Below are 56154 nucleotides of genomic sequence, written 5' to 3'. Positions count from 1 at the left end.
GCTCCAATCCAGTCAAAAGCAACGGCTATGGGCGTCAATGCTAGTAGTCAGTTTTTAGGCGCTTTTTTCGGTGGCACGCTAGGTGGTCAATTATTGATGTTACATAATACTGCGATTGGATGGAGTGTCTTAGCAGGGATTGCTATAATATGGTTGCTAATTAGTTTTGGTTTAGCTCAGCCGCGGTATTTGTCATCGATTGTGTTGCCATTGCCGCAAGTGCAACAGGTGAATGAGTGGACCACACAGCTATTGGCAATTCGTGGTATCGAAGAAGTTGTGGTGATGCCTGACCAGCAAGTTGCTTATATTAAAGTCGATAAACAGTCTCTAGATGATGCTGCGCGACGTGATTTAACGCAGTTGTTCGGTAAAGAGGTAGCCATTTAAGCATAACTCTTATAAAGTAAAACATAGAAATGTATAGGATGAAGACAGCTAATGCGTGGTGTAAATAAGGTTATTTTGGTTGGTACTTTGGGTCGTGATCCTGAAACAAAAACTTTTCCAAATGGGGGCTCGTTGACCCAATTTTCAATCGCGACAAGTGAAGCTTGGACTGATAAAAATACCGGTGAACGTAAAGAACAAACAGAATGGCACCGTATTGTTTTGCATAACCGTTTAGGGGAAATTGCTCAGCAGTTCTTGCGTAAAGGTTCTAAGGTTTATATTGAAGGTTCACTACGTACGCGTCAGTGGACAGACCAAAATGGCCAAGAGCGTTACACTACAGAAATCCGTGGCGACCAGATGCAAATGTTAGATGCTCGTCAACAAGGTGAACAAGGTTTCGCTGGTGGTAATGATTTTAATCAACCACGTTTTAACGCACCTCAACAAGGTGGTAATGGTTATCAAAATAATAACAACCAAGGTGGCGGCTATGGCCAAAACAGCGGTGGTTATGGTAGCCAAGGTGGTTTCGGTAATGGTGGAAGCAACCCTCAAGCGGGTGGTTTTGCGCCTAAAGCGCCACAACAACCAGCTTCTGCACCAGCTGATTTAGACGACGATTTACCGTTCTAATCAAAGTTTCAAAAAAGGCGAGTTTATCTCGCCTTTTTTATTATTCAATGCCAAGCAAACGTATCAGTGCCGTGCCAGCGGCTGCCAAGCAAATCACCAATAACAGCGGTACTTTTTTCCAAACCAAGAACAGTGCTAAGCCAACACCAAATATACGCGCGAACCCCGCAAAATGTTGACCTTCAAAAAATGTTGTCGTCACTGCAATCGCACAGAGCAAAACAGTCGCACCGTTTGAGAGTAAAACTTGGTATTTTTCAGAAAATGAGAACTTGGCACCCAAATGAAAACCAGCGAAACGAATCCCATAGGTTCCAAGTGCTAGTAAGCCGATACCTAAAATAATTAGTAATTGTTGACTCATTTCTTTCTACCAAATATTAAGCCAAAAAGTGAAATCAGAATTGGAAGTCCTGAGGCCAAAAAGGGCGTGGTGATCAGCGCTAAAGTTGATCCGGCAAATGCAGCTTTTCGAGTGGATTTATTCTTTAAAGCATTAAAAGTAAGAGCAATTAAAATCGCTGGGAAAATGGCATCTAAGCCAAATGTTTTAGGGTCTGGAATAGCACTTCCAATGAAATAACCCGCAGTGACACCCAGTGGCCAACTCAGCATAATGCAAATACCACATAACCAGTAAGCAGCCTTTTTTGTTTCGAAATCGGGCTGTGCCATGCCAAACAAAACGCTTTCATCGTTCATGATATGAGCCCCGAAATATCGAGAATATTTGCCACGGATTAGTTCATTGACTGCAATACCAAAAGGTAGATGTCTTAAATTGACTAGTAGTCCTGCAATCGCAGCTGCAATTGGGCTACCACCTACAGCCAAGAAACCAATAAAAATAAATTCAGCAGTTCCTGCGAGCACAAACACGGATAGACAAAGCGGGATCCAGAGCGCTAAGCCATAACTTGCAGCGAGTGAACCTAAAGACATACCAACGACACTCGTCGCTAGACATACAAAGAAAATCGAGCGGGTAGTGTCTTTACTAAGTTTTTTAATTAGAGAGTATGTGGACATAGCATGATATAACGAACGATTTTCCATTATAATGAATAAGTCTGATCGTTTTGTCAAAACGAACGATCGTTTTTTTTATAGAACGGATGTGGTGAATGTCTCAGCCAATCGAAATTATTGCCAAAGGTTTAACGCGTGAACGTCAAAGAGCAGGGCTTTCATTGGCAGAGGTTGCTCGTCGTGCAGGTGTTGCTAAATCTACACTGTCACAATTAGAGGCAGGGCAAGGTAATCCAAGTATTGAAACCTTATGGGCACTTTGTGTTGCACTCAATATTCCATTTGCACGGTTGATGGAAGAACCAAGCAATCAGGTACAAGTCATTCGCTGTGGTGATGGGCCAACAGTAAGTTCTGAGATTGCCAATTACAAAGCGATTTTGTTGGCGACTTGTCCGCCACATGCGCGCCGCGATGTTTATTTACTGATTGTTGAGCCAGGCGAAGACCGTCTTTCAGAGCCGCATCCAGTGGGTTCTGTGGAGCATATTATTGTGGTTGAAGGTAAAGCTTTAGTGGGCTTAATTGATGAAGCCGTTGAACTTGGAGTTGGGGACTATATTTGTTATCCAGCTGATCAAAAACATATATTTAGAGCATTAGAAACTGGTACAAAAGCATTATTAATTTCTGAACAAAATTAAAGAATTTGAAGCTGATTAAAATAAAAACTAAAAGCCATTTACCAGCATCCCCTACAAAAAGGGCCAATTTTGCGTATAAATTTTGCAATTGGCTCTCTCTTTTATTACAAAAATGGCTCTCGTTTCTTGAGTGCCGAAACGACAAATTAAAGCTATTGGAAGTATGCATACGGAAGCGCCGGATAAGCTCAGTGAATTTTCTGTTTTAGGAATTGGGCAGAACGGCTAAATTTTTAGGGGATATTTTTTGGCTTCGGAGGATTTCCGAGACTAGCCGATATCCTCCATATATTAAGGAAAATGATATGGCAGCTCATCAAAATGGTTCTGAAGCCAATCACTCCCAAAGTTTAAAACATGGACTCAAATCACGCCACCTGACCATGATCTCGATTGCAGGGGTTATTGGTGGTTCTCTATTCGTCGGCTCAGGCAGTATTATTTACAATACCGGACCTGTAGTTTTCTTAACTTACGCTTTAGGTGGTCTACTCGTTTGGTTCATCATGCGTATGTTAGGCGAGATGGCCGTTTTAAACCCTGATAGTGGTTCTTTTTCAACTTATGCTGACCGTGCGATTGGCCGTTGGGCAGGGTTTTCAATTGGTTGGTTGTACTGGTGTACTCTGGCCATGCTCATGGGGTGGGAAGCCTATGTGGCAGGAAAAATTCTAAATAATTGGTTCCCGTTTATACCGATCTGGGTCTATATGGTCGTGGTGATTGGTGCACTGGTTGTCGTTAATTTACAAAACGTGAAAAACTATGGTGAATTTGAGTTTTGGTTCGCCCTCATCAAAGTCATTGCGATTGTTATTTTCCTTGTGATTGGTAGTTTAGCCATCATGCACTTGTGGCCTTGGGGTAATCCGGCTGCTTCTGGTATGAGTCATTTAACCTCTCAAGGCTTTATGCCAAATGGAGGTTCATCTGTTATCACAGCTTTGCTTGGGGTGATGTTTGCCTACATTGGTGCTGAAATTGTTACGGTAGCGGCAGCAGAGTCGGCAAATCCATCGAAAGAAATTCGTAAAGCATCAAACTCGGTGGTTTGGCGAATTATTTTATTCTACGTAGGCTCTATGTTTGTTGCGGTATGTTTGATTCCTCACAACAATGAACTTTTGAAAGATTCAACTTGGGGAACCTATAGCGTAACGTTGTCTGCACTGGGCATTCCAGGGGCGCGCCATATCGTAAACTTTGTGGTTCTAACCTCAGTATGTAGTTGCTTTAACTCAGCTCTTTATACGTGTTCACGTATGTTGTTCTCTTTAGCTAAACGTGGTGATGCACCGAAAAGTTTTGGTTCTGTAAACAGTAAAAGCAGTCCTTGGGTAGGCGTGATTGTGTCATGCTTCTTCTCTGTAATTGCGGTAGTTTTAACTGCAACCGAGAGTATGAATGTTTATGACTTTTTCATGTTAACAACAGGCGCGGCAACACTGTATGTTTACCTGACTATTGCTTATTCTCAGCTTCGTATGCGTAAAAAGTTAGAAGCTGAAGGCGTGAAAATTGACTTTAAAATGTGGATGTTCCCTTATCTAACTTACGTGGTGATTTTTGCAATTATTGGTGCAATTCTTACCATGTTGATTGAAGGCACCTATTTTAAAGAAGTGATTTACACCACAGCTCTGTTCGGCATTATTGTGTTCTTCGGATTGTTGTCTGAAAAACTGGGTTGGGGTAAAGATCGTAGAGCGACCCATTTAACTCATAGTCATGAAGAAAAGTTAGTTTAAATTTTTAAATAGAAAAGAGCCTCACTGTGAGGCTCTTTTTGTTTGTTTTGATACGAGAGAATAGTTAATTTAGCGTAGGTACGCCTGCTTCACGTAAGCATTGAAGCAAGACGCCAAAAGCCATCACCATATCTTTTTCATTTACACAGGCAAAGCCCATGAGCAGTCCACGTTCGGCATGTGCATGCGACTGCATGTAATACTGCGAAAGAGGACGAACTTTGACACCACGTTCAAGTGCTGTGGCTGCAATGGCGACATCATCGCAAGAGTTTGGTAGTTTTAAAACTAGATGTAATCCTGCCGCTTCATCATATTCATGAATAAATTCGGGACCAAGATAACGTTGAATTAAGCTCACCAAGTAGTCGCGGCGCTTGCCATAAAGTAGACGCATACGGCGAATATGCGCTTCATAATGGCCTTCACGAATAAATTCAGCTAGGGCTTTTTGCTCAAGCAAGTGTCCACCACGATAAAGCTCGGCTGCCACAATGCGTAATGGTGAAAATAACGGCTTAGGCACCACTAGATAGCCAATTCTTAAGGATGGATAAATGGTTTTACTAAACGTGCCCATGTAGAGCACAGGTGCATCATTTTCTAAGCCTTGTAAAGACGGATAAGGCTGCCCCGAGAAACGGAACTCACTGTCATAATCATCTTCTACAATCCAGCTATTGTGCTGACGGGCAATCTCAATCAGTTTACGTCGGCGGTTTAGACTTAAATGAGAGCCAAGAGGATATTGGTGTGAAGGTGTAACAAAAATGAGTTTAGGCGGCTTGGCCGAATTTTCCTCAGGAATAATGCCTTCAGCATCGACAGGCATTGGTTGAATATCAAGGCCATTAATTCGTAACGTATTACGCATTCCCCAATAAGCAGGATCTTCAATCCAGATTTTGTCTCCCATATCACTGAGCGCACGTGAGACTAAATCAATCGCTTGGTGAATGCCTTCGGTAATAATAATTTGGTCAGCATCGCACTGGACTGAACGCGCAACACGTAAGTAATCTGCCAATGCACTTCGAAGCTCAATACAGCCACCAGCATTGCTATAAATCAGGCGATTAATGTCGGGTTCGCGGCTCAAGCGTGCTTGAATACGACTAAAAATATGATGCGGAAACTCAGTCACATCTGGTGCTCCCGGCACAAAAGCGCCCCATTGGTGTGGCGACGCTGCTGCATAGCCTAATAAGTTGGAACCACGCTGCGATAGTGCATAGGAGCTTTGAGCTTTCGGGCTAGAAACCACTTTTTTCTTGTTTTGTGTATTTAAAAAACTCTCTGGTAATTTTTCGGCAACCCATGTGCCATGTCCTGTCCTTGCTTCTAAGTAGCCTTCAGCTTGTAGCTGTTCATAGGCACTAAGCACCGTATTTCTTGAAACATGAATTTCACTGGCTAAGTCGCGTGACGCAGGTAGACGAGTCTTGGGCTGGATGACTCCATCAATAATCGCACCACGCAGGCAACGGAAAAGGCGTTGATGTAGTTTCCCTTCAGTGTCCTGTTGGAGTCGTTGCAGCAAATGATCTCCAAGTAAACTACGCAATTGGCTCTCTCCTACAGTTAAAAAGTGGCTCTCGTCAGTTGGCATCAGACGAGCGAAATTACATGCATAGGCAGTCGTTGTAAAGCACCCTGAAAATTAAGCACAGGATGCAAAAAACCAAAGCTGCAACTGATGATGAAAATATGAGGGAATCAAATGGATAATCAACATTCTGCACTTAACGCACGTAAACAGCAAGCAACTCCACGTGGTGTAGGCGTGATGTGTCAGTGGTATGCGGAAAAAGCTGAAAATGCTACGCTTTGGGACAAGGAAGGCAACCAATTTATCGACTTTGCTGGTGGTATCGCGGTTTTAAATACAGGCCATCGCCACCCTAAAGTGATTGCAGCAGTAACTGAGCAACTTACTAAATTTACTCACACTGCCTATCAAGTAACACCATATGAAAGCTATGTCGCTTTAGCTGAGCGTATTAATGAACGCGCGCCAATTGCGGGTCCTGCGAAGTCAGCTTTTTTCACAACTGGTGCAGAAGCAGTTGAAAATGCAGTGAAGATTGCTCGTTCTTATACAGGTCGTCACGGCATTATCACTTTTGGTAACGGTTTCCACGGTCGTTCATTTATGACGATGGCAATGACAGGTAAAACGGCTCCTTACAAACGTGATTTCGGCGTAATGCCAGCGGGTGTGTTCCACGCGCGTTACCCAGTGCCTGCTAAAGGTATTTCAGTAGACGCGGCAATTGAAAGCGTTGAAGATATTTTCAGTGAAGATATTGCACCACATGATGTTGCGGCAATCGTACTTGAGCCAGTACAAGGTGAAGGTGGTTTTAATGTTGTGCCAGCTGAGTTCTTAAAACGTTTACGTTCAATTTGCGACAAGCACGGTATTTTATTGGTTGCTGACGAAGTGCAATCAGGTTTTGCCCGTACTGGTAAATTGTTCGCAATGAACTATTACGAGACTAAAGCAGATCTCATCACGATGGCGAAAAGCTTGGGCGGTGGCTTCCCTATTTCAGGTGTTGTTGGCCGTGCAGAAGTAATGGATGCGCCTAACCCAGGTGGATTAGGTGGTACTTACGCAGGTAGCCCGATTGCAGTTGCTGCTGCGCACGCGGTTATTGATGCGATTGAAGAAGAAAACCTATGCGACCGTGCAAATGAATTAGGTGCAGAGTTAGTCGCTACCCTTAAAGATATTCAACAAGCAACAGGCGACGTCGTAACTGATATTCGTGCATTAGGTTCAATGGTTGCAGTAGAGCTTGAAACAGCTGAACAAGCAAAAGTTGTACAAAACTATGCAATGGAAAACGGGTTGTTACTTCTTACTTGTGGTAAATACGGTAATGTAATTCGTTTCTTATATCCATTAACCATTCCTGCTGAACAATTCCGTCAAGGCCTTGATATCTTGAAACAAGGTTTTGCAACTCTAAAAGCAGGTAGTGCAAAAGCAATGGAGCAATCTGCATGATTCAAAATAATTTGCAGTATTTATTAAAACATCCTGATATTTCATTAGAAGCACCTGCATCAAATGACTATATCGAAGTTAATGATGCTGCTACAGGTGAAACTTTGGCATGGGTAAAAACCTATGACCGTGCAGGAGTTGAAGCCGCAATTAACCGTTCAGCAAAAGCGCAGGCTGCTTGGAAAAAGCAAACTGCCTTGGCTCGTGCTGATGTGCTATTGGCATGGTACAACCTCATGCTTGAGCACAAAGAAAATCTGGCTCAAATCTTAACAGCTGAGCAAGGTAAGCCATTAGCAGAAGCACGTGGTGAAATTGGTTATGCAGCATCTTTTATACGATGGTTTGCCGAGCAAGCTCGCCGTATTGATGGTGAAGTGTTGACGCCAACCTTGCCAAACCAACGTCTGCTCGTGATTAAACAAGCGATTGGAGTTACTGCTGCCATTACGCCGTGGAACTTCCCTGCTGCCATGATTACGCGTAAAGCAGGTCCAGCCATTGCTGCGGGTTGTTCAATGTTGGTTAAACCAGCAGAACAAACGCCGTTAACCGCCTATGCACTTGAAGTATTGGCTTTACAGGCAGGTTTACCAGCTGATGTTTTAATTAACATTAGTGGTGATGCGGTTGAAGTGGGTAAAACACTATGTGAAAGCGATATTGTTCGTAAGTTAAGCTTCACAGGTTCAACTCAAGTTGGCCGTATCTTGATGCAACAATGTGCGCCAACCATTAAAAAGCTTTCGCTTGAACTCGGTGGTAATGCACCAGTTGTGGTATTTGACGATGCTAACCTTGAGCAAGCAGTTCAGGGCATTATGGCAAGTAAATATCGTAACAGCGGTCAAACTTGTGTATGTGCTAACCGTATTTATGTTCAAGACGGTATTTACGATGCATTGGCAGAGCGTTTGGTTGAAGCTGTGTCTAAGCTTAAAGTTGGCGATGGCCGTCAAGAAGGTTCAACTCAAGGGCCTTTAATTGATGAAGACGCGATTGCAAAAGTTCAGTCTCATATTGCAGATGCAACTGAGAAAGGGGCAACAGTTCGTATTGGTGGTCAGCGCTCGGCACTGGGCGGTACATTCTTTGAACCGACTGTGTTAACAGGCGTAACGCAAGACATGATAGTGTCTAAAGAAGAAACTTTTGGTCCGCTTGCCCCACTGTTCCGCTTTAAAACTGAAGATGAAGCAGTGGCAATGGCGAACGATACTGAGTTCGGTTTAGCTGCTTATTTATTTACTCAAAGCACAGCTCGTCAATGGCGAGTAGGTGAAGCACTCGAATACGGTATGGTTGGTATTAACACGGGCGCGATTTCAAACGAAGTTGCTCCGTTTGGTGGCGTAAAACAATCAGGTCTAGGCCGTGAAGGTTCAAAATTCGGCATCGAAGAATATGTCGAGATGAAATACCTTTGCGTAGACTTATCTGAGTAAGGAATAAAGCGAGTTCGTTTTGTTCTGAACGAAAACATACAGTTATGCTGTATGTGATGTTTCACAAAAAACCGGTCATGCCCATTCATGACCGGTTTTTTATTTTAAGTCGATAGATAGCCATCACGACTTTCAGGCAAACGCCTGAGTTCATCAATCAGCGTTTCAATGAGTTTTTCAACCACAAGACGTTGGCCTTTTCTTGATACATATACCAATTGCAGCGTACCAATATTCGACTTCCAGTCAGGAAGAATATGAATAAGCGTACCTTTACGAATTTCAGATTCGACAGTTAAAAAAGGAAGGTCGGCAATGCCTAAACCATCCATCACAGCATAGTAAACGCCTGCCAAATCATTACTTTTTATTCGTGGTTGGTAAGGTACATCAACCGATTCACCATTACGAATATTGCATAAATGCCAAATAGGATTTTGCTTTTGAGTACCTAAGCTAATACTCGGAAAGTCCTGTAATTCAGAATAATGCTCAATAGTGCGGCCTTGTAATAATTCAGGCGAAGCCACCAGACAATGATCGGTTTTAATCACATCACGAACAATTAAATTCGAATCTTCATTGGGTTCAAAATTGGTACGAATCGCGAGGTCGATGTCATCATGCAAGATATCTACTCGACGGCTGGTTAGCTCGAGTGCGATTTCAACTTTGGGGTAGGTTTTTAAAAACTGATTTAAAATTTTTCTAATTTGAAAATGCATCATCAGAGGTGGGCAACTTACTTTTACCAAACCTTGAGGCTCACTTTTTTGCTTTAATAACACGTTTTCTGCACATTCAACTTGAGTAATAACTTTGCAGCATTCCTCATAAAACTCTTGGCCTAAATCGGTCACTTTAAAATGGCGTGTTGTTCTTTGAATCAGGCTGACGTTAAATTTATTTTCAAGGTCAATAATGCGTCGGCTGAGCTTAGATTTACTAATATTTTCAGCATCACTGGCCGCACTAAAGCCGCCGTGTTTTACGACCAAATAGAAATAATAAAAATCATCAAAAGAGCTTATCAATGTCCGATCAATCCATTTAAATTTAAGATTAGAGCGCTTAAGCACTCTAATCTTGGCAATAGAACTTATTTTTGTGAGGTATTAAAGCTATAGCTTGTCATCAGGTTACGGTAATCAGGGATATGATTTGAGAACAACGCACCTAGACCTTCCACATCATTACGCCAGTCGCGGTGTAACTCACACGCCATACCAAACCAAGTCATAAGTTGAGCACCTGCTTTTGACATACGATCCCAAGCAGCATCACGTGTTAATTCATTGAAAGTACCAGAAGCATCGGTAATCACAAACACTTCAAAGCCTTCAGCGAGTGCAGATAAAGCTGGGAATGCCACACAAACCTCAGTCACTACCCCTGCAATAATCAGTTGTTTTTTACCTGTCGCTTTGACTGCTTTTACGAAGTCTTCATTGTCCCATGCATTGATTTGACCAGGACGTGGAATAAATGGTGCATCTGGGAAAAGTTCTTTTAATTCTGGAACTAAAGGACCATTTGGACCATTTTCAAAACTAGTGGTAAGAATAGTTGGTAAATTAAAATATTTAGCAGCATCTGCAAGTGCTAATACATTGTTTTTAAATTTATCTGGATCGATATCTCGAACTAAAGAAAGTAAACCTGCTTGATGGTCAACCAAAAGAACCGCAGCATTATCCTTGTCTAAACGCACGTAATCTTGAGCCATTTTTTATGTCCTCATGTTATCAAAATAAATAATCAAAAATTATTGAGTAGGTCGTTATTGCCTAAAATTATGCTAGTTGAGTTTTATGTCGTGATTAAGTCTAAAAAATAGGATTAAGAATTTTAAAAATAGGACGATCTTAAAAAGAGCACATTAAACTCTTAGATTGTCTCATAGATGAAATAATGTGTTGCTAATCCTGATCTATAAACTGCAATTATTGAGGCGTAAAATCAATACCAGTTCAAGAAAATCCTACATATATAGGAGAGATCAGATGAAGAAATTTCTTGGTGCATATCAAAATAACCACATGCATTGGGTGGGTGATGGTTTCCCTGTATATAACCTATTCTCTTATGACCGTTTAGGCCAAACCTTAAGCCCATTTTTGCTACTAGATTATGCAGCGCCTTATACATTCTCGCCAACGACTGAACAGCAAGGCGTAGGTTCGCATCCTCATCGTGGCTTTGAAACAGTGACCATCGCTTACCAAGGTGAGGTGACCCATAAAGACTCAAGTGGCGGCGGCGGAACCATTAAAACTGGTGATGTACAGTGGATGACTGCGGGTGCAGGCGTGTTGCATGAAGAGTTCCATTCTCCTGAATTTGCTGAACACGGTGGTCTTTTTGAAATGGTGCAATTGTGGGTAAATTTACCTGCTCATTCAAAAATGACGCCTGGAAAATACCAAGCGATTGAAGCTAAAGATATTCCAGACATTGCACTAGACGAAGAAGGTAGTCATTTGCGGGTTATTGCAGGTGAATATGCAGATGCAAAAGGTGCTGCAACTACATTTAGTCCATTAAATGTATGGGATGGTAAATTGGTTAAAGGCCAAAAACATACCCTCTATGTACCTGAAGGTCACACCACGCTTGTTGTGATATTAGATGGTGCGGTTGTGGTTAATGATGCAAATCGTCTTGAAGGTAAAACCGTTGCGATTTTGTCTCGTGAGGGCGTTGAGTTTAGTTTAAATGCAGAAGAAGACACTAAATTTTTAGTGTTGACTGGCCAACCACTCAATGAACCAATCGAAGGTTATGGACCATTCGTCATGAATACCAAAGCCGAGATTATGGAAGCGATTAATGATTTTAATCGTGGAAAATTCGGTTCACTCATGCAAGAAGGTTAAATTGTTTAATCGTGCTTAATTGGCTATTAAAGCAAAGTAATAAAAAGCCCGCTATCAAGTGTGAATAGCGGGCTTTTTCGCTGTAAAGATTCTATTTTTATGATGGTTTTCATTATTCTCTCGGCATTGTTTTGTGTGAATTGCTTCTCATTATTATGGGCTAATGATATCTTAAAAAAAGATAGTTGTAAAACAAATGATATAAATATAGTTAAATTATCTTATTTTATTTAAAAGATTTTTTTTAAATTTTTAAAAAATATAGATTTTTATACACTCATCCTCTTTTGTAAAATTTTATGAAAAACTTTTGGGCGGATCTGTTAAATTTTTTCTATATAAATTGATGCAAAAAATAAAAATCTGGTAGTTTTTAATACGGTGTTTTTTTAGGGTATGAGTGATAATCAAAAAAATTCTCGAAAAATGGGACATCATTTTGAATATCGCAATTATTGGCAGTGGAATGGCAGGGCTTGCGGCAGCAAGAATTCTGAAAGATGCAGGGCATACGATCACGATATTTGAAGCACTTCCTGGCCGGGGAATGGATAGCCATAGCATTGAGTTCGATGGTGGAATTATTGATGCACCGCTACGTGTGATGAATCCACATCTGTGGAAGAATACACTCAGCCTTGCTGCTCATTTAGGCATTAAAACCTTCCCAGTTCGTACTTATATGTCATGTAGCTGGTTATTCGAAGATCGTACGGAAACATGGTTAACGACATCTCGTAGCCGTATTGGTAATTTCCCGATTATTAATAACCGTAAAGGCATTCAGCAATATGGCTGGCGTCTTGTGAAAGGGATGTTGCAATTAAAAACTGCGATTCACCAGTTTTTTAAATCTAAAAATCAAGATATTACCCTCGCTGAATTTATTAATCAGAACGATATTGAAGAAGTATTCTGGCACGGTGTGGTCATGCCAGTGCTCTATACAATTTGTACGTGTAATCCAAAAACAATTGGCGATTGGCCTGCAAAAAACTTACTTGAGTTTTTACGTCACTTAACTGATGGCGACATGTTATTGCGCATGAAAGGTGGCACACCTGCATTTGTAGATAGCTTGATTAAAGGCATCGATATCCATAGCGGATCGGCAATTAAGAAAGTTGAATTACAAGGCGAAAAAGTACTGGTTGAAAACAGCCAAGGTGAACAGAACTTATTTGATCGAGTCATTGTTGCAACGCCAACATCTAAAATCGATGAGTTTTTAAATTCTGAACAGTTTGCAGAAGATATGAACCTGCTTAAGCAATTCCGCTTTGAGCAAGGTGATCTTGTTATTCATACCGATGCGACCGTTATGCCACCACGCCGTAAGGACTGGTCAGTGCTGAGCTATATGATGGACCGTAAGTTTACGCGTCAGCAATTTACAGTTTGGATGAATGCGGTTGAGCCAACACTCGTGGGTAAAAATCCTGTATTCCAAACTTGGCGTCCAGTGGTTGATATTGACCCTAAAAAAGTTATTTCAAAAGTGACTTTAACGCGTGCGGTTGTAGACTCACAAACGGTTGCTTTAAACAAAGAATTGCAACAACGCCATTTAGACCCAAGCCGTAAAGTATTCTACTGTGGTTCATGGTCGTGTGATGGCTTGCCAATTTTAGAGTCAGCAGTTACTTCTGCCATGCATATTGCTGAAATTTTAGGTGCACCTTTACCATTTGTAGGCTTAAAACCTAAGGTGGAAGTTGCCCCAGAACTCGGCTACTAAAATTGTGAAAACAAAAGTTCGAGCAGCTCTCTCTCGATTCATTCCTCATAAATATGCAATTGATGCATCAAGCTTAGGGGATGATGGGGAGATTGCTTGGACAAATTTGGGTTTTTGGAAAAACGCCCAAAACTACCGTGAAGCTTGTTGCCAATTGGCAGATCATTTGGCACAAGCTGTCAATTTAAATTCAAAAGATCATCTCTTAGATTTAGGCTGCGGACAGGGTGCAAGTTTGTTGCACTGGTTACAGCATTATCAGCCTAAAAGCCTCAGTGCAGTTGACTTGCAAGCCCAATGTGTTCATAAAATTCAAAAGCTTATTCCCGAAATAAGCCAGATTTTCTGTGGTTCATTTTTAAATTTGAAACAATTTGAATTTAAACAATACTTCGATGTGGTGATATGTATTGATGCCGCTTATCACAGCAATTTAAATTCATTTCTAGATTCCATCGCTCCAGTTTTAAATTCAAAAGGACGATTAGGTTTTCACTACCTAATGCGTGCCGATTCATGTCAAAACATGACCGCTCTACAAGAACAAAAGCATCGTTATTTACTCAAAGCAGCAAATGTCGCTTGGGATGCTGTGCCAAATGAAAAAATGCTGAGAACTACCTTGGAACAACAAGGTTTTGTCGATATTCAAATTGAAGATTTATCTGAGCAAGTGTTACTCGGTTTTTCGCAATATATTCAAAAACAACAAGGACAAAAGCAAAGCCGAGGATTGGCAAATTTTAAAATTCAAATGACTGCAAAGTTATGCCAACAACTCTACCAAAATGGATATGTACGTTATATTCAAATCACAGCAATAAAAAAATAGGATGAGCTATGTCAGCCAAATATCAAGGATCGTGTTTATGTGGAGCTGTGAGCTACCAAAGTGAAGCGGAGCCACGTTATAGCTTTAATTGCCATTGCCGTGATTGCCAAAAGGCAACAGGTTCAGCATATGCACCAATTGCTTTTTTTCACCAATCTGAATTGAAAGTAAGTGGTGAGCTGAAATATTTTGAGACTTTGGGATCTTCTGGCCGAGCTATTAAAAGAGCGTTTTGCCCGACGTGTGGTTCTCAGCTTTTTGGCTTACCTGAAATTGCGCCTGAAATGATTTCAATACGTGCAGGTACGCTTGATGACCCGAGTCTCTATCAGCCTAGAGCAGAGGTGTTTGTGAGCCAAGCCTATGCATGGGATACGTTGAACCCAAACCTTAAACACTTTGAAAAAATGATAGAGAAGAAGAAAGAAGGATAGAGGCATTCTGACAAGCTCGTACGCTTTTTCGTACATACATTCGGGAAATTGGCGTCTTTTTATGACGTGATAAATTGCCTATGATGAACTCATCAGGAACAGGAAGTTCCGAAACGTAAAACAACAATAATAAGTTTAAGCATCAGGACGTGAGGTATTACAGGAAGTGTACCTAGTAACGAAATACGAAAAAAGCCCAACAGGATGTTGGGCTTTTTTCATTTCTTATTAACGAATTTCTTTACCACCTAAGGCAGCACAGTTAAATGGTGTATTCCATTTCACAGCAGTACCTGTGAGTACTGGGCGAACAATACGCCAAGGCCAGAAGCCAAATCTTTGGCTTTGGTGATAATTAATTACCACATCTGCACCATATTTACGGGCAACGGTAGCTAATTTAGGTTTTACTTCTTCAAAACCACCATAGGTTCCTTTCGCGGCTTTAATACGTTTAATAGATTTATAGTGCTCTGCTGAAGGAGTCCCCTCAATTAAGCAAATGGGTGGGTTTGCAGTAGTTTGAATTTGAGGTTGAGATGCAGTTTCTTGAGCATATGTTGTTAAAGGGAATGCTAGAAATAAAGCAGATAAAATAAAGCGAAGTTTCATACTTTTCCGTATTGGTATCTTAATGAATTAAAGTTTATAAAATAGGTCTTATTTATATGACCTTATTTGGTAGCGCATTATAATCTTATCTTTTTCATATTTCTTATTTTAAAATTATATTTTTTTATAAATTAATAACGCATATTTTTCTGTTAAAAGAATAAATTGGTTTTAGAAAAAATATTTTGAAGCTCGAGTTTATAATGAATTTTTATCGAAATTTAAAAATATCTTTGTCTAGATGCTATTTGATAATTCTATGTATTCGGCACATGATTAAGAAGGGATTCGCTTCTTGATTGTAAAAAAATATCAAAACTTTGACTCATTAATGGATCAATTTGGCTTTGTATCTTAAAAATAGGTGAAAATTGTTTAATATAGTAATTCATCCAGTCAGCTTTATTTGAAAAAGCTGAATAGTCTTTAAGCCCTGTATATAATGATTGTAGATTACTTACGATCAGATCAATATTAGGATGGACAAGCCAAATCATAATTTCATTAGGTTCTAATGGAGTAGAAAAATAATCTTGTTGGGGCGAAAATTTTTCAATTTTATAGAGTTGTGCTCCCTTGTCATTAGAACTTGAACATAGCAGTTTACTATTCTCTACTTGATAGAGACCATTTCCAATTTCTGATTCTCTAATAATTCTAGAAATAAGTAAGCAATGGGGCAGATCTTCTATAGAGGGAGTGGGCAGAGTTTTAAAAAGTTTAACAGCCCGGCTTATAACTTGATATTCACCAGATCCAGTAATTATACCATTTTGCCATGAATGCATTTTCAAGATTTTTTCAGGTGAAAATTTAATTATCCCATCTTTTTGTTGGCTAACTTTTTTATTATCTGATGCAACAATAATACTATCGTTTAATTGAATAGCAACAATAAAGGTCATGTATAAATAAGTTAAACAGTTTAAAATATTAACTTAATTATAGATTAGTTTGCATAAAATAATAGGTAAATCATGGCTGGTGGTTCACAAATCATTATTAATAAGAGTGGTATTACGGTTATTACACCCGCTAAGTTCGAAGTAAAAGCGGGACAGCATATCTTTAAAGGTGGTGCAGAAATTGGAGTAAATCTGCAAGGTTTGCCTGCTTATGAAAAGTATGATGAAAAGTTTAATTTATTCCTCCCTTCTGGCAAACCTTTAACTAATGTGAGTTATAACATTCAATCTAATAATCAAAGTTTTATGGCAGAAACTGATGTGAAAGGGAAAACTAAAAGGATAAATACTAAAGAGGCTGAACAACTTGATGTTGATTTAAATTGGTTGAATTTTGAACCTGACGAAAATGACCCTGTGAAATAACTATTTCTTATTCATCATTTAAAAGGATAAATTTTAAAATGGCTGGTTCTCTTGATTGGTCTAGTACAACGAATAATATTGAAAATAGTTGTAAATCAGTAAATTGTGACTGTACTACGATATGGGAATATTACCAACAGATGGCAATGACCCTATTATCTAATAAAAAAGATAATCAAAATTACCGTATAGAACCTGGTTATGAAGCCCGTGCTAGACGAATTGCATCGATCTACGCTCGTATTTATTTAGAAATGTTTCCTTTTACACCGAATCAATCTGTTACTGCAGCGACCTATAGTGGGCGTTTCTATTGGATGGGCTTAGGAGCTTTTGCTTCAAAAACAGTTGCTGCTGTATTTGATCATATTGTTTCTAAGACTGGGTCAAATGCAGATGCTTTAATTAAATCGATCAGTTCTGATCATTTTAATCTAAATAGTTTTGGTGTTGCTGGTATTCATACTTTTGCAAAAGGCAATCTATGGCTCTATATGGATATTAGTGTCTGGCATTTTGTTTGGGCGAAATCATCTGCAGATTTCAAAATTTGCGTAAACAACAGAGATACAACAACTTATAAAAAAGTTAAAAGCTCTTTATATAATTTTCCATGGTCTAGTTGTTTAACAACAATTAATAATCTTAAAGCGACAACAGAAATTCATAATGCATTTGAAAATACTTTACCCACAATAGAAAAAATTTTTGCAGCAAATGCTTTAAGACAAGACAAGTTTAGCCTTGCTGCTAAAGACTTGTTATACCATTTATTACAAATCGCAAATCAAGAACAGATCAATATTTTACAAAAAATCGTATGGAATGATCCTATTGTACGAAACGGTGCAGATGTTCAACGTAAGGCTGGAATCCCAAAGGCTGAATTGATTCTCTCTAGCGAATATAATGGAACAATAAAAAAAATACATGCTGTTCGTGGCAATGTTTATTCGTATGAAACCGAATTTGGAAAAAAGATAAAATCTTTACCTGAATCTCCAATCAGTACTCCACCGAGTGGTACTAAAGTTGAGAATCAAGATAGCCGTATGCGCTGGATTAATTTAGCAGCTCAAAAGTATCATCGTTTGATGTTAAGTGATGTTGGACGGCCTTATTTAGAAAAAGAACTACGTACAATTGCTGGTTGGAAAGCCAGTAAATGGGATGACGGTCTAAGTCGATTCGATAAGTTATTTATTAAAATAGGAAAAGATTCAAATGATGGAAAAGGTGGTTAGTTATATATTTCTGATCTTTATTTTTTTAAATTTACAGGCGTGTCATGCTCAGCAAAAGGAACAAAAAATGTCTTCTCAACCTGAACTTTACTCATTGAATTTTGGGGTAGAGGGTGAAAAAAAGTTTAAATCTTATATGCAAACAGGTGTAGACCAGCAACCAGCGGGGATGTCTTTTTTTGACCTTACGTGGGAACCTCCACATTTAGCAAATATAAAAATAGATTTAGGTGAGAATAGTTTTGTTATTAAGAATGCATTCTCGGCAATGGGTACGCGGATTGACTATGCTCAGCAAAATGAAGGTATCCAGATTATTGATGTGACTGCAGGGTTAAATAAGGAAGAGTTTGTTAGTCAAGAACAGGCTTATATGGCTTATAAAGAGCTATTTGGTCAGCTACAAAAAGCAGGGTGGGAACAGTATTTTTATCCAAATACTGCTCGAATTGCAAAACAAGATAACATTAAGTCTATGATTGAATATGGCCTTATTATAGATCCTTATAATCATTTAACACTTACAGAGTGGAGTGATTTTTTTAATAAAAAACCAACAGTAGCAGTGCGCTTATATACTCATGGTATATCTTTAGAAATTAGTATAGATAAAACAAAATCAGAAAATAATAAAAAACAATATATGCTTAGATATTCTATTGAAACGATTCGTTATAGTACAAAAAATTCAATTAAAGATGGCTATAAACTATCAGGTCAGGAACTTAAAACTGCCTTTGATGAAAGAATAAAATACACTGAAAAGCAAAGAGCTAAAGTTGAAAACCAAGCTAAAAAAGAAGGTTTCCATATTGATGAGTCTTATCAGGACCCAGATGTTTGGCAGTATGTAAAATAATCAGATTGCTGAATTTAAAGCTATAAAACTAACCTCTGGATTTTCTAGTTGATGAAAAAAATAGTTAGTTATTTCTTTTTATTTTTTATTCTTTTAAATTTACAAGGATGTAATGCTGAGAGAAATAATAAAAAAGCATTTTCTCAACCTGAACTTTACACATTGAATTTTGGTATAGAAGGTGAAAAAAAGTTTAAATCTTATATGCAAACAGTTGTAGACCAGCAACCAGCGGGAATGTCTTTTTTCGACCTCACTTGGGAACCTCCGCATTTAGCAAATATAAAAATAGACTTAGGTGAACATAGTTTTGTTATTAAAAATGCATTTTCAGCAATGGGAACACGGATTGACTATGCACAGCAAAATGAAGGTACCCAAATTATTGATGTGACAGCAGGCTTGAATAAAGAAGAGTTTGTTAATGAAGAGCAGGCTTATAACGCTTACAAGGAATTATTTGAACAGTTACAAAAAGCAGGATGGAAACAATACTTCTATCCCTCAGATGCTCGTTTTGATAAAAAAGATAATTTAAAGAGAATTGGAAAAAATAATACTGTAATAGATCCCTATAATCTATTAACTCCAGCCGAATGGAGAGAGCATTTTAAATCTTCTACCTCACTATATTTCAATTTATATAAAAATGGTGTTTTAACTGAACTAAATTTAGAGAAAACTAGTAAAAAAAATTTAAATACTGAAAAGAATGAACAGTTTATGTTGAGATTTTCTATTCAGACAATTAGATACGTAACAAAAAATTTAATTGAAAATGGATATAAATTAACAGGAGCTGAGTTAAAAAGTGCTTACGATGAAATGGTATTAGTAGATCAAAAAGAAAGAAGCAAAGCTGAAATTAAAGCCAAAAAAGAAGGTTTCCATATTGAGGAGTCATATCAGGACCCTGATGTTTGGCAGTATGTAAAATAAAATAAAATAAGTTAAATTACATACTTAATCCTTTTAAACTTAAGTTACTATCTATTTTAGAACTGTTATAGAGATAATATTGCTATAGCAGTTTTTATTTTTAGATAAAATTTTGCCATTCAAAACTTACAGACAACAAAAAACCCCATAAATCAAATATTCATGAGGTTTTATGATGGTGCCGGCACACGGATTCGAACTGTGGACCTACTGATTACAAGTCAGTTGCTCTACCAACTGAGCTATGCCGGCAACGTGGAGTGAATTTTACAGTTTCTTAAAAAAATTACAAGCCAAAAAATGAGCATTTAAATTTTTTCATATCATTTTTAAATTCTCATTGGGTTTAGCCTGAAAAATTTAGGGTTTCAACACATTAATGCGCTTTCGCATGTTTTGTATAAATGACTAAAAATATCCCAAGTAATGACAGTACAACAGTTAAGCCTACAATCGCACTCCAGCCACCGTGTAACCAGAACCAACCACCCGCCGAGCCGACAATACTTGAACCCATATAGTAAAACAGTAAGTAGAGCGAACTAGCATGTGCTTTAGCTTGTTTGCTTTCAGCGCCCACAGAACTACTGGTAAGTGAGTGGGTAATAAAGAAACCTGTGGTAATAAATGCAATACCAATAATAATGCCGAAAAGCGAGCTGAGTAGGGTCATGAGGCTCCCTACAATCATTAAGGCAAAACCACTCATCATCATGGTTTTTTTGCTAAAGCGATCGGCTAGTGTTCCTGCCAACGATGAAGACACCATGCCAAAGCTATACGACAAGAAAATAAGGCTAATTTGTGTTTGGCTCAGTGAATAAGGCGCGCCACTTAAGCGGAAAGTCGCGTAATTAAACAGAGTCACAAACACACTGGTGAGTAAGAACCCAATAGCAAACAGGCGTAATAATTTAGTATTGCTTAAATGAGCACGCCACATTTGCATGTGAAAGCCTAAATTGAGCCCTTTTTTCTGGACGAAATTACGCGAAGCAGGCAGTAGTTTTAAAAAGGCAATTGAGCAAACAAAACAGATTGCCCCAAGTAAGCCTAGAGCTGTGCGCCACGAAAAATATTCAACCAAAATACCCATGCCGACACGGCCCATCATGCCACCAAAAGCCGTACCTGCAATATATAAACCCATAGTTTTACCTAGGTGCTCAGGTGCAATTTCTTCGGCAATCCAAGCCATTGTCACTGCGGGAACACCACCGAGCAGTAAACCTTCTAAAGCGCGTGCTATCAGCAAACTGTGCCAGTTAGGGGTAAACATTGAGACAATATTAAGAATTGCTGCACACAGCATTGATGTAAAAATTACACCACGACGGCCAAGGGCTTGTGAAAAAGCACTTGATAGCACAATTGAAATCGCTAAAAAGGCAGTCGTTAATGACAGTGCCAAAGAGCTACTCGCAGGGCTAATCCAGAAGCTTTGGCTAAATGCGGGCAGGAGTGGCTGTACACAATAAATCAGTGAGAAACTTGCAAAACCTACGAGGAATAAAGCGAAGCCAGCATGTTTATAGGCTTTAGTCCCTTTGTGAATCCACTCACGGGAAAGAACAGAAGTCGCCTTAGTGCTTAAGGTACTGGGTGTAGATGAAGAGTTCATATCATGACCATGACAGAAAAAAGAGCAGTGCCTAAAGGCATGCTGCATCGAGAAAATTCGATAAATTAAAATTAGCAATTTGAGAGGTATTTTTCTAATATATTTAACAATAGATCATGATATGTTTTATATATAGCAATGGAACTCAGGCATATACGCTACTTCTTAGCGGTAGCAGAAGAAAAAAACTTTACCAAAGCTGCGCAACGTTTAAACATGAGCCAGCCGCCTTTAAGCATGCAAATACGAGACTTAGAAGAAGAGCTAGGTGCAGATTTATTTATTCGTTCCCCGCATGGGGTGGAGCTGACCGAAGCGGGGCTTGCCTTTTTAAATGCGATACAGCCTGTACAGCAGCGTGTAGAAGATGCAGCCAACCTTGTTAAACAAGTGGCAAATGGCGAAGTGGGTCAACTACGATTAGGCTTTACTGGTACTTCAATGCTGAATCCTCTCATTCCTAAATGCATTCGTTATTTTCAGCAACAATATTCGAAAGTGAATTTAAAGCTTGAAGAAGCCAATACCTTACTTCTCATCGATTTATTGCTTGAAGACCGTTTAGATGTCGCGATTATTCGCTCACCACGTAACATTCCAGATAGTCTCATTCTTCAAGAATTATTAGCAGAACCACTCATTGCGGCTTTACCTTCAGAGTCTTTTCAACTCGACGATGCATCACCAGAAATTGATTTAACGGCACTCCGAGAGCTTGATTTTATTGTCTCGCCACCATCCATTAGTGCAGGGCTTTTTGATGCGATTAAACAAGCCTGTCATGAGCGTGGTTTTGAACCAAAAATTGGACAAAATGCTCCGCAAATTGTGTCAATTTTATCGTTGGTGTCTGCAAATTTAGGGGTGTCTTTGGTTCCTGAGTCGACCAAACAACTGCAAATACAAGGCGTTGCTTATCGCTCTTTGAAAGCCCCTGTCCCTACGGTGGGTTTAGGGCTTGCTTATAAGAAACATGCCCCTTCGCAAATGGCAATTAATTTTGCCAGTGTGGTGCAAGTGGCTTGTCACCACGCCAACGAAATAAATGAAATCAGCTAGTTTGATTTCGGCGCTCTGTTCATTAAAAAGATGCCTAAAATAATAAAAATCGCGCCATATAAAAACGATAAAGTCGGCTGTTCATGAATGAAAACCCAAGCCATAAGCGCTGCGAAAATAGGTTCAGAAAGCTCGGTCACCTGTACCTTGGCCGCACTCATATAAGACAACGCTTTAGTGGTACAGAAAAAGCCGAGGATGGTCGGCAGAACAGCTAAACCAATCAAACCTAAAACAATGTCACTATTAAAATTAATGCTGTGAAAATTAATTAAAAACGGAACCGCAAGATAAATGCTACCAAACAGCAGTAAGTATTTAGTCAGAAATAGTCCGCCGTTTAATTTGAACTTTTTCACTAAAACCGAAAATAGGCCATAACCTGTACCGGCAATAGAAGCGTTGATCAGCATTAAAAGGCTATTTTCACCTTTCCATGAAATGATACTAATTCCCGCGACAGCCAATAATGTTCCAATAAGCGAATGAATGTAGATGCTTTCTTTTAAAATAAACCGACCAAAAAATAGGGCAGAGATGGCAGCCGAAGCCATGAGTACCACTACCACATTGGCCGCAGCACCGTGGTTATAGGCAATGGTCTCGAAAAAGAATAAAGAGAAAATCCCTAAAAAAGCACATATGGCAATTTGAGTAAAAACGCTGAGTTTACTTGGCGTGCTGCTAATAAAAGCAATCTTTTGGCTAACAGGGACTTTAAATAAAAACACACTTAAAAAGAAAAAGGCGATAATGGTTTTTAAAAAGGCAATGTCTTGTGGGTTTAAACCACTGTGCATGAGTAATTTACTAATTACACCAATAGAGGCATTGAGTGCAGCTGCACAAAGCGCAAATAGGCTTCCAATAATTAGATTATTCACTCTTATAATTCTTCCTAAGTTTTACGCATGCAGTCTACAATATTTTTTGGATGAATATTCAACAAAAATAACCAATTAACGCTTAATATTTTCAATGATTTATTTTGAATTGATTTAATAAATTTTTATTTAAGACTAAAGGCATTCTATAGACTTTTGTTTCAGAGAATTGTGATTTAGAGCGCCAGCTCATATTATATAATTAGTTAATTATTAAAGAATTTTAAAAATGATTAAATCAATTATTACAGGCTGCGCGGTTCTTACACTTTCAGCTTTGGCGGTCACGCATGCAGAGTTTTCTTATGAACAAGAGCTACAACAAAGCTGTAATAAAGTGAAGCAATACGCGAGTTTAGGTAAGAAATTCTACGACCAAAAACAATATAAAAAAGCGCTCGAAAATTTCCAAAACCAAGCCTCTTGGACTGCTTTTTGTAAGGCCAATGAAGATGAAACTACCGTTAAATTTACTGACCGTGATATTGAAGTTGCCAACAATAATGTGGGCTTAGCCTATGCCAAATTGGGTCAGCCACTTTGGGCAAGAGCATGGTTTATGCTCGATGAAAAATCAAAGTCTAGTCAATTTAACCTTAAGCAGCTGCCTCAACCTAAAGCATCAAATGATTTGTCGGGTGAATACGTCCGTTACTCAGGTTTTGGTGAGTGGGATCACATCACGGTAAGCCGTAAGCAGGGCCAATATGCAATTAGCTATGCCGGTTTATATATGGGACTTAGAAGCTTGATCTATGGCCCAAACATGGGTGAGTTCGACACCAAAATACCGACTAATAAAAAGCAAACGGTTTATAAAAATGAAGACTGCCGCATTCAGCTCGATTTTAAATCTAACGCAAAATTAGGCAATTATATTCTGGTCAAACAAAATGAGGGTAACGCGGGTTGTGGCTTTGGGCATAACGTATATGCTGATGGAACTTTTTTAAAAGTTGAGTCTGGAAAATAAGAGAATAATGATTTTTATTGATTATTTTATTTAACTGTAAATAAACTAAGATATATACAATGGCATATGTCTCAGTCATTCGTAACTAATACTTGTTTTATAGATGATATTGTGCCTTTAAAGGATAAAAAGTAACATGGTTTGAAGTGTATTTAATAAAACTTTAAAATGAATAGGTATTAATTATGAAAACTGTAGAAAAAATTTTAATTGTTATTCTTGTTTTAATAATTCTGATTTTCTTCTTGCTGCAATGGTTTATGCATGGTTTTAACTTGTAATTGTTTATATGAAAATATAATATTAAAAAACTTTAAAATATTGAAAATATAATTATAGAAGTTTTAGGATTAAGTATGAAAAAATTATTTTTAGGTTTAACTTTAGCTATAACTACTCAAGTAATCCAAGCAGCACCGATGGGAAAACTTCCTATTATGGCAAGTAGAGGAAATTGCTTTGCAGTAACTCCTGTAGGTTTTGGCGAGCATAATGAATCTATAAGTTATTATGTAAATGATTCCCACGATTTATGGGTGAGATCATTTCAAAGGTCAAAAGGGGGAGCTGTAAGATCAATCGATTCTGCCTACGCTTATGAATGGACTTGGCGAGCATACGCTGGATATGTTGATTCAAAAATCTATACGTCATGGACTGTTAATGGACATCATGCCATAAGATTTTCTCTTATGGATATACGGACATCTACGACAAGTGCAACAACATGCAATTTAGGTCAAGGTTGGCCTTGGAGTTAAGATTTTGAAAAATATAATTATAATTTTTGGCCTAATTTTATTAGTTAGTTTGATTTTTTATTTTTATAGTAGTAATTCAAACATAGAAACTACCAAATCGGTACCTACAGAAAAAAACATAGTTTTTCATAGTAATAAACCGAATAATACTAAGGTTAATGACCTAACGCAGCAAAAAATGAACACTGCAAAAAATACAGCTTCTCAAGAAGAGTATTTTATGTCTGAAGTTAAATTTAACTCGATTATGGAAAAGGGTGCTAAAAATAATGGTGTTGTATACTTATCAATTTCTGAGCTTGATCCGGTAAGTAGAAGAGATGCTGAGAGGGCTTTGAGAAATTTAAATGAAAAAGGTAGTTTAACTGGGGGAATAAAACAGCAAGAGTTTGAAGAGCTAGATAAGGCTAGAGAAACGTTAAAAGAAGAAGGAATTAAAAATATAGAGTCTAAATTAGATGGTTTTAAAGGAGTTAACGATAGTATTTTAAATGCCTATAATTTGAAACTTACAGGAGCACAAGCATTTGGTCGTTATGATAGTGATAATGGTTGGAATAGTGTTTATAAACTATATGAAAATAATAATCAAAAAGTTGAAATTGAACAATCATTTCTAAAACCTAATGAATCAAGTCATCAATTTATTACTGAGTCGATGAATTTTGAGTTAAATAATAATACTCCTGCAAGATATGAAAGATTACCTTCTGACTTAATAGATAAAGTAACATTTGTATATAACAGTAATTATTATCAAATTAATGGACAAAACTTGCAGCCAGATCAATTGATTCATATTGCAAATAAAATTATTGATTCACAATAAGAATTATTAAGCACTTAAAATCTATTACTCAATTTAGATAAGATTGAGCAATGGTTTTTATTTTATATGGAAATATAAATTTTTCTTTGAATAACTTATTGTTTTCTACCAAAAGCTTGGAGCTTATTTCTCCAAGCTTTTCTTAAATATTGTTACCTAATTAATGATTCACCGCAGCAAGTTGCTGAGCGTTATAGCGTGCGCCCATGTTTGGATATCTCGCAATAATCGCGTCGATTTCTGCCAAATCTGCCGCTGTTAAATGAAGGTCTACAGCACCCGCATTTTCTACAAGGCGCTCGATTTTACGCGTACCCGGAATTGGAATAATGTCGTCACCTTGCGCCAAAATCCAAGCCAAAGCCAGTTGAGCCGCTGTCGCATTTTTGCTTTGGGCAAAGTCACTAAATGCTTGTGCCAAGCTTTGGTTATTTTTCCAGTTATCGCCCTGATAGCGTGGTAATTGGCGACGGAAATCACTTTCGTCTAGGCTACCCACATCAAGCGTATTGGTGATTAAACCACGTGACAGCGGTGAATACGGCACAAGGCTAATGCCTAACTCACGAATGGTTTGCAAATGGGTTTGCTCAAACTCACGGGTAAGTAGTGAATATTCATGCTGAACCGCTGCAATCGGGTGAATCGCATGTGCTTTACGAATGGTTTCAGCCGATGCTTCACTGAGTCCTAAATAACGAACTTTACCTTGTTGCACCAAGTCGGCCATTGCACCAATCGTGTCTTCAACTGGAACATTCGGGTCAATGCGGTGTGCATAATACAAATCAATCACGTCTGTATTTAAACGTCTTAAACTGTTTTCGACCGCAACTTTAATCCACTCAGGAGAACCGTCGATATAAGACTCTAAAGAGTTTTGTGGGTTAAGGTTGTCTTCTTTATAACGAAAGCCAAATTTGGTCGCTAAGAACACTTTGTCGCGATGTTTTTCTAAAACTTTTGAGAGTAAAACTTCGTTTGCGCCGTTGCCGTACATGTCGGCCGTGTCCCAAAAGTTAATGCCGAGGTCTAAGGCCTTTTCTAGAGTTGCAATGCTTTGTGTGTCGTCTGAGGCACCATAGGCAAAGCTCATTCCCATGCAACCTAAACCAAGTGCTGATACTTTTTCGCCTGTTTGTCCTAAAGTTCTATATTTCATTTTTCACACTCTTTTTGCAAAATCACTTGAGTAGAAAAACTATAAAATGCTTTGGCTCAAACTGACGTATAACATTCAAACCAATAATTATAAAATTCAAACAATCTTTTTTTAGGCCACACAGTCTTCGCGGAATTTTTTAGGCGAAAATCCCGTATTTTTCTTAAAGAAGTTGGTGAAATATGCTGAATATTCAAAGCCTAAGCTATAGGCAATTTCGGAAATATTCCAACTGGTGTGTTGTAGCAGTGCTTTCGCTTCTTGCGTAATGCGCGAGCTAATATGTTCAGAGGTGGTTTTGCCTGTGGCTTCTTTTACAGCTCGGTTTAAATGGTTCACATGCACCGACAAGCCATAGGCAAAATCATTTGCCGTTTTGAGTTTAAGCTGAAAATGGGGCGAATCGATGGGGAACTGGCGTTCTAATAATTCAAAGAATAAATGGCAAATCCGAACCGCAGCATTGCTATGTTTTTCAAACTGTTGGGTCGGTTGCATTTTCATGGCTTCGTGCACAAGTAGGTGCAAATAGTTTCTTAAAACGTTGTATTTATGAATATAGTCTGAATTTATGTCATTCATCATCTTTTTGAAAATAAATGAAATTTCTCCAACCTGTTGGTCGTTTAAAAAATACAATGGGTCGCCGTCGACCTTAAACAGTGGTGAGTCTTTTAAAAAGCTTTGTCGCGACTCTTGGTTTACAAACTCTTCGGTAAATAGGCAAAACCAGCCTGCCTGTTCGGGCGAATTAATTTCCCAAGCGTAGGGAACCATGGGGTTTGAGAACAGCAAAGCAGGGCGGTCAACTCGTATCCAGCGGTTAGCGTAGTGAAGTTCGCCTGTGCCTAAAACCAGTGAAATTTTATAATAATCGCGGCGGCTATAAGGTGTTAGGAACGAGCAAGCATCGCGTTGGAACACGTTAAAATGTCCAAACGAAGTCGATGGAACCGAGTAATCGCTATCTCTGGTTAAAGAAAAGCGGCGATAAAAATCATGTATGGTTTCCATGTCTTTGCCTGCATGCATTATCAATTTATTTAAAGTTATAAAATTCAAACTTTATTTACTGTAGCTCTTATTTATAGCGTGATCAATCGGGTTATTTCAGCAGTTTTGAAAATGAATGATAAATTAACAATGAAAAAATGAGCCAATAGAAATAAAAATATTTTATAAATTAATAATATATGAGTGTTGACACTTAAAAACTTGAGAATTATTCTTTGTCTGCAAACTACTCTAGGGTAGAACGATAAGGGGACATCTTCGAGTGTGCTGGTGCTGTACCCAGTCTGCTAACCCCTTTCGTTTTGTCACCATTCTATGGTAGAGCGATAAGGGGACACTTTCGAGTGTACTGGTTCTGTGTGTCCAGTCTGCTAACCTCTTTTCGTTCTGCCACCAATTTTACTATTATGATGATATCGTTAAATTTAAGTTAAAGGTCTTTTTAGCTTAAATATCTAATTGAATAAACAACAATAATTATTTAACCAATTTCTATTCAACCTTACATTGACACTCCAAAACACGCGGATTATCCTTTGCCTGCTGGCCACATTGCCAGTCGATTTTGACAGATCGATATAACACACAAGACATCAAAAAGTTCTCTTTTTGGTGGCGAACTCGTTCGTCCCCCTTCGTAGCGGTAGGGCGAGGGAGGGACGCCTTGTGCGTGCTGATTCTTGTGTGTCAGTCTGTCAACCTTCTCTCGTTCTACCACCATCATTTGACAGTGATCGGGTAGAACTCCTTTACACACAAGGAGTCCGCACATGCGCACTATTTCATCTCTCTCATTGGCTACCTTCGCCAAAATCTTTGACTCTATACCCAACTGGTCTTTAAAACGGTTTAACCGACTCTAGGTTTTAAGCCATAGGTCATTACGACTAAAAAATCATAGCAACAATAAAACCCGAGATAGGCGAGCACACATTTTTGTGCGGCTTTTGCATGCCTGTTTTTAGCACTCAATTTAAGAGTGACGGCATTTCTATCTCTTTTATTTACAACAAGAAATTATTTTAAGCGGTATACATGAAAAATTTAGAAGCTTCCTTTCGAGCGACGCGGGCGCTATACACAGCAGCAGAGTTATTTAAACAACATGGCTTTAACAAGGTCGGGGTGGGCCGAATTGTTAGTGAGGCCAAAATTACCAAAGCCACTTTTTACAACTACTTTCACTCCAAAGAAAGACTGATTGAAATGTGTTTATTGGTTCAAAAAGAGCAGTTAAAAGAAAAAGTGAGGGCGATAAGCGAAGCTCGCCAATATCCAGATTTGGTTCATCAGCTCAGGCAAATTTACCTTTTACATGCCGACTTAAAAGGTGCGTACTACCTTTTGTTTAAAGCGATTTTTGAAATTAAAAAGCTTTATCCAAATGCCTATCAAACTGCACTCAGATATAGGCGCTGGCTTAAAAATGAAATTTTTTGGGTACTGAGGGAATCTAAAAAAAGAGCAACATATGAAGAGTCTGATATTTTTGTATTTATGATTGATGGCGCGATTTTTGGACTTTTAGGTTCAGATCAGGCAAAGGACAGAGACGCATTACTTGAGTATTTTTTAAAGCGGGTTTGATGGGGAAGGCCCGACGGGAGTTGGGCTTTTATAATGATTTTAGGATTAAATTAAATAAAAATTAATTTAATATTAAAAATACTCTATATTAGGAATATTTAAAATTTAATTAGAAAAATATTATAATTTCTTGTGGCGACAGTTTATGTCGTACAGTTCCAATCTACTATAGTAATAATAAAATTAAAAATATAAAATATTTATAAAGACTTAAAGATAATTTAATGTATAAACTATCTTTAATTTTTTAGGATTATTTTTTTATGGTTCAAGCAATATGTGAAATTAATGAATACATTGTCCATAAGTTAGAAAAAGAAGTTAATACTACTGGCGAAACTACTTTAACTTTAAGAAGTAGTCCCTTGGCAGTAAATGATTCAGCTCAACGTTTAATCGATGCAATACATGAAAAATATTCAAAACTTACGGGGAAATCTTTTGGGACTTTTGAAGCTAATTTAGATAATTACCCAACTCAGAAATATCTTAAAGAGTATTTGGATGGGGAAAATTCTTTTCATGAGTTATCAGTTAAATTAATGGAGCGACTCGAGTTCTGTGCTAAAAATCAATCTTTAGCTAAGGGTGGGTATGTTTTAATATCAAAAATGTCTATTGGAGCAGAAGACTATTTTCTTGTAGCCGTTGTAACTGATGTGTTAGGTACTGCTATTACTGAAACATATGAAGTCGTTGATAGTATGCATATTGATTTGACCCAACTACGTGTGGTTGGACGAATTAATTTAACAGAATGGCTTAGCGGAAATGCAAAGTATATTAGTTTTCTAAAAGGTAATTCAGATGTATCTAAATACTTTAAAGAATTTATAGGTTGTAATGATGTTCATGCAGTATCTGCTGAATCAAAAAAAGTTGTTGAAGTACTTAAAAGATTTGCTAGCTCATTAGAAGGTAAAACCGATCAGGAAAGAGATAGAATTATTGATAATGCATTCAGCTACTTAAAAGAATTAAGTGTTTCTAAAAGAGCTTTGAGTTTAGATGCTTTAGCAAATCATGTATATCCTGATGATCCAGAAACACTCAAAGTATTGCTTGGTTCAGATGAGTATAAAATTATCGACGGTTTTATTCCTGATGGGCGTAGTATTAATGGGTTATTAAGATATGAGGGTAAATCGAAACACTGGACTCTTAAGTTTGATCGAGTAGCGGTTAGAAGTCAGCATTTAAGGTATGATCAAAAAAATCGGATTATTACTTTAAGTGAAGTTTCAGAAAGTTTACATAATGATTTAATTGAAGTAATTGGTGAAGAGGAAGATGATGAGTAATGACCCACGTTTTGAACTATTAAGTTCAATATATGACGAAATGGTATTTCAAGACCATTATCGTCATGGGGAGTTATTGATAAAAAATGAAACAATCTTAGAAAATTTAAAAACTTGTTTGACTGATGTACACACTTTTGGTTTATCAACTCTTACAGATATAGAAGAGTTGAAGGTTAATGATAAAATTTTACTAGACCGCGGTGAGCCATTACCGCGTATAGGTTATTTTAATATTAATTTTAAAGATTTTTTAACTAATATGAATTTAGTTAAATTTCCAAAAAAGAACTTTTATTTTTTAGAGGATAAATTATCCAGTCTTGATCCTGATATAGAACAGATAGAGTATTTTAAAAGATATAAGGCTATATTAGATTTTATAAATGAGGTTTTGATACCTAGTGCGATTTATTTTGATAAAGATTTTCAAACTTTAATTTATTTGGATAATAAAAAACTTGAAATACCAGTAAAATATGATTTTGATGATTTAATGTCTTTAGATATGGATCTACTTTTAAAGTTGAGAGAATATTTTTTCGAAGATACTCACAAAGAACAAAAATTATCTATTATTTCAGAGTCAGTTAAGAATATATGCTCAGCAGTAAGTAAAAATTTTAGATTTAAGCATATTTTAGAAAATCTTGGTGATTTAAAAAGAAGTTTTGATAATGGTTATAAATTATTTGTTGCAAGTTTTTCTTATGAAAAAATTAAAGATGAAACTGAGTCAGCAAAAATTGAAGAGATGACTAAAATACATAAAGTAATTTCAGATGTTCAGAATCATATACTTGGTATTCCTATTGCTACTGTAGTTGTAGGTACACAAATGAAAATAATTGCTCCTAACACAGGGCAGTTTATAATTAATACTTGTATATTATTGGGTGCTTTATTTTTTACATTGCTAGTTTCATTTGTCATGAATAATCAGAAAGATACTTTAAATATAATAAAGCTTGAAATTGATAGAAAGAAAGATTTGATCGAAAAGAAGTATGCTTCTGTTGAGGAAATAGTAAAACCAGACTTTGAAAATTTGTATAAAAGAATTAATTTTCAAAAAAATATTTTATCTGCAGTAATCTGGATAGTCTGGCTTGGTTTTATTGCTACTGTATTGGCTTATTTTATATTAAGTTTTAATTGATTGTTAATATTATTATAAACTTGGTTTAAATATAAGGATTTTTATGATGGTTTATATTCATAGCATTCTCATAATTTATTAATGCAAAGCGATAAAGGAAGAAACTTTTTAGAAAAAGAATTAGAAACTATTGCAGGATGGAGAAATAGCAAAGCAGAGTTTAAAGTAGGGAAAGATAGTAATGATGGCAAAGTTTAAACAATATTTCCTAATCTGTATTTTTGGATTATTACTTTCCGCTTGTCAGCCAACATCAGAACATAATGAGAATTTGACTATGAATCAGCAAGCCTACACTTTGCATATGGGTGAACAAGGTGTTCAAGATTTTTCAAAATATAGTGATGGAAATGTCGATAATCATCCAGCTGGTGTTAGCTTTAGAGAACTTCAATTTTCTCCTCCTAACTTAGGAAAAATAACTATAGAGAATGGTTCTAATACTTTATCGATTGAGCATGTTTTCTCTGTATTAGGAACTCAATATGATAAAAATGAAGGGATCCAAGTTTTAGATATTGATGCTGGCCTTACAAAAGAAGAATTTGCTACCTCAGAGCAGGTTTATCAAAGCTATGTAGCTTTAATGAAACGTATTAATCAGGCTGGTTGGAAAAACTATTTCTTTACAGATGCTCCGCGTATCGCTAAAGAAGATAATATTAAGCATCTATCGAAAAGTCGTGATGTCATTGACCCGAGTTATATTTTTAGCTTTGAAGAGTGGAAAAATATAATAAACAACAGCCCGACAAAATCATTGGGTTATAGGTTGTATGCTAATGGGGTTATTTTAGATATCAGTTTAAAAAGAACAGCTAAGAATGAGCGGAATGAAGAACAATATATGCTTAGATTTAGCTTTCAGAGTGTGCGATACAATGAAAGAGACTCAATTCCTGACTCTGATAAAATGACACCTAGTGAATTCGAGCAAGCGTTTAAAAAAAGATTAATTGAAAATAAAAAATATCGGGAAAAGGAAGAAAGAAAAGCTAAGGCTGAGGGTTATCATATCGATGAAGAATATATAGATCCTGATGTTTGGCCTTATGTTAAATAATTAATTTTTAAGTTTAAAATAATGAAAAGGCTTGAATTTAAGCCTTTTCGAATAACTCTAATTACCGCTCATTTAAAACCAACTGTTTAATCTTAACTGCCTTCTCGAAGTGATCTAGCTTGTGTACCATAATCCACCAATGCGCTGCTTCCATCAGTAACTCAGGGTTATCGTTCTTATTTTTAAAAAAAGCATAAAAAGATAGACCCACATTGTCTCCCTTCTTTTCAATTTTATCGTCACATCCCTTAATAAAAATTTCTCTTAATTCATTTCTCATATTTAGTATCACTTCAAGTCTATAAAACTAAGACGACTTATTACGTTCGCCCCAATCGCACATCATATCTAATAAAGGAATCAAAGACTGTCCTCTTTCTGAAAGGCGATATTCAACCTTTGGCGGAATTTGAGGATATTCCTTACGAATAATAAGCTCGTCTCTTTCTAACTCTTTAAGTGTATTGCTGAGTGTTCTAAATGAAATATTGCCAATGCAGCGTTGCATCTCATTAAAACGCATGACATTTTTTTCATACAGCCAATACATAATAATCATTTTATATTTGCCATTAATCAAAGAAAGGGTGTAGCCAAAACCTGTCTCTTCTAATGGCGTATGTGATGGAACGCATTCAGTCATTTTTAAAATCTACACTATCTTTTAGTATAGTATATAACACAAATTACCGTACTTATATTTAGGAAAGCACACTTCTATAATCGATTTATCAACTTTCCGATAAGAGTGTTTTCATAATGAAAAAGACATTAGTCATTGTTACTCACCCTCACATAGACCAGTCTGTTGTAAATAAAAGATGGGTAGAGGAACTAGAAAAACACCCAGACCAATTTACGGTTCATCAAATTTATCAAGCCTATCCAGATGGCGTAATTGATGTTGCCAAAGAGCAAGCATTGGTAGAAGAACACGAAAATTTAGTTTTTCAATTTCCAGTGTATTGGTTTAACTGTCCACCGCTTTTGAAACAATGGCTTGATGAGGTTTTGACGTATGGGTGGGCGTATGGTTCAACAGGTGACAAGCTTAAAAATAAGAAGTTTATGTTGGCTGTGTCTGCTGGTGTAAAAGAAAAGGTCTATTCAGAGTATGGTGAATATAAGCTTTCTTTAGAGCAGATTTTTACTCCCTTTAAGCTAACAGCTTTATATATTGGAGCGGACTATCAACCACTTCATGCATTTTATGGTTTAGATACCAATCCATCAGAAGATGATGATATTCCGACGCACCAAGATATAGAAAATAATGCGATTGAGTATGTTCAGAAGTTATTAGCGTTGTCTGAGTAATTTTTAAGAGGAGGAGACCTAAGCGTGAGGTTTGGGTCTTTTATATAGAAGATTTTTTAAAAACATGGATTAAGGTATTAAGTTAAATATACGATTTATTTATGATATAAATGTTCGTTAAATATAGATTAAATTTAAAAAATTATGACCGTTTTTCGCATTAAAGAAAAAGAAAATTCCCTTATAACTGAAGATGCTCATGAATTAATATGCTACGCAACAATCAGTGAAATAAACTCATGGAACGATGTTGTTAACTTATATTCAGAAATTAAGCAGAAACATTTCCCTAAAAAAGTATTATTACTTTTAGAAGATATAGGACAGTGCGAATACACGTCTATGCATGCTTCAATGGGAGAGGGGCTTTACTTCGATGCTTCAGAACTCATTGAAGATGACAGTGAAGCGAGTTGGGATAACACTCGACCTTTAGAACTTCAATACCACATTGAACAATTATTAAAGCGAGAAAATTATATAGACTTTAATAAGTTGCCAAAAAAACTTAATTATTGTGATGAAGACCAAGCGACTCTGCTACAGATTAATGCTGAACCTGAAAAAATTTTAGATGAAGTTATTCAAGTAAAGCTAGTAAACAGTGAAACTGAAACTCAAAAATTTGCAGCATGCCTCAATGGATACTTTACTTGTGATTTGAATCCGTTTGAATCTTTTAGCCTAATTCAGCATTTAGATCAGAACTATGACTTAGAGTATGTTGGCTTAGGTGCAAGCTTATTATATTTTATTAAAACACCAGAATTTGATGCAAATAAAACTCCTGAATTGCTTAATGAGTTGAGCAACTTTTATCAATTCAATCAAACTACACATAATCAACTAGAACAGCATTTATCTAATCATGAATATCTTATTTTGCCTTATGTAGAGTCATTAGAAGTGTTCGATTTGGATTAAAGCTAATTAGGGAAATCTAATGGACTTCTTTCTTGGTTAGCTATTGGGTTTAAGAGATAATATTTTTAAAGTGTTTGCAAAAACCAATTTTGTCTATAAGTTGAAAACACAATAATACATCTTTGGAAAAAATTATGAATATCGCGCCTTTTCCATTTCAAATTACAAACTGGGAAGAAATTGAAGTCACTGAATATAGTGGTGAAACTGGAAAAGCGTATTGGAAAACTCAATTTTTTGGTGAAGAAACAAATAAAATTAGAGTAAGGCTTGTCGAGTACTCAGCAAACTATTTAGCTGACCATTGGTGTGAAAAAGGGCACATATTATTTTGCCTAGAAGGCAAGTTAGAAAGTAGATTGAAAGACGGAAGAACATTTACTTTAACTTCAGGTATGAGTTATCAAGTCGGAGACAATTCAGAGCCACATCAGTCTTTTAGCCTGAATGGTGCGAAGTTACTTATAGTTGATTAGAGTGATTTTATAGGGATAGAAATCTCTATCCCTAACCAAACATCTTAATTTGCTAAAGTTGTCATCGCCTCAACCAAGCTTGTAATCCCTGTATAGATATCCTTTAAACCAGCTTGATCATCCATATAGGCAGGGGTAGTAACAAATAAGTTTTGTTGATCGACCACACAGTCTGAGGTTTGACAAACATGGTGAATTGAACCCGTTTTTTCAATTTCCTTAGCAATGTTAAGGTCAGACCCTAAGGTAATAGTTGGGTGTAACTCTCCAAACGTAAGCGCCAAGAGTGCAGGCGAAATACAGATTGCCCCAATCGGTTTCTTGCTCTGATGAAACACTTTTAAAATTGAAGCCACTGTACCATGTACTCGTGCCTCTGCGCCTTTAAAGGCAAACGTTGATAAATTTTTTGCGACGCCAAAACCACCTGGCAAAATAAGACCATCAAATTCATTTGCATCAAGTTTATGCAGTAGTGAAATTTCACCTCGGGCAATTCTTGCTGCTTCTTGTAAAACATTTCTCTGTTCAGTCATGTTTATTTCGCCGCTTACATGGTCAATGACATGAAACAAAGGCTCATCGGGTGCAAAAATCTGATATTCAATATTGGCTGTATCTAAAGCTAACAGGGTTAAAACTGATTCTCTAATTTCAGAACCATCTAAATAACCACAACCCGATAAAATCACTGCTAATTTTTTCATTTGCTTGCTTAAGCACCTTTTTTAAATGTGTAAAAGATATTAAGTTTGCTTCTAAAAATTTTTTATACGCAGATTTGCCAGAAATTCGCCCTAAGTGAGCATTTTGGTTTTACGTAGTTCACGTGGTGTAAGACCAAACAAATTTTTAAATTGTTCAGTAAATCGAGATTGAGATTGATAGCCACATTCAAAAGCAATATTTCCAATACTGGAGTTGGTGGTTTGAATAAGATGCAATCCATGGCCTAGTCTTACTCTATTACGAATGTCCTGAATGCTGTTTCCTTCACTTTTTAGTTTTCTTCTTAGAGTCGATGAACTCATAAAAAGTTGAGATGCGATAAATTCAGCTGTGAGTTCCGTAGATAAATGATCAGAAATTAATGCCTGAACTTTTTCACTCAAGCTTGTAGTCATATTTAGATTAGAGATATCGGTGTAACCAGAATAATAAATAAGGTCTAAAAGCTCCCTTTTTCTAAATTTAAACGCAGAAGGCGGGGCAATTAAAGAGAAGTCAATAAATTGATGCAGGGCACTTTCTAAAAGAGGATTAAGCTCGCCTTGAACATAGTTTTGAGGAGCGGTGATGATTTGAGGAAGAGCATTAAAATCTTCAAAATCAAACTCGATAAGAAGAGCGAAATATTCTTCTTGATCTGGAATATTACGCATATCAATGCTGGAGCTGTTGGCTAAAAAAATAAAAGAACCAGCTTCACAGTTAATATTTTCCGTTTTTCCAAGTTCTTTATATCCACTCAAAACAATAATCAGTAAGGGCTTAAAAATCGGAACGTTTGTGATTTTTTGCTCTTGGTAAGCTGAATAGACCGCAAAAGGCAGGTTTACGTTACTCTGCTCAAGCAGGCTTTTTTTAGCTAAAGAAATAAGATTCTTCATTGAATTTAAATGCTTAATAAAATTTAAGTTTTGTGATGGATATAAAAATTATCAATATTTTTTGGCTATTTTTAATGTTTGAGCCATTAAAAAAGCCTAAACCTTTTAAGTTTAAGCTTCTTTAAATTTTAATTCTGGCGGTGAGAGAGGGATTCGAACCCTCGATACGCGCAAACGTATACACACTTTCCAGGCGTGCTCCTTCAGCCACTCGGACACCTCACCAAGGCGTGCGATAGTAACTAAAAAAACGAGTCCTGCCAAGATTTAAGACGAGCATTACAGAAAAAAAATAATAGAGGTGATAAGATTGCGCTAAAAATCATATTGGTTTAATTACACAATGCAAAATACGGCCAAAAAAGCGACCTTGCCTGCCACGGCTTTGGCAGCTCTTGGAGTGGTCTTTGGAGACATCGGAACAAGTCCGCTCTATGCCTTGAAAGAGTCCTTCCATGCAGCGCATGGGTTGGGAATTCAGCCTGAAAACGTATTAGGAATTTTATCTATTATTTTTTGGTGCTTAATGCTGATCATCAGCATCAAGTATGTCGCTATTGTCATGCGTGCAGACAACAACGGCGAAGGCGGGATCATGGCCTTACTCGCATTGAACTTACGTAAAGCCAAAATTGCCGACAACAAAAAAATCTACATGATTGCCATTGGTTTTATCGGTGCATCGCTATTTTTTGGTGACGGTATTATTACCCCAGCCATTTCGGTATTGTCAGCCGTCGAAGGCTTGTCTATAGCCACCGATGTGTTTGACCCGTTCATCATGCCGATTGCGATTACCATTATCATCTCTTTGTTTTTGGTACAAAAACACGGTACGGCCTTTGTCGGTAAGTTTTTTGGCCCGATCACCATGGTGTGGTTTTTATCTTTAGGATTATTAGGCCTTCACAGTGTTATTCAGACCCCTGTGGTGTTGGGGATGTTCAGTCCACACTGGGCCATTCAGTTTATCTATCATCATCCAGTAATGACCTTTTTCATTATGGGCGCTGTGGTGTTAACGGTAACGGGTGGTGAAGCACTTTATGCCGATATGGGCCACTTCGGACCAGTACCAATCCGTATGGCATGGTTCTTTGTGGTGTTGCCATGCTTGGTTTTAAACTACGCAGGACAGGGCGCATTATTGCTCAGAGACCCAGCGGCAATTGAAAACCCGTTCTATTTATTGGTGCCGCAATGGGCGCTTTACCCAATGATTATTATGGCGACCATGGCAACGGTAATTGCTTCTCAAGCTGTAATTTCTGGGGTGTTTTCTCTTGCGCGCCAAGCGATTCAATTGGGTTATTTACCACGTTTAAGTATTAAACATACGTCTGAGTCTGAAGAAGGCCAGATCTATATTCCTTTCTTAAACTGGTTACTTTTAATCGCGATTATTATCCTAATCTTGATCTTCAAAAGCAGTTCGAACCTTGCAAGTGCGTATGGTTTAGCTGTGACCTTAACCATGCTGTGTGACACGATTTTGGTTGCGGTATTTATCTATTCAGCTTGGAAGTGGAGCCTGCCAAAAGTGCTGCTCCTGATTATTCCGTTCTTTATTTTAGAGTCGGTATTAGTCGGTGCAACTTCACTTAAAATCTTGTCGGGTGGTTGGGTGCCACTACTGATTGGTGCGATTGCCGTGACCATTTTAATGACATGGAAACGTGGTCGTGAGCTTACTTTTGCCAAGCTTGAACACGATACATTGTCGCTCGATTTGTTTGTAAAAAGTATTGGTAATAGCGTGCACTGGGTGCCGGGTGATGCAGTATTTATGACGGGTACGCCAAACGTTGTGCCACATGCCATGCTGCATAACATTAAGCATAACAAGGTGCTGCATCAGCGTAATATCTTGGTCACTGTAGTGATTGAAGATGTGCCTTATGTTGAACCTGAAGAGCGTATTACGACAGAAACATTAGCTGAACATTTCTTCCGTATTAAAATCTTCTACGGTTTTAAAGATGAAATGAATGTACCAAAAGCATTGATGCAAGCCTATGAACAGCTTGGTCTTGAGTATGACTTGATGCACATCAGCTTCTTCATTTCCCGTGATCGTATTGTTCATTCGGTGGGCGATGGTATGTCTCCATGGAGAGAAAAACTGTTTATCTCTATGCAGCGTAATACCAGTCCGGTGAGTGACTTCTACCAAATTCCAACCAACCGTGTGGTTGAGTTAGGTAGTCAAATCGAAATATAAAAATTGATGTAATAAAAAAACCAAGACATAAGTCTTGGTTTTTTTATGGCTCTGATTATTGAGCTTGTTGCATAGGTGCATCTGCTGGTAAAGCACCATCTTTTGCCATCGGGTCTGCCGACTGACTTGGATCTGCCGGAGGCGGTGGAGTGTTCGGATCTTGTGGCGCTGGAGGCGCTTGGTTCGGTGCAGGTGGCACTGCATCAGTTGGTGCTGCAGGAGGTGCCATTTCACCGCCTGCTGGAGGTGCTGGTGGAACGTCCGCAGGAATAGGAGCACCTGTAGGCGCTGCATTTGTTGGTGCAGCAGAAACTTGCTGTACTTGTCCGCTATTGACTAAATCGCTAATAGAGCCAGGTTGGCCATTTACGGTTGTGGTTACTTTTACTTTAGACAAACTTTCTAAAGTATCTCCTGGCTGCACTGCTGGCTCAGCCAAAGCGGCCATACTACATAATCCCGTGATTACGCCAATACCAATAATCTTTGAATGGATCATTAAGTGGACTCCGATTATATTTTTATCCAAATTTGTGGAGCTAACCATGTCATAAGCGATCAGTCTTTTTCAACGAAAGATACGCAATTGGCGCAATTCAATAGCCAAAGGCTCTCATAATTCCAACAGATTGTTACGTAATGGGTAATGGAGTTACAAAAAAGATGACCATGTTTTAACCATTTGAAAGATAAGAGATATACTTAAAAAAGCAGGATTGTTAAGCTGCGTGTGGACAGTGGTATTGATAGAAACATGGCAAGTAAAAAACGTAGTAAAGGTACAAACTCATTCTCTATAAGTCAGCATTTTGGCAAGATTATTCTTGCTTGTATTGCGGCTGGAAGTTTTGCGATTGCTTTTGGTAGTGAAAAGATTTCGCAGTGGTTTTCACCTTTAACGACTAACTCGACTTGTCTTAATCAGTTCTATCGTGAAGTTCCACCTGCTTTAAATAAAGACAGCCTAAAAAAAGACAGTTATCCGCTGTGTTTTAATGGCTTTAACGTTTTGTATTCAGGCATTTCTAAAACGCCGTTGTGGTCGGCTGAGCATTTAAATGCAGAACGTTTGAGTACCAAAATTAAGCGTGAAGATAACTTCCATGAAGAAACCCGTGTTGCTCAAAAACATCGGGCACTGTTAAGTGACTATCGCGGTTCAGGTTATGACCGCGGACATATGGCGCCTAACGGTGATATGCCAAATAAAGAATCCCAATCTGATAGTTTCTCGCTCAGCAACATGGTGCCTCAAGCCCCTAAAAATAACCAAGAAGTATGGCGTAAGCTCGAAGAAGCGACCCGTGCTATTGCCACTAAACAAAAACAAGATGTTTATGTAGTGACAGGTCCTGTTTTTGAAGGCAAACGTCTTAAGACGATTGGGCAGGGTGTCATTGTTCCTACCGCAGTTTATAAAGCGGTGTATATGCCAAAAACTGGCGCGATCGGTGCTTATTACGCACCTAACAATAATTCTCTACAAGTAAAGGTTGTGAGTGTTTGCTACCTTGAGGAGCGCTTAGGCGTTAACCTGTTCCCGCAGTTAACCGAGCAACAAAAGCGTAATGTCTATCGTCTACCTTTAACAGCGGGCCAAGTTAAGCCAAATCAAAAGCTAGACTATTTACACTGGGATGGTGAAAGTCAGTGTGAGCAAGACTTAAACGCTGACCAAATTCAAGCGCTACAAGACCAATTCAAAAAGCAAAAAACTGGTTCTTCGGAGCCAATGGAAGCAAAAGTTCCAACAATTGACGAAGAAACGAGAAAGGCGATTGTGAAACAACTGGTAGAAGCCTTGGTGAACTATTTCTTGCAAATAATGAAATAAGCAGCTTTTTTTGATTGTTATTGCAACACCGTAATTGATTAAAATAGAATCCATAGACAGATCTGTCTATGGATTCTATTTTAATAAGGACAATAACAATGTTTGCCTCGATGTTTCTTTTTTCATTTGCAATGTCTATAACCCCAGGGCCAGTAAACACTGTCATTTTATCAACCAGTTTAAATCACGGTTTAAAAAGATCGCTTCCCTATATTTCAGGCGCCACAATTGGTTTTACCTTGCTTTTAATTTTTATGGCATTTGGTCTTCAGAGTTTATTAACTCAGTTTCCTGTTGTATTAAAAATTCTTGCAGTTTGTGGAACGCTATTTGTTTGTTATATAGGCATAAAAATTATTCTTGCTGCCGCCAATATTTCCATTTCAAGTGCTCCTGTAGAGCAAATTATTATTCCTAATTTTAAAGATGGTTTCTTGTTACAGTGGCTCAACCCCAAGGCTTGGTTGGCTTGTGTGTCAGGCATTACCATGTTTACTAGCATTGAAAACCCGCAGTCGTTGCCGATCTTTATTATTATTTATTTCTTCACTTGCTACGCGTGTTTGTTCTTTTGGGGACTATGTGGTGATAAATTTTCAGTGGTGCTTAATCAGGGCAACCGTTTGAAATATTTTAATATCTTGATGGGAGCTTTCTTAATTTTATCGGCTCTTTTAATTTTGATCGATTTTTTTTAAATTGATCGTATTACACTGTGAAGATATAACAACGAGATAAGACCTATGTTTAAACCATTTGAAAAGGGTACAGAGTCTTCATCAATTGAAGATTTAACATTAGAAAATGATGTCGATTGCGTCAGCATTTACGGCAACTTGCAAATTACCAAAGACAAAGTCGGGTTAGAACAGGCAAAGGCATTGCAGAGCTTTTTAAATGATGTGGTGGCGGCTTTGGAAAAAGAAGAATTGCCTGAGAAAATTGAACGTCCAGCTGAACAAGAAATTAATAATCCGTTTTTATAATTTATGCATGCTATGCGTGATATTTAGTATGGTCATGCTGCCATACAGTCTTTAATACCACGTTAGACTTTATTAAGTGTGTATAGACACTTTTTACTTTTGAAAGCCCAAAAGTAAACAAAAGGCTTTGTTGATCAGAGGGTACATCCATGTACCCCTGCTCAACAGGTGACATCCATGTCACCTTCCGCGATAGTAGATTGTGTCTAAGAAGAGTTAATCCTTATCCCCAGCAACTACCTTATAAATAATCGCACCAATCACAGCCCCTAAAATCGGTGCCACCCAGAACAACCACAATTGACTTAATGCAGCCGTTTCAGCAAAGAACGCAACACCTGTACTACGTGCAGGGTTTACCGAAGTGTTCGTCACCGGAATACTGATTAAGTGAATGAGTGTTAAGCCTAAACCAATCGCAATAGGAGCGAAGCCAGCAGGCGCGCGGCGATCGGTTGCACCTAAAATAATGATTAAGAAGAAAGCAGTAAGTACCACTTCAATAATAAAAGCAGAACCTAAGCCAAATTTGTTTGGTGATAAATCACCGAAACCATTTGAAGCAAAACCACCAACACCGCTAAAGCCAGCTTGGCCTTGAGCAATAATGTAAAGAACAAATGCAGCAGCAGTCGCACCGACCACTTGAGCAACAATATAGGGAATCAAATCTTTAACATCGAAGCGGCCGCCAACCCAAAGGCCAACACTTACCGCGGGGTTAAAATGTCCACCTGAGATATGCCCTAGAGCATAAGCACCTGTGAGTACGGTTAAACCAAAGGCAAGGGCTACACCTGCAAAGCCAATACCAAGTTCAGGGAAAGCTGCGGCTAATACTGCACTACCACAACCACCAAAGACTAGCCAAAACGTACCTAGAAATTCAGCAAAATATTTATTCATTCTGATTACTCATTTATTTAATCTATTTTAATTAATGTGAATTACGTCACATAAATTTGAAGCATGTGACTATATGAAATTTTTGTTTTCAGTGTTGTTTTAATCAAGAAAAGATTTGTAAGTTTTGGTTGGTTATTCTTTGTCTAAAAATTGATCTCGCCATTGTTGTGGTGTTTGATTGGTCCAATGCTTGAATGCTCTTTGAAAAGCACTTTGTTCTGAATAACAAAGCAAAAGAGCAATCTCTTGTAAGCTTAAATGTGGATCTTTTAAATATTCAGTCGCAAGCATAAACCGCACTTGCTGTACACGTTCCTGAAATGTGGTGTTTTGTTGTTGCAAGTGACGTTGGAGCTGTCGGACTGAAAGGCCTAGTTGAGCTGCAATATATTCAATTTGATATTGGTCCTTTTGTAGTCCAGTCAAAATTGAATGCTGTAAGCGTTGATCAAGTTGTGTCGAATTTGGTAATTGTTCTAAAAGCGCTTGAGCTTGTTGAACCAGTAATTGTTGTAGCGTGTGGTCAGCACTGCTCAGAGGCTTATTAATTTCAGTAATTGGAATGAGTAATTGAGTACGGGGCTGGCTAAAACGAACTGGACATTGAAAGTATTGTTCATAAACCCTGATGTTTTTAGGTGGGGCATTTAAAAAATGCACTTCATGCAAATGCACATCTTGGTGAGACATAAAAAGACGTAAGAACTGAATCACCAACGCAATCGCGATTTCATCGGTAAGCTGGGTAGGGTGTAGCTCAGTCGCTTCCCAGCGAATAGAACCATATCTCCCTTGTAGCTCAACCACTAATGGGCTCCCGTCATAAATCAGACGGTGAAAATCATGATAGCGAATTAAGGCTTCACCTAAGTTGTCGCAAGAGAGCGCGAGGTAAGCAATAATCCCTAAGTGTTTGGGTTGCACATATTTGGCAATTTCTAGCCCTAAACCTGGCTTCGGGTCTAGTTTATAAATCACTTCTAATAGGTCACGCCAAACGACGTAGTCAAAGCGTTCCAGATTTTGAACTTGTTCTAATTGTTCAGGAATAGCTAACTGATTGGCTTCACAGTAAGCCTTTAAAAGATGCCCCAGTCCTCCATACACTGAGCCTGTATAATTTTTTAATTGTGGCATCCCTAACCACCTCTTTCTTGTCGTGATTTGTCAATGAAACCATAAATTCTGGTCAATACCTAGCATAACGAATTTTATATTCTGAATAAAAAGAAAAGGAGTTAGCTGATGTTAAAAGGGTTTATTGCAGGAATTGCGGTTGCAAATGCATTTGAATGGGTAGCACACAAATATATTTTGCATGGTGTACACCGTGCTGGAAAACCACGTTATAGCCCAGTACCAAAAAGCATGGAATCTCATTGGGCACACCATCGTGAAGTCCGCAAACAACAATTTCATGATGATTGCTATGTTGAGGGCGTTGGTAACTGGCGAACAAAAAATGAGTTAATTTCGCTTGCTGTAGTGGCAACCGTTTCAAGTGCAATGTTCTATCCATTTTCAAAAGGCATGGCTCTCGCAGCTTGGTACAGTGCAGGAAATTATTATTATATTCATCGCCGTGCACATTTAGAGCCTGACTGGGCAAAGCGTAAAATTCCATGGCATTACGACCACCACATGAACTCTAATCAAGACGCCAATTGGTGTGTGACCAAACCTTGGTTTGACTATGTAATGGGAACACGTGTGGTGTCTTCAGCAGATTTAAAAGAACAAAATCCTTTGGGTATTCGGTTGCCTACTTTATTTGCTAAACCGTTAACTCAAGCTGTAGAAAAAATCTTTCCAGCAAAATGGGTCGAGAAAAAAGAAAAATTAGAACTTCCTAGTGAAGTGAAAGAAATAGATGGTGCGGCATAAAAATTAAAGGGGCATATTGCCCCTTTAATTATGATTAAGCTTACAAGCGCATTTCGATGCCTTGTTCAGCCAAATATTGTTTAGCTTCTGGAATCGTATATTGACCAAAGTGGAAAATACTTGCTGCCAATACTGCATCGGCACCACCTTGTAAAATACCATCTGCAAGGTGTTGTAAGTTACCTACACCACCTGAGGCAATCGTTGGAATGGTAACGCGGTCATTAATAGCACGCATTAATGCAATATCGTAACCTGCTTTAGTACCATCCGCGTCCATACTGGTAATCAGCAACTCGCCCGCACCGTAGTCAGCCATTTTTACAGCCCATTCAATGGCATCAATACCCGTTGGTTTACGTCCACCGTGAGTAAAGATTTCCCATTTGTTATCGCCAGTTTTTTTGGCATCAATCGCAACCACAATGCATTGTGCGCCAAAGTGCTGAGAAGCTTCTTGAACAAATTCCGGATTAAATACGGCAGCCGAGTTAATACTCACTTTATCTGCACCTGCATTTAATAACGCACGAATATCTTCAACCTTACGTACACCACCACCGACAGTTAATGGCACAAATACAGTCTCGGCCATACGCTCAACAGTACGGTAAGTGGTATCACGTCCATGATGTGTAGCGGTAATGTCTAAGAAAGTAATTTCGTCTGCACCTTGTTCGTTATAGCGACGTGCCACTTCAACAGGGTCGCCAGCATCACGAATATCGAGGAATTGAACGCCTTTAACTACGCGTCCGTTATCAACGTCTAGGCAAGGAATAATACGTTTAGCAAGCATAGCTTTTTCCAAAAATAATCGCCGTTGGTGAAAGTTCCTACACAGGCGCTACACCTTCATGGAGGGAAGAGGTATTCTATCAAACTTCACAGATGTTTTTTGCAGGTTTTCCATGTCGGTTTATACCCCGTTGAGTTTAGATGAAGTTCGCACCTTTGCTGCACCTTATGGATTAGAGGTGTTGGAGCTGAACCCAATTCAGGGAGGTATTCAAAACACCAATTATTTTCTGGTTGATGTAAACCGCAAACAATATGTACTCACCGTATTTGAAGAGTTAGATGCACAAGGGGCAGGCGAACTCATTCCGGTACTTGAACAATTAGGGACTCATAATGTACCTGTTGCAGTGCCGTTAAAACATAGCGGACAAGCGGTTCATGTGATTGCAGACAAGCCTGCACAAATTGCACCACGTTTAATGGGGCACCATCCCATGCAAACTACAGTAGCCCAAGTTGCTGCAATTGCAGATGCACAGGCGAAGTTACATGTAGCTTTACAAGATTTTCCGCTTGAACGTGAATATCGCCGTGATCATCAATATTGGACAGGTGTTGCAGAGCAGCTTAAACCAAGCATGACTCAAGATGACCAAACTTTACTTGAGCAGGTCTATCAAGCTTTTAATGCGAAAACAGCGCAGTATTCAAATCGACCAACAGGTTTTATTCACTCTGATTTGTTCCGCGACAATACTTTGTTTGAAGGCGAGCAACTACAAGGTATTCTAGATTTTTACGAGTTAAATCAAGATGAGTTGCTGTTTGATATTGCGATTACCATTAATGATTTTTGTACCGAATATCCAGCAGCGCATTTAAACTCAGACAAAGTCGCAGCTTACTTAGCGGCATACCAAAAAGTTCGTACGCTTACATCAGATGAGCTTGCATGTTTAGATGTATTCTTGGCAATGGCAGCGTGCCGTTTTTGGTCAATGCGTTTGCAAGTTGCTCAAAAAAATAAAGAAGAAGGACGTACCGGCGATGACATTTTGCAAAAAGACCCGCAAGAAATGCGAGCAATGATGCAAGACCGTTTAAGTCATGTAAAAGCATAAAAGGGAATAAAGATGCGAGATCAGGGGCGTTTAGTCGAATGGTTCGACGAAAAAGGTTATGGCTTTATTCAGCCGGATGATGCTGAAAAAGAGCGAGTCTTTTTGCATATCAAAGATTTTGCACGCCCCGGACCTCGGCCAATTATTGGCTGTGCACTGGAATATCGGGTGATTCTCGATGAACGAGGCCGTTTTCGTGCTCAGCAGGTCACCTATTTAAAAGCATCTCAAACTCGAAAAGCGTCCAAGCCTGCAAAAGCAGAATCTTCTTTTCAAGCTAACCCTTGGTCTGCAATGCAAATGGGGATCGTGTTTTATTTCGTTTTAATGGGAATTATGAGTTTTATTCATATTTTACCCGCCTACACCTTGTTATTTGTTTTAATGATGAATGCCTTAAGTTATTGGCTCTATTCTCAAGATAAAGAAGCCGCACAATTGGGTAATCGCCGTGTACCTGAACAAACATTGCACATTGTTAGCTTTTTAGGAGGTTGGCCAGCTGCATGGTGGGCACAACAAAAACTGAGACATAAAACACAAAAACAACCCTTTCGTAAGATTTATTTTTGTACCATATTCTTTCATTTACTTTTGATTTTGTGGCTAATTTCTCCCTTAAACGTATTGCGGGGCTCATAAAAGTAAATCGTTTTATTAAACTTGAGAGGTATAAAAATGAATAGTTCTATCGACCAAGATCCAAATCGTACTTTAACACTTATTTTATATGTACTTTATATTGTTGCCATTTTTACAGGCGGCTTACTTGCGGTTATTGCTTTAATTATTAACTACGTAAAACGTTCTGATGTACAAGGCTCGATTTTCGCGAGCCACTTTACATGGCAAATCAGAACATTCTGGTGGTATCTGGCTTGGAATATTATTGCCTTTCTGCCGTTTATTTTCCTGTTCTTTACGGGCGAAAATACTAATCTATTTGCAGGCGTTGCCGTTTCATCGACCGTATTCTGTGTGGGCGTAATTGGTGCTGCGTGGATCTGGATTGTATATCGTGCAATTCGCGGCTTGATTGCGCTAAATGATAACCGTCCGATGTATCAACCTTAATAAATAAAAAAGAGAGCGTTAAGCTCTCTTTTTTTATTCTCGAATTCTTTTAGCTTTTTTAATTGGTAACTTAATTTTTAACTCACTGACTAAAACGCCTAATACCACCAAAGCCCCACCAAGAAGGGCAATCATTGACAAACGCTCACCTGCAATTCGGCCAATAATGCCCGCCCAAACAGGTTCGCCTGCATAAATAATTGCAGCACGTGAAGGATCAACCACACGTTGAGCCCAGTTCATAACAAATTGAATGAGCGCACTCGCTAAACCTAATGCAACAGCAATCAGTACTAGGGGCCATGAAAATGCTGGAATCGTATGTTCACCTACCATAGGCATGATGGCAAAAGAAAGTAGAGAAGCGACACCAAGTTGAATGATTGTGACGCGGCGTAAATTTACTTTTCCGGCAAAGTAGCTAATAAAAATAATTTCTAAAGCAATCGCAAAGGCGCCGAGTACTGTTAAAAGCTGCCCAAAACTTAAGGAAATTTGCTCAAAACCATTGCCCGTTAATAAAACAAGGCCAGCAAAAGCCAGAGCTGCTCCCACCCAAGTCATAATATGTGGAGTTTTTCTAAAGATGAGCCACATTAAAATAGGAACAAGTGGAACATATAGCGCTGTTAAAAATGCTGATTCACTACTCGGAATGGTTTGTAGGCCAATGGTCTGGGTGCCGTAGCCTGCCGCAATTACAAGACCAATCGCGCAACCCGCACCTAAGTCTTTTAAAGTGACACCTTTCATGCTTTTTAATGAAATAAGAATCAAAGTAAGAGCCGCTACAGCAAAACGACAGCCTACAAAAAACATAGGTGATGAAAAATGCAGTGCATACTGCACAGTAAGAAATGTTCCCCCCCAAATGATCGTAATCAAAATGAGTGCTAACTGTGGAGCTTTGCTTGAACTCAGAGAAATTGGTGACATACTCAAGTTAAATTAAATTGTGCAATATACTGCACATATTGCGCTATTCTTTTGTTTTGTGCAATATATTGCTCATATTTTATATACTACTTTAATTTATGAGCCAGTCGAGTACCGTTTTACAGCATGTAGGCACAAATATTCGTTCCTTAAGAGATGAGCGAGATTTGAGCCAGCAAGATTTGGCAGATCGGGCAGGTGTGAGTAGACGTACCATTGCTGCTTTGGAAACAGGGCAGGTTAATATTAGTTTGGCCAAACTCGATGCGATTGCGGTAGTGCTGGGTGTGGATTTTAAAACGATTGTGAGTGCACCTGAGCATAAAGAACATGCCCTAGTAAATGCACTCGCTTGGCAGGGTGAAGATGAAGAAAGTAAAGCAACCTTACTCGCTTCAGTTCCATCTCGTTCCCAAGTTGAACTTTGGATATGGTCCTTGGCTGTAGGGGAGTCTTACGTTGCGGAAGCAGATGCAGATGGATGGCAGGAAATTATTTACGTATTAGAAGGTGAGTTGACCATACAATTTACAGACAGCAAAAAAATAATACCTGCTGGTTCATCTTTCATTTTTGAAAGTTCTGTTACTTATACCTATATCAATAGTGGTAACCAAGTGCTTAAATTTACTCGTAATGTGGTGTATTGATTTGGAATTTAAGCTTTTTAATAAAATATATGTTTTTAAAATTTATGCAGTTTATTGAAGGCATATATGATGCATATGATCTATCTTAAAAACCTACGAATTCAATTTAAACAAAAAATATGAATAAGAGTAAATAAGGCAAGTTATGATATTTCTTGTGTAATGAAATTATTTTTAACTCGTTTTAATAGAAAAAAGATACAGAAATGAAGTTTTTATTAAGTTCACAAGATATTCAAAACTATAAATTTTTATGGCAGGTTTCTAAAGAAAATTATAAGAAACAGAAAGGTAGTATGTTTCTCATGTTTTTATTAGTGATGTTTACAGCATTCTTTACGACATTATTGCCATACTTGTTAAAAATTATTATTGATTACTCTGCACAGGCATATAACTTTTCACTAGATATTCGACTTCCATTTAATTTCTTATATCTAATCGTACTCGCATATGCGGCAGCATGGTTAGCGAATGAGTTATGTAATTGGACGAAAAATATTTTTAGTGCTTATTTGATGGTTGATTTCAAAAGTGCATTAATCTTTGCGGGACTAAAAAATTATTTAAATCTTAAAAAAGATGAGCAAGATCAAATTGAGGCTGGAACAGTGATCAGTGATCTTGCAAGAGGAAGTTCTGCTTTTGGTGAGATTAATTTAACGTTATTGCTTCATTTGGGACCGATCATTTTTCAATTGGTTATGATCTTTGCAGTGCTATTTACAACCATTAGCTTACTTTTTAGTATCAGTTTTTTATTGGTAGCTATTGTTATTTTTTTAGTTTCCTTTCATATCAATAAAACAAGCAGTTCTTTATTCGATTCGATGTATCAACAAGATAATCAGGTAAATAGCCATTTGATACATCAGATCTCAAATTCATATGAAATTAAAGTAAAAAATGCAGTACCGTTCCAATTATCAAAATTTAATACCACGTTAGACTCATTCATCAAAACAGCTAAAGATAGGAACAAGAAAATAGGGCTATTGATGATTTCTCAATTGTTCCTGATCTTTCTTTTTTTACTCTTTTTTATGTTATTTACCGTATTTCTTTCAACTGAAAAGCAGCTTACACCGGGTGCTTTTGTATTGATAAGTACCTATATTATTCAACTCACCAATCCATTTCTGGCGGTTTCCCAAAGCTTGATGCGTTTAAATGGCAACTTTGTCGCCTTGGCAAAATATCGAAAATACTTTGATCTCAATAAAGAAAATTATACGCATTCTATCGTTCAAGACTCTAACGTTCTCTTTCAATTTATAAATGCTAAATTTTTACTTGGGAAACGAGCCGTAGATCATTTTAATTTAAAAATATTACCCAATAAAACGTATGTAGTGATTGGGCAAACTGGCTTGGGAAAAACTTCTCTAATGAATTATTTAATGGGTGTCTACCAGATTCAATCAGGGCAGCTTTGCTATAAGAATATTGATATTAGCCAAAATTTCTCTAAGCATATTTTTGATGAGGTTGTTTACGTTGCACAGCAACCAGTTATTTTTCCTTATTCCCTTAGAGATAATTTAGTTTATAACTCCTCGCACATATATGAGGATTCTTACTTACTTCAGATGCTTGATCAATTTAATCTATTACATATTTTGAAAAAGCATCAACTAACGCTCGATGATGATTTAGCTGAAATTTATAAGAATTTTTCAGGAGGAGAAAAGCAAAGAATTTGCATTCTTCGAGGTCTTTTAGCTCGCCCGCAGCTCATCATCCTAGACGAACCAACTGCCGCCTTGGATCTAGATACTGCAAAAAATATACTTGAATATATTCAGCAGGTTGTTCCATCCGTGATCATGATTACGCATTCACCGTATGCGATGGAAATTGCGGATGAGGTAATCGATTTAGAAAAGTTATTAAACTAAAGATAATCAAAAAATAAAAAAGAGCCTAAAGCGGCTCTTTTTTTACATCTTAAGAATTAAAGACGGTTTTCATCCAACAAAAGCTGAGCTTCACGAAGATTTAAAGTACCTTCATAAATTGCGCGGCCTGTGATCGCGCCTAAAATGCCCGGTTGACCTTTTAAGTTACGAACGTCATCAAGGTTGGTAACACCACCAGAAGCAATCACTGGTAAGCCTGAGTATTCAGCCAAGTTTACAGTCTGCTCAACGTTTACACCTTGCATCATGCCATCACGCGCAATATCTGTATAAACAATGCTAGACACGCCTGCATCTGCAAAACGTTTTGCTAAATCAGTTGCTTTAACGTCAGTAACGTTTGCCCAGCCATCAGTTGCAACCATACCATTCATGGCATCAATACCAACAATGATGTGGCCAGCAAAGCGCTTGCAAGCTTCTTCTACAAATTCAGGTTCTTGAACTGCTTTAGTACCAATAATGACAAAAGTCACGCCAGCTTCTAAGTAGTGCTCGATAGTCTCTAGTGAGCGAATACCACCACCAATTTGAATTGGTAATTCTGGCTGAGCTTTAGCAATTGCTTCAACAACAGGCTTATGAATTGGAGTACCTGCGAAAGCGCCATTCAAATCAACCAAATGCAAACGACGTGCGCCTTCATTTACCCAATGCTGGGCAGTTGCAACTGGATCGTCAGAGAAAACGGTATCGTCTTCCATACGCCCTTGTTTTAAACGCACACATTTACCATCTTTCAGGTCAATTGCTGGAATGATTAGCATGCTTCCGCTCCTTGCTTCATCATGATTATGAAATTGTGCACATCTTAGCAAAGTATTGATCAATCGCTAAGCCTTAGAAAAGACTTTTATAACTTTACGCTTGAAGTGCAGTTTGAATCGTTTGTGAAATGTGAGTCGGTAATAGGTTTTGTTTACGAAGCTCTAAAAATACCAGTAGAGCTGCATAAGCATCGGCAGCGGCATAACTGATTTGTTGTGATGTAAGTGGCTTTCGTGCCCAATTTGAAGTTCCAACTTTTTTCGACTTTGCAAGATATTGCCCAAATAGCAGAGCAATTGCTTTTTGGACCCCCATTTGCTGTGTAAAACCAAAGTGACTAAAGCCTTTTGCTAGGTCGACACAACTTTCTAGCTCAATGCCTTTTTTATGAAAAATGTGTTTATCATTTTTAAGGCCAAAGCCAACTTTAATTTGCTGAGGGTTAGACAAAACGGGCTGTAAAAATTTTAAAGTCGATGAGTTGACATGAAATAGATAGGCTTTTTTTGCTGTGGCAAGCTGAATCAAATGTGGACCTGTTGACACTTCACCCACTCGAAAAGTCGGTTTAGATTCAGAATCAAATCCCAAAATTACAGCATTTTTTAATTCTTCTTCAATAGTTTTGCATTGCTCAATATTTTCAATCACGACAATATTTTGATAGGTGAGATTTTCAAAAGGAGGGAGCTGCTGAATAGAGGCTTTATCAAGGAGGGGAGAGGCTTCGGACATATTTAACAGCATACAAATGAATTGAGCTATTAGCTTTATATATGAATAAAGCCTAGAGAACTAGGCTTTATGACTTTCTTTAAAAATTATTGAGACTGAGACGGTGTACCAATGACCACACTTTCGCTTTTCTCAACATAGCCTTCATAGGTCGGAGCCATGATTGTAGCAACAATGGCAAAAACAAAAGCAAGTGGAATTAGGACAATATAAATCCAGCCTAAAACGCGTTCCCAACCAGGGGTAGGGCGCTGCGGACCATAATCATTATTGCCTTCCGTACCTTTTGCCGCAAAGAGATAAATCATAAAAATGAGGTTTACGGCAGGGATCAACATCAGTAACGATAGCCATCCTGTATTATTGCGGTCATGCAAACGGCGGATGGTAAATACAAAGCTTACATAGAGGCAAACAATATAAAGAATGGCGATAACAATCATGCCTGCCATAGAAAGGCCTGTTAGTTCCTGACTAGATGTAAATCCAAAAGTAAAAGCGATGATGACAACAGCGATACCGATGACGAGTGAAAATAAGAATGTCCAAGCAGCATAAGAGAGTCGTCCAAAACGACCATTAGCTTTAAAGGGGGAATCTTGTTGAAGTGGCTGATTTTCGAAAGGTGAATTCATTTTGTTTTCCTGATCATTTGGTTTTATTTAAAAGTATAAATATTCAATATTTTGTTGAATAAAATATCATTCTATAAATGATTAGTTGTTATTATAAATAAAAAAAAAGATCAGGCCATCTCGACCTGATCTTTTTCAGTTTTGAATCAGATTAAATATTCCATTCCACAAAGTTTTTAAGTAACTGCAAACCAGCAGTATGACTTTTCTCTGGATGGAATTGAGTTGCGAATAAATTATCTTTGTGAATGGCTGTGCAGAAGTTCACACCATACTCACATGTGGCGGCAACTAAGCTTTCATCTTTTGGTTCGACATAGTAGCTATGTACAAAGTAGAAGCGAGCATCTTGTTCGATGTTGTTCCACATTGGATGGCTTGGGTCCATTTGGTGAACTTGGTTCCAGCCCATGTGTGGTACTTTTAAACCTTCCATTTGAGGGAAATGTTTTACTACGCCGTCAAAAATACCTAATGCGTCTACACCGCCATTTTCTTCAGAACTTTGTAGTAATGCTTGCATGCCTACGCAAATCGCAAGAACAGGTTTATTAAAAGCGGCTTTACGTACTACTTCATCGATACCTGCTTCACGCATACCTTGCATGCAGTCACGCATTGCACCAACGCCCGGAAAAACAATTTTGTCAGCTTGTGCAATTAACTTTGGGTCATTGGTTACATCGACTGTTGCACCTACATGCTCAAGTGCTTTAGCCGCTGAGTGTAGATTGCCCATGCCATAATCAAGTAACGCGATACGTGTCATTAGAGGCTACCTTTTGTCGATGCAATCGTATTTTCTGCACGTGGATCAACTTCACATGCCATACGTAAAGCACGAGCAAGTGCTTTGAACACACTTTCAATTTGATGGTGGCTATTTTTACCTTTCAAATTATCGATGTGTAAGGTCATAAGCGCATGGTTTACGAAGCCTTGGAAAAACTCAGAAAATAAATCGACATCAAATGTACCGATGCGCGCACGAGTAAATGGAATATCCATGAATAAACCCGGACGACCAGATAAATCGACAACAACGCGAGATAAAGCTTCGTCTAATGGTGCATAAAAATGACCATAGCGTTTTAAACCTTTTTTATCACCCAAAGCTTGTGCAAAAGCTTGTCCAAGCGTGATACCACAGTCTTCTACGGTGTGGTGATCATCAATCTCGAGGTCTCCGTCACAATGAATATCGATATCAAATAAGCCATGTCGCTTGATTTGATCAATCATATGGTCTAAAAATGGAACTCCAGTGTTTAGTGTGCCTTGACCAGTACCGTCGAGATTTAAACGAACTCGAATTTTGGTTTCATTGGTATTTCTAACCACTTCACTGATACGTTGCGTCATGGACACGTTCCTCAAAAAACGTCAAAAATGATTGGATGTTAACGACAATTTCGCTGTGACGAATTCGTGACAGCATCATAGTTTGCTCAGGAGGGTTAATCAATGCCTATTACCGTACATGCTTATAGTTCTCTAGATAATTCAGAGATCCGCGATCAGCTTGAGCGACTGTATGATACAAGTCCGGAGTTTGGTGACGGGCACGATGCGATTGAACAACTTGAACAAGATTTACAACAGTATACCACGCTATACACTGCCGAATTTAACACCAAAATTATAGGTGCAATTTGGTCTTCAGGACAAGGCGAAAGCAAGGTTCTTGAATATATTGTTGTGCACCCTGCGAATCGTGGTCGTGGGGTAGCTGAGCGCTTAGTTGAAGAAGCTTGCCGCATAGAAGAGTCAAAAGGTGTTAAAACTTTTGAACCAGGCTGTGGCGCGATTCATCGCTGTTTGGCTCACATTGGTAAATTACATCACTAAAAGCTTCTATTATTTTGTGGTTGTGATTTAAAAATAATCACTTGTTACAAAAAACACGGAAGTTGCTTGACGTCTTCTTATAAACATTGTTTAATACGCCCACTTCGGCGTGATAGCTCAGTAGGTAGAGCAACGGATTGAAAATCCGTGTGTCCCCAGTTCGATCCTGGGTCTCGCCACCATTATTTGTGTTTTCAATCCCTGATCCCATCAGGGATTTTTTTTAAGTATAAAAAATACTCATTTAAATCAGAAACTCAGGATAATTGTTGACTATTGTTCTGAGATACGGCTTAATACAGGCCATCGGCGTGATAGCTCAGTAGGTAGAGCAACGGATTGAAAATCCGTGTGTCCCCAGTTCGATCCTGGGTCTCGCCACC

The 56154-nt window shown here is 38.1% G+C and carries 62 protein-coding genes and 4 tRNA genes (1 of these 66 only partly in view); 38 read left to right on the top strand and 28 right to left on the bottom strand.

The features are described from left to right. Both RMA94_RS05025 and ssb read left to right on the top strand, forming a co-directional pair. Window positions 1-390 carry the 3' end of an MFS transporter gene (locus tag RMA94_RS05025; protein ID WP_005078603.1) on the top strand. The gene continues 975 nt to the left of window position 1, outside the view, so 390 of the gene's 1365 nt are visible here — the last part of the coding sequence; the start codon falls outside the window, past its left edge; the stop codon is at window positions 388-390. Between the two features lie 51 nt (window positions 391-441). Next, complete coding sequence (gene ssb / locus RMA94_RS05020; RefSeq protein WP_005804461.1) at window positions 442-1029, top strand: single-stranded DNA-binding protein; 588 nt, start codon at window positions 442-444, stop codon at window positions 1027-1029. Between the two features lie 40 nt (window positions 1030-1069). On the opposite strand, the gene RMA94_RS05015 is transcribed toward ssb, so the two are convergent. Further along, window positions 1070-1393 (bottom strand): AzlD domain-containing protein, encoded by a 324-nt coding sequence (locus tag RMA94_RS05015; protein WP_002117414.1) that lies wholly within the window; start codon window positions 1391-1393, stop codon window positions 1070-1072. Next, on the bottom strand, window positions 1390-2085 hold the full coding sequence (locus RMA94_RS05010) for an AzlC family ABC transporter permease (protein ID WP_005804464.1): 696 nt from the start codon (window positions 2083-2085) through the stop codon (window positions 1390-1392). Before RMA94_RS05010 ends, RMA94_RS05015 begins: the two co-directional genes overlap by 4 nt. 68 nt (window positions 2086-2153) lie before the next feature. Here RMA94_RS05010 and RMA94_RS05005 point away from each other — a divergent pair, with 68 nt between their 5' ends. Both RMA94_RS05005 and RMA94_RS05000 read left to right on the top strand, forming a co-directional pair. After that, on the top strand, window positions 2154-2702 hold the full coding sequence (locus RMA94_RS05005; protein ID WP_002117406.1) for a helix-turn-helix domain-containing protein: 549 nt from the start codon (window positions 2154-2156) through the stop codon (window positions 2700-2702). A gap of 305 nt (window positions 2703-3007) precedes the next feature. Beyond that, entirely contained in the window at window positions 3008-4450 is a 1443-nt protein-coding gene (locus RMA94_RS05000) for an amino acid permease (protein ID WP_227062556.1), read from the top strand. Between the two features lie 64 nt (window positions 4451-4514). Here RMA94_RS05000 and RMA94_RS04995 read toward each other — a convergent pair whose 3' ends face one another. Further along, window positions 4515-6014 carry a PLP-dependent aminotransferase family protein gene (locus RMA94_RS04995; protein WP_311082079.1) on the bottom strand — a complete coding sequence of 500 codons (1500 nt, stop codon included), beginning with the start codon at window positions 6012-6014 and terminating at the stop codon, window positions 4515-4517. Window positions 6015-6170: 156 nt separating this feature from the next. On the opposite strand from RMA94_RS04995, the gene gabT reads away from it, so the two are divergent. Together gabT and RMA94_RS04985 are read left to right on the top strand one after the other, a co-directional pair. Beyond that, window positions 6171-7463, top strand: a complete 1293-nt coding sequence (gabT, locus tag RMA94_RS04990; RefSeq protein ID WP_002117401.1) for a 4-aminobutyrate--2-oxoglutarate transaminase — start codon at window positions 6171-6173, stop codon at window positions 7461-7463. Then, on the top strand, window positions 7460-8908 hold the full coding sequence (locus tag RMA94_RS04985) for an NAD-dependent succinate-semialdehyde dehydrogenase (RefSeq protein ID WP_311082074.1): 1449 nt from the start codon (window positions 7460-7462) through the stop codon (window positions 8906-8908). The genes gabT and RMA94_RS04985 overlap by 4 nt, the downstream gene beginning before the upstream one ends. Window positions 8909-9012: 104 nt before the next feature. Here RMA94_RS04985 and RMA94_RS04980 read toward each other — a convergent pair whose 3' ends face one another. Together RMA94_RS04980 and ycaC are read right to left on the bottom strand one after the other, a co-directional pair. After that, window positions 9013-9987: a LysR substrate-binding domain-containing protein gene (locus RMA94_RS04980; RefSeq protein ID WP_032004961.1), complete on the bottom strand. Its 975-nt coding sequence runs from the start codon at window positions 9985-9987 to the stop codon at window positions 9013-9015. A 20-nt stretch (window positions 9988-10007) separates the two neighbouring features. Continuing rightward, window positions 10008-10634, bottom strand: coding sequence for an isochorismate family cysteine hydrolase YcaC (ycaC, locus tag RMA94_RS04975; RefSeq protein ID WP_002052204.1), 627 nt, complete (start codon window positions 10632-10634; stop codon window positions 10008-10010). A gap of 277 nt (window positions 10635-10911) precedes the next feature. Here ycaC and RMA94_RS04970 point away from each other — a divergent pair, with 277 nt between their 5' ends. The 4 genes from RMA94_RS04970 to RMA94_RS04955 all read left to right on the top strand — a co-directional run bounded on the left by RMA94_RS04970 (window position 10912) and on the right by RMA94_RS04955 (window position 14788). Continuing rightward, entirely contained in the window at window positions 10912-11784 is an 873-nt protein-coding gene (locus tag RMA94_RS04970; RefSeq protein WP_068564491.1) for a pirin family protein, read from the top strand. A gap of 439 nt (window positions 11785-12223) precedes the next feature. Then, complete coding sequence (locus RMA94_RS04965) at window positions 12224-13522, top strand: FAD-dependent oxidoreductase (RefSeq protein WP_213062369.1); 1299 nt, start codon at window positions 12224-12226, stop codon at window positions 13520-13522. 4 nt (window positions 13523-13526) lie between these two features. After that, window positions 13527-14354 carry a class I SAM-dependent methyltransferase gene (locus RMA94_RS04960; protein WP_311082068.1) on the top strand — a complete coding sequence of 276 codons (828 nt, stop codon included), beginning with the start codon at window positions 13527-13529 and terminating at the stop codon, window positions 14352-14354. Between the two features lie 8 nt (window positions 14355-14362). After that, window positions 14363-14788, top strand: coding sequence for a GFA family protein (locus tag RMA94_RS04955; protein WP_032054467.1), 426 nt, complete (start codon window positions 14363-14365; stop codon window positions 14786-14788). Window positions 14789-15016: 228 nt separating this feature from the next. Here RMA94_RS04955 and RMA94_RS04950 read toward each other — a convergent pair whose 3' ends face one another. Beyond that, window positions 15017-15400 carry a hypothetical protein gene (locus RMA94_RS04950; protein ID WP_033849006.1) on the bottom strand — a complete coding sequence of 128 codons (384 nt, stop codon included), beginning with the start codon at window positions 15398-15400 and terminating at the stop codon, window positions 15017-15019. 257 nt (window positions 15401-15657) lie between these two features. Then, entirely contained in the window at window positions 15658-16305 is a 648-nt protein-coding gene (locus RMA94_RS04945; RefSeq protein WP_202724404.1) for a hypothetical protein, read from the bottom strand. Window positions 16306-16377: 72 nt separating this feature from the next. Between RMA94_RS04945 and RMA94_RS04940 the strand changes: the two genes are divergently transcribed. The 4 genes from RMA94_RS04940 (at window position 16378) to RMA94_RS04925 (ending at window position 19773) form a co-directional block, all read left to right on the top strand. After that, window positions 16378-16731, top strand: coding sequence for a hypothetical protein (locus tag RMA94_RS04940; protein WP_130173074.1), 354 nt, complete (start codon window positions 16378-16380; stop codon window positions 16729-16731). Window positions 16732-16769: 38 nt separating this feature from the next. After that, on the top strand, window positions 16770-17975 hold the full coding sequence (locus tag RMA94_RS04935; protein WP_311082062.1) for a DUF2515 family protein: 1206 nt from the start codon (window positions 16770-16772) through the stop codon (window positions 17973-17975). A 67-nt stretch (window positions 17976-18042) separates the two neighbouring features. Next, a complete protein-coding gene (locus tag RMA94_RS04930) occupies window positions 18043-18834 on the top strand; it encodes a hypothetical protein (protein WP_228259744.1) in 792 nt (263 codons plus the stop codon). Between the two features lie 51 nt (window positions 18835-18885). Then, the gene (locus RMA94_RS04925; RefSeq protein WP_228259743.1) at window positions 18886-19773 is read left to right on the top strand and encodes a hypothetical protein; all 888 of its coding nucleotides are present in this window, start codon (window positions 18886-18888) and stop codon (window positions 19771-19773) included. Between the two features lie 176 nt (window positions 19774-19949). Here RMA94_RS04925 and RMA94_RS04920 read toward each other — a convergent pair. Both RMA94_RS04920 and RMA94_RS04915 read right to left on the bottom strand, forming a co-directional pair. After that, a tRNA-Thr gene (locus tag RMA94_RS04920) sits at window positions 19950-20025 on the bottom strand. Between the two features lie 124 nt (window positions 20026-20149). Continuing rightward, window positions 20150-21394, bottom strand: a complete 1245-nt coding sequence (locus RMA94_RS04915) for an MFS transporter (protein ID WP_311082060.1) — start codon at window positions 21392-21394, stop codon at window positions 20150-20152. Window positions 21395-21532: 138 nt separating this feature from the next. Here RMA94_RS04915 and RMA94_RS04910 point away from each other — a divergent pair, with 138 nt between their 5' ends. Beyond that, window positions 21533-22453, top strand: coding sequence for a LysR family transcriptional regulator (locus RMA94_RS04910; RefSeq protein ID WP_151302221.1), 921 nt, complete (start codon window positions 21533-21535; stop codon window positions 22451-22453). On the opposite strand, the gene RMA94_RS04905 is transcribed toward RMA94_RS04910, so the two are convergent. Beyond that, on the bottom strand, window positions 22450-23337 hold the full coding sequence (locus RMA94_RS04905; protein WP_202724402.1) for a DMT family transporter: 888 nt from the start codon (window positions 23335-23337) through the stop codon (window positions 22450-22452). The two genes, RMA94_RS04910 and RMA94_RS04905, sit on opposite strands and share 4 nt — an antisense overlap. Window positions 23338-23566: 229 nt before the next feature. Between RMA94_RS04905 and RMA94_RS04900 the strand changes: the two genes are divergently transcribed. From RMA94_RS04900 to RMA94_RS04890, 3 genes are all read left to right on the top strand, one after another. Next, window positions 23567-24310 (top strand): hypothetical protein, encoded by a 744-nt coding sequence (locus RMA94_RS04900; RefSeq protein ID WP_311082057.1) that lies wholly within the window; start codon window positions 23567-23569, stop codon window positions 24308-24310. A gap of 356 nt (window positions 24311-24666) precedes the next feature. Continuing rightward, the gene (locus tag RMA94_RS04895; protein ID WP_086399954.1) at window positions 24667-25071 is read left to right on the top strand and encodes a hypothetical protein; all 405 of its coding nucleotides are present in this window, start codon (window positions 24667-24669) and stop codon (window positions 25069-25071) included. Between the two features lie 4 nt (window positions 25072-25075). Then, complete coding sequence (locus RMA94_RS04890) at window positions 25076-25900, top strand: hypothetical protein (protein ID WP_119684533.1); 825 nt, start codon at window positions 25076-25078, stop codon at window positions 25898-25900. 160 nt (window positions 25901-26060) lie between these two features. Here the strand turns inward: RMA94_RS04890 and RMA94_RS04885 are convergent, their stop codons facing one another. After that, a complete protein-coding gene (locus tag RMA94_RS04885) occupies window positions 26061-27062 on the bottom strand; it encodes an aldo/keto reductase (protein WP_119684532.1) in 1002 nt (333 codons plus the stop codon). Window positions 27063-27173: 111 nt separating this feature from the next. Continuing rightward, a complete protein-coding gene (locus RMA94_RS04880; protein ID WP_311082054.1) occupies window positions 27174-28076 on the bottom strand; it encodes a helix-turn-helix transcriptional regulator in 903 nt (300 codons plus the stop codon). Between the two features lie 1035 nt (window positions 28077-29111). On the opposite strand from RMA94_RS04880, the gene RMA94_RS04875 reads away from it, so the two are divergent. From RMA94_RS04875 to RMA94_RS04860, 4 genes are all read left to right on the top strand, one after another. Next, window positions 29112-29663, top strand: coding sequence for a TetR/AcrR family transcriptional regulator (locus tag RMA94_RS04875; protein WP_311082053.1), 552 nt, complete (start codon window positions 29112-29114; stop codon window positions 29661-29663). Between the two features lie 263 nt (window positions 29664-29926). Then, on the top strand, window positions 29927-30964 hold the full coding sequence (locus RMA94_RS04870) for a nucleoid-associated protein (protein WP_104075383.1): 1038 nt from the start codon (window positions 29927-29929) through the stop codon (window positions 30962-30964). Beyond that, a complete protein-coding gene (locus RMA94_RS04865; RefSeq protein WP_146064301.1) occupies window positions 30954-32123 on the top strand; it encodes a hypothetical protein in 1170 nt (389 codons plus the stop codon). The genes RMA94_RS04870 and RMA94_RS04865 overlap by 11 nt, the downstream gene beginning before the upstream one ends. A 181-nt stretch (window positions 32124-32304) precedes the next feature. Next, on the top strand, window positions 32305-33186 hold the full coding sequence (locus RMA94_RS04860; RefSeq protein WP_311082049.1) for a hypothetical protein: 882 nt from the start codon (window positions 32305-32307) through the stop codon (window positions 33184-33186). Window positions 33187-33247: 61 nt separating this feature from the next. On the opposite strand, the gene RMA94_RS04855 is transcribed toward RMA94_RS04860, so the two are convergent. After that, window positions 33248-33466 (bottom strand): DUF6500 family protein, encoded by a 219-nt coding sequence (locus RMA94_RS04855; RefSeq protein WP_311082047.1) that lies wholly within the window; start codon window positions 33464-33466, stop codon window positions 33248-33250. Between the two features lie 27 nt (window positions 33467-33493). Beyond that, entirely contained in the window at window positions 33494-33829 is a 336-nt protein-coding gene (locus RMA94_RS04850) for a helix-turn-helix domain-containing protein (protein WP_005066976.1), read from the bottom strand. A 116-nt stretch (window positions 33830-33945) separates the two neighbouring features. Between RMA94_RS04850 and RMA94_RS04845 the strand changes: the two genes are divergently transcribed. The 3 genes from RMA94_RS04845 to RMA94_RS04835 all read left to right on the top strand — a co-directional run bounded on the left by RMA94_RS04845 (window position 33946) and on the right by RMA94_RS04835 (window position 35903). Continuing rightward, a complete protein-coding gene (locus RMA94_RS04845; protein WP_068613980.1) occupies window positions 33946-34503 on the top strand; it encodes an NAD(P)H-dependent oxidoreductase in 558 nt (185 codons plus the stop codon). A 144-nt stretch (window positions 34504-34647) separates the two neighbouring features. Continuing rightward, the gene (locus RMA94_RS04840; RefSeq protein WP_311082044.1) at window positions 34648-35427 is read left to right on the top strand and encodes a hypothetical protein; all 780 of its coding nucleotides are present in this window, start codon (window positions 34648-34650) and stop codon (window positions 35425-35427) included. Window positions 35428-35561: 134 nt separating this feature from the next. Then, complete coding sequence (locus tag RMA94_RS04835) at window positions 35562-35903, top strand: DHCW motif cupin fold protein (RefSeq protein ID WP_311082042.1); 342 nt, start codon at window positions 35562-35564, stop codon at window positions 35901-35903. Between the two features lie 44 nt (window positions 35904-35947). Here RMA94_RS04835 and elbB read toward each other — a convergent pair whose 3' ends face one another. The 3 genes from elbB to RMA94_RS04820 form a co-directional block, all read right to left on the bottom strand. Then, entirely contained in the window at window positions 35948-36610 is a 663-nt protein-coding gene (gene elbB, locus RMA94_RS04830) for an isoprenoid biosynthesis glyoxalase ElbB (protein ID WP_311082040.1), read from the bottom strand. Between the two features lie 90 nt (window positions 36611-36700). Continuing rightward, window positions 36701-37513: an AraC family transcriptional regulator gene (locus tag RMA94_RS04825; protein WP_311082038.1), complete on the bottom strand. Its 813-nt coding sequence runs from the start codon at window positions 37511-37513 to the stop codon at window positions 36701-36703. Window positions 37514-37648: 135 nt separating this feature from the next. Further along, a tRNA-Ser gene (locus RMA94_RS04820) sits at window positions 37649-37738 on the bottom strand. A gap of 118 nt (window positions 37739-37856) precedes the next feature. On the opposite strand from RMA94_RS04820, the gene RMA94_RS04815 reads away from it, so the two are divergent. Beyond that, on the top strand, window positions 37857-39734 hold the full coding sequence (locus RMA94_RS04815) for a potassium transporter Kup (protein WP_032053315.1): 1878 nt from the start codon (window positions 37857-37859) through the stop codon (window positions 39732-39734). Window positions 39735-39789: 55 nt separating this feature from the next. Here the strand turns inward: RMA94_RS04815 and RMA94_RS04810 are convergent, their stop codons facing one another. After that, entirely contained in the window at window positions 39790-40233 is a 444-nt protein-coding gene (locus RMA94_RS04810) for a hypothetical protein (protein WP_005066985.1), read from the bottom strand. 255 nt (window positions 40234-40488) lie between these two features. Here RMA94_RS04810 and RMA94_RS04805 point away from each other — a divergent pair, with 255 nt between their 5' ends. The 3 genes from RMA94_RS04805 to RMA94_RS04795 all read left to right on the top strand — a co-directional run bounded on the left by RMA94_RS04805 (window position 40489) and on the right by RMA94_RS04795 (window position 42554). Beyond that, window positions 40489-41568: a DNA/RNA non-specific endonuclease gene (locus tag RMA94_RS04805; RefSeq protein ID WP_311082037.1), complete on the top strand. Its 1080-nt coding sequence runs from the start codon at window positions 40489-40491 to the stop codon at window positions 41566-41568. 98 nt (window positions 41569-41666) lie between these two features. Further along, a complete protein-coding gene (locus RMA94_RS04800) occupies window positions 41667-42266 on the top strand; it encodes a LysE family translocator (protein WP_033848974.1) in 600 nt (199 codons plus the stop codon). Window positions 42267-42311: 45 nt separating this feature from the next. Further along, entirely contained in the window at window positions 42312-42554 is a 243-nt protein-coding gene (locus RMA94_RS04795; RefSeq protein ID WP_000476055.1) for a hypothetical protein, read from the top strand. 10 nt (window positions 42555-42564) lie between these two features. Here the strand turns inward: RMA94_RS04795 and RMA94_RS04790 are convergent, their stop codons facing one another. The 3 genes from RMA94_RS04790 to RMA94_RS04780 all read right to left on the bottom strand — a co-directional run bounded on the left by RMA94_RS04790 (window position 42565) and on the right by RMA94_RS04780 (window position 44597). Beyond that, window positions 42565-42729: a hypothetical protein gene (locus RMA94_RS04790; RefSeq protein ID WP_081313922.1), complete on the bottom strand. Its 165-nt coding sequence runs from the start codon at window positions 42727-42729 to the stop codon at window positions 42565-42567. Window positions 42730-42770: 41 nt separating this feature from the next. Then, entirely contained in the window at window positions 42771-43460 is a 690-nt protein-coding gene (gene aqpZ, locus RMA94_RS04785; RefSeq protein WP_016803075.1) for an aquaporin Z, read from the bottom strand. Between the two features lie 132 nt (window positions 43461-43592). After that, window positions 43593-44597 (bottom strand): AraC family transcriptional regulator ligand-binding domain-containing protein, encoded by a 1005-nt coding sequence (locus RMA94_RS04780; RefSeq protein ID WP_311082033.1) that lies wholly within the window; start codon window positions 44595-44597, stop codon window positions 43593-43595. 108 nt (window positions 44598-44705) lie between these two features. Between RMA94_RS04780 and RMA94_RS04775 the strand changes: the two genes are divergently transcribed. Then, window positions 44706-45344, top strand: coding sequence for a hypothetical protein (locus tag RMA94_RS04775; protein WP_311082031.1), 639 nt, complete (start codon window positions 44706-44708; stop codon window positions 45342-45344). Between the two features lie 40 nt (window positions 45345-45384). Here RMA94_RS04775 and hisF read toward each other — a convergent pair whose 3' ends face one another. Continuing rightward, window positions 45385-46143, bottom strand: coding sequence for an imidazole glycerol phosphate synthase subunit HisF (gene hisF / locus RMA94_RS04770; protein ID WP_000880078.1), 759 nt, complete (start codon window positions 46141-46143; stop codon window positions 45385-45387). Window positions 46144-46255: 112 nt separating this feature from the next. Between hisF and RMA94_RS04765 the strand changes: the two genes are divergently transcribed. From RMA94_RS04765 to RMA94_RS04755, 3 genes are read left to right on the top strand one after another with little or no spacing between them, the layout of a single operon-like run. Further along, complete coding sequence (locus tag RMA94_RS04765) at window positions 46256-47206, top strand: homoserine kinase (protein ID WP_311082030.1); 951 nt, start codon at window positions 46256-46258, stop codon at window positions 47204-47206. Window positions 47207-47218: 12 nt separating this feature from the next. Then, on the top strand, window positions 47219-47848 hold the full coding sequence (locus RMA94_RS04760) for a DUF1294 domain-containing protein (RefSeq protein WP_005078530.1): 630 nt from the start codon (window positions 47219-47221) through the stop codon (window positions 47846-47848). 36 nt (window positions 47849-47884) lie between these two features. Beyond that, window positions 47885-48280, top strand: coding sequence for a hypothetical protein (locus tag RMA94_RS04755; RefSeq protein WP_009391942.1), 396 nt, complete (start codon window positions 47885-47887; stop codon window positions 48278-48280). 33 nt (window positions 48281-48313) lie between these two features. On the opposite strand, the gene RMA94_RS04750 is transcribed toward RMA94_RS04755, so the two are convergent. Beyond that, the gene (locus RMA94_RS04750) at window positions 48314-49216 is read right to left on the bottom strand and encodes a DMT family transporter (protein WP_311082027.1); all 903 of its coding nucleotides are present in this window, start codon (window positions 49214-49216) and stop codon (window positions 48314-48316) included. Window positions 49217-49314: 98 nt separating this feature from the next. Between RMA94_RS04750 and RMA94_RS04745 the strand changes: the two genes are divergently transcribed. Together RMA94_RS04745 and RMA94_RS04740 are read left to right on the top strand one after the other, a co-directional pair. Next, window positions 49315-49866, top strand: a complete 552-nt coding sequence (locus RMA94_RS04745) for an XRE family transcriptional regulator (protein WP_311082025.1) — start codon at window positions 49315-49317, stop codon at window positions 49864-49866. A gap of 206 nt (window positions 49867-50072) precedes the next feature. After that, complete coding sequence (locus RMA94_RS04740; protein ID WP_311082022.1) at window positions 50073-51764, top strand: ABC transporter ATP-binding protein; 1692 nt, start codon at window positions 50073-50075, stop codon at window positions 51762-51764. A gap of 56 nt (window positions 51765-51820) precedes the next feature. Here the strand turns inward: RMA94_RS04740 and hisA are convergent, their stop codons facing one another. The 5 genes from hisA to hisB all read right to left on the bottom strand — a co-directional run bounded on the left by hisA (window position 51821) and on the right by hisB (window position 55285). Then, entirely contained in the window at window positions 51821-52552 is a 732-nt protein-coding gene (gene hisA, locus RMA94_RS04735; RefSeq protein WP_311082020.1) for a 1-(5-phosphoribosyl)-5-[(5-phosphoribosylamino)methylideneamino]imidazole-4-carboxamide isomerase, read from the bottom strand. Between the two features lie 94 nt (window positions 52553-52646). Further along, window positions 52647-53288 carry a 3'-5' exonuclease gene (locus RMA94_RS04730; protein ID WP_311082018.1) on the bottom strand — a complete coding sequence of 214 codons (642 nt, stop codon included), beginning with the start codon at window positions 53286-53288 and terminating at the stop codon, window positions 52647-52649. Window positions 53289-53374: 86 nt separating this feature from the next. Further along, the gene (locus RMA94_RS04725; protein WP_311082017.1) at window positions 53375-53923 is read right to left on the bottom strand and encodes a DUF805 domain-containing protein; all 549 of its coding nucleotides are present in this window, start codon (window positions 53921-53923) and stop codon (window positions 53375-53377) included. A gap of 151 nt (window positions 53924-54074) precedes the next feature. Continuing rightward, window positions 54075-54692, bottom strand: coding sequence for an imidazole glycerol phosphate synthase subunit HisH (gene hisH, locus RMA94_RS04720; protein WP_086264771.1), 618 nt, complete (start codon window positions 54690-54692; stop codon window positions 54075-54077). Then, on the bottom strand, window positions 54692-55285 hold the full coding sequence (gene hisB, locus RMA94_RS04715) for an imidazoleglycerol-phosphate dehydratase HisB (RefSeq protein ID WP_002116767.1): 594 nt from the start codon (window positions 55283-55285) through the stop codon (window positions 54692-54694). Before hisB ends, hisH begins: the two co-directional genes overlap by 1 nt. A gap of 102 nt (window positions 55286-55387) precedes the next feature. On the opposite strand from hisB, the gene RMA94_RS04710 reads away from it, so the two are divergent. From RMA94_RS04710 to RMA94_RS04700, 3 genes are all read left to right on the top strand, one after another. Beyond that, complete coding sequence (locus RMA94_RS04710) at window positions 55388-55771, top strand: GNAT family N-acetyltransferase (RefSeq protein ID WP_002116928.1); 384 nt, start codon at window positions 55388-55390, stop codon at window positions 55769-55771. Window positions 55772-55877: 106 nt separating this feature from the next. Next, window positions 55878-55953, top strand: a tRNA-Phe gene (locus RMA94_RS04705). Between the two features lie 126 nt (window positions 55954-56079). Continuing rightward, window positions 56080-56152, top strand: a tRNA-Phe gene (locus tag RMA94_RS04700). Window positions 56153-56154 lie beyond the last annotated feature (2 nt).

The organism is Acinetobacter sp. V115_6, from assembly GCF_031799025.1.
Lineage (GTDB): Bacteria > Pseudomonadota > Gammaproteobacteria > Pseudomonadales > Moraxellaceae > Acinetobacter > Acinetobacter pittii.
This window is presented reverse-complemented; position numbering and strand designations above follow the sequence as displayed.

What these genes read in the sequence shown, in the direction of transcription:
- ssb (WP_005804461.1), top strand. Translation starts at nt 442, where the DNA reads ATGCGTGGTGTAAATAAGGTTATTTTGGTTGGTACTTTGGGTCGTGAT.
- RMA94_RS05015 (WP_002117414.1), bottom strand. Translation starts at nt 1,393, where the DNA reads ATGAGTCAACAATTACTAATTATTTTAGGTATCGGCTTACTAGCACTT.
- RMA94_RS05010 (WP_005804464.1), bottom strand. Translation starts at nt 2,085, where the DNA reads ATGGAAAATCGTTCGTTATATCATGCTATGTCCACATACTCTCTAATT.
- RMA94_RS05005 (WP_002117406.1), top strand. Translation starts at nt 2,154, where the DNA reads ATGTCTCAGCCAATCGAAATTATTGCCAAAGGTTTAACGCGTGAACGT.
- RMA94_RS05000 (WP_227062556.1), top strand. Translation starts at nt 3,008, where the DNA reads ATGGCAGCTCATCAAAATGGTTCTGAAGCCAATCACTCCCAAAGTTTA.
- gabT (WP_002117401.1), top strand. Translation starts at nt 6,171, where the DNA reads ATGGATAATCAACATTCTGCACTTAACGCACGTAAACAGCAAGCAACT.
- RMA94_RS04985 (WP_311082074.1), top strand. Translation starts at nt 7,460, where the DNA reads ATGATTCAAAATAATTTGCAGTATTTATTAAAACATCCTGATATTTCA.
- ycaC (WP_002052204.1), bottom strand. Translation starts at nt 10,634, where the DNA reads ATGGCTCAAGATTACGTGCGTTTAGACAAGGATAATGCTGCGGTTCTT.
- RMA94_RS04970 (WP_068564491.1), top strand. Translation starts at nt 10,912, where the DNA reads ATGAAGAAATTTCTTGGTGCATATCAAAATAACCACATGCATTGGGTG.
- RMA94_RS04955 (WP_032054467.1), top strand. Translation starts at nt 14,363, where the DNA reads ATGTCAGCCAAATATCAAGGATCGTGTTTATGTGGAGCTGTGAGCTAC.
- RMA94_RS04950 (WP_033849006.1), bottom strand. Translation starts at nt 15,400, where the DNA reads ATGAAACTTCGCTTTATTTTATCTGCTTTATTTCTAGCATTCCCTTTA.
- RMA94_RS04945 (WP_202724404.1), bottom strand. Translation starts at nt 16,305, where the DNA reads ATGACCTTTATTGTTGCTATTCAATTAAACGATAGTATTATTGTTGCA.
- RMA94_RS04940 (WP_130173074.1), top strand. Translation starts at nt 16,378, where the DNA reads ATGGCTGGTGGTTCACAAATCATTATTAATAAGAGTGGTATTACGGTT.
- RMA94_RS04935 (WP_311082062.1), top strand. Translation starts at nt 16,770, where the DNA reads ATGGCTGGTTCTCTTGATTGGTCTAGTACAACGAATAATATTGAAAAT.
- RMA94_RS04930 (WP_228259744.1), top strand. Translation starts at nt 18,043, where the DNA reads ATGTCTTCTCAACCTGAACTTTACTCATTGAATTTTGGGGTAGAGGGT.
- RMA94_RS04925 (WP_228259743.1), top strand. Translation starts at nt 18,886, where the DNA reads ATGAAAAAAATAGTTAGTTATTTCTTTTTATTTTTTATTCTTTTAAAT.
- RMA94_RS04915 (WP_311082060.1), bottom strand. Translation starts at nt 21,394, where the DNA reads ATGAACTCTTCATCTACACCCAGTACCTTAAGCACTAAGGCGACTTCT.
- RMA94_RS04910 (WP_151302221.1), top strand. Translation starts at nt 21,533, where the DNA reads ATGGAACTCAGGCATATACGCTACTTCTTAGCGGTAGCAGAAGAAAAA.
- RMA94_RS04900 (WP_311082057.1), top strand. Translation starts at nt 23,567, where the DNA reads ATGATTAAATCAATTATTACAGGCTGCGCGGTTCTTACACTTTCAGCT.
- RMA94_RS04895 (WP_086399954.1), top strand. Translation starts at nt 24,667, where the DNA reads ATGAAAAAATTATTTTTAGGTTTAACTTTAGCTATAACTACTCAAGTA.
- RMA94_RS04885 (WP_119684532.1), bottom strand. Translation starts at nt 27,062, where the DNA reads ATGAAATATAGAACTTTAGGACAAACAGGCGAAAAAGTATCAGCACTT.
- RMA94_RS04880 (WP_311082054.1), bottom strand. Translation starts at nt 28,076, where the DNA reads ATGGAAACCATACATGATTTTTATCGCCGCTTTTCTTTAACCAGAGAT.
- RMA94_RS04875 (WP_311082053.1), top strand. Translation starts at nt 29,112, where the DNA reads ATGAAAAATTTAGAAGCTTCCTTTCGAGCGACGCGGGCGCTATACACA.
- RMA94_RS04870 (WP_104075383.1), top strand. Translation starts at nt 29,927, where the DNA reads ATGGTTCAAGCAATATGTGAAATTAATGAATACATTGTCCATAAGTTA.
- RMA94_RS04865 (WP_146064301.1), top strand. Translation starts at nt 30,954, where the DNA reads ATGATGAGTAATGACCCACGTTTTGAACTATTAAGTTCAATATATGAC.
- RMA94_RS04860 (WP_311082049.1), top strand. Translation starts at nt 32,305, where the DNA reads ATGATGGCAAAGTTTAAACAATATTTCCTAATCTGTATTTTTGGATTA.
- RMA94_RS04855 (WP_311082047.1), bottom strand. Translation starts at nt 33,466, where the DNA reads ATGAGAAATGAATTAAGAGAAATTTTTATTAAGGGATGTGACGATAAA.
- RMA94_RS04850 (WP_005066976.1), bottom strand. Translation starts at nt 33,829, where the DNA reads ATGACTGAATGCGTTCCATCACATACGCCATTAGAAGAGACAGGTTTT.
- RMA94_RS04845 (WP_068613980.1), top strand. Translation starts at nt 33,946, where the DNA reads ATGAAAAAGACATTAGTCATTGTTACTCACCCTCACATAGACCAGTCT.
- RMA94_RS04840 (WP_311082044.1), top strand. Translation starts at nt 34,648, where the DNA reads ATGACCGTTTTTCGCATTAAAGAAAAAGAAAATTCCCTTATAACTGAA.
- RMA94_RS04835 (WP_311082042.1), top strand. Translation starts at nt 35,562, where the DNA reads ATGAATATCGCGCCTTTTCCATTTCAAATTACAAACTGGGAAGAAATT.
- elbB (WP_311082040.1), bottom strand. Translation starts at nt 36,610, where the DNA reads ATGAAAAAATTAGCAGTGATTTTATCGGGTTGTGGTTATTTAGATGGT.
- RMA94_RS04825 (WP_311082038.1), bottom strand. Translation starts at nt 37,513, where the DNA reads ATGAAGAATCTTATTTCTTTAGCTAAAAAAAGCCTGCTTGAGCAGAGT.
- RMA94_RS04815 (WP_032053315.1), top strand. Translation starts at nt 37,857, where the DNA reads ATGCAAAATACGGCCAAAAAAGCGACCTTGCCTGCCACGGCTTTGGCA.
- RMA94_RS04810 (WP_005066985.1), bottom strand. Translation starts at nt 40,233, where the DNA reads ATGATCCATTCAAAGATTATTGGTATTGGCGTAATCACGGGATTATGT.
- RMA94_RS04805 (WP_311082037.1), top strand. Translation starts at nt 40,489, where the DNA reads ATGGCAAGTAAAAAACGTAGTAAAGGTACAAACTCATTCTCTATAAGT.
- RMA94_RS04800 (WP_033848974.1), top strand. Translation starts at nt 41,667, where the DNA reads ATGTTTGCCTCGATGTTTCTTTTTTCATTTGCAATGTCTATAACCCCA.
- RMA94_RS04795 (WP_000476055.1), top strand. Translation starts at nt 42,312, where the DNA reads ATGTTTAAACCATTTGAAAAGGGTACAGAGTCTTCATCAATTGAAGAT.
- RMA94_RS04790 (WP_081313922.1), bottom strand. Translation starts at nt 42,729, where the DNA reads ATGTCACCTGTTGAGCAGGGGTACATGGATGTACCCTCTGATCAACAA.
- aqpZ (WP_016803075.1), bottom strand. Translation starts at nt 43,460, where the DNA reads ATGAATAAATATTTTGCTGAATTTCTAGGTACGTTTTGGCTAGTCTTT.
- RMA94_RS04780 (WP_311082033.1), bottom strand. Translation starts at nt 44,597, where the DNA reads ATGCCACAATTAAAAAATTATACAGGCTCAGTGTATGGAGGACTGGGG.
- RMA94_RS04775 (WP_311082031.1), top strand. Translation starts at nt 44,706, where the DNA reads ATGTTAAAAGGGTTTATTGCAGGAATTGCGGTTGCAAATGCATTTGAA.
- hisF (WP_000880078.1), bottom strand. Translation starts at nt 46,143, where the DNA reads ATGCTTGCTAAACGTATTATTCCTTGCCTAGACGTTGATAACGGACGC.
- RMA94_RS04765 (WP_311082030.1), top strand. Translation starts at nt 46,256, where the DNA reads ATGTCGGTTTATACCCCGTTGAGTTTAGATGAAGTTCGCACCTTTGCT.
- RMA94_RS04760 (WP_005078530.1), top strand. Translation starts at nt 47,219, where the DNA reads ATGCGAGATCAGGGGCGTTTAGTCGAATGGTTCGACGAAAAAGGTTAT.
- RMA94_RS04755 (WP_009391942.1), top strand. Translation starts at nt 47,885, where the DNA reads ATGAATAGTTCTATCGACCAAGATCCAAATCGTACTTTAACACTTATT.
- RMA94_RS04750 (WP_311082027.1), bottom strand. Translation starts at nt 49,216, where the DNA reads ATGTCACCAATTTCTCTGAGTTCAAGCAAAGCTCCACAGTTAGCACTC.
- RMA94_RS04745 (WP_311082025.1), top strand. Translation starts at nt 49,315, where the DNA reads ATGAGCCAGTCGAGTACCGTTTTACAGCATGTAGGCACAAATATTCGT.
- RMA94_RS04740 (WP_311082022.1), top strand. Translation starts at nt 50,073, where the DNA reads ATGAAGTTTTTATTAAGTTCACAAGATATTCAAAACTATAAATTTTTA.
- hisA (WP_311082020.1), bottom strand. Translation starts at nt 52,552, where the DNA reads ATGCTAATCATTCCAGCAATTGACCTGAAAGATGGTAAATGTGTGCGT.
- RMA94_RS04730 (WP_311082018.1), bottom strand. Translation starts at nt 53,288, where the DNA reads ATGTCCGAAGCCTCTCCCCTCCTTGATAAAGCCTCTATTCAGCAGCTC.
- RMA94_RS04725 (WP_311082017.1), bottom strand. Translation starts at nt 53,923, where the DNA reads ATGAATTCACCTTTCGAAAATCAGCCACTTCAACAAGATTCCCCCTTT.
- hisH (WP_086264771.1), bottom strand. Translation starts at nt 54,692, where the DNA reads ATGACACGTATCGCGTTACTTGATTATGGCATGGGCAATCTACACTCA.
- hisB (WP_002116767.1), bottom strand. Translation starts at nt 55,285, where the DNA reads ATGACGCAACGTATCAGTGAAGTGGTTAGAAATACCAATGAAACCAAA.
- RMA94_RS04710 (WP_002116928.1), top strand. Translation starts at nt 55,388, where the DNA reads ATGCCTATTACCGTACATGCTTATAGTTCTCTAGATAATTCAGAGATC.